The 41,225-nt window shown below is 54.5% G+C and carries 43 protein-coding genes; 31 read left to right on the forward strand and 12 right to left on the reverse strand.

The genetic code is table 11. From position 1 onward, the window contains the following. The first annotated feature begins 386 nt into the window (after positions 1-386). Positions 387-1,088, forward strand: a complete 702-nt coding sequence (locus QHG98_07980; GenBank protein ID MDH7597654.1) for an SIMPL domain-containing protein — start codon at positions 387-389, stop codon at positions 1,086-1,088. Between the two features lie 255 nt (positions 1,089-1,343). Here QHG98_07980 and mtrH read toward each other — a convergent pair whose 3' ends face one another. Further along, positions 1,344-2,252, reverse strand: coding sequence for a tetrahydromethanopterin S-methyltransferase subunit H (gene mtrH, locus QHG98_07985; protein MDH7597655.1), 909 nt, complete (start codon positions 2,250-2,252; stop codon positions 1,344-1,346). 14 nt (positions 2,253-2,266) lie between these two features. Continuing rightward, the gene (locus tag QHG98_07990; GenBank protein MDH7597656.1) at positions 2,267-2,878 is read right to left on the reverse strand and encodes a tetrahydromethanopterin S-methyltransferase subunit A; all 612 of its coding nucleotides are present in this window, start codon (positions 2,876-2,878) and stop codon (positions 2,267-2,269) included. A gap of 407 nt (positions 2,879-3,285) precedes the next feature. Between QHG98_07990 and albA the strand changes: the two genes are divergently transcribed. From albA to QHG98_08005, 3 genes are all read left to right on the forward strand, one after another. Then, positions 3,286-3,555, forward strand: a complete 270-nt coding sequence (albA, locus tag QHG98_07995; protein ID MDH7597657.1) for a DNA-binding protein Alba — start codon at positions 3,286-3,288, stop codon at positions 3,553-3,555. Then, on the forward strand, positions 3,545-4,204 hold the full coding sequence (gene purN, locus QHG98_08000; GenBank protein ID MDH7597658.1) for a phosphoribosylglycinamide formyltransferase: 660 nt from the start codon (positions 3,545-3,547) through the stop codon (positions 4,202-4,204). Before albA ends, purN begins: the two co-directional genes overlap by 11 nt. A 69-nt stretch (positions 4,205-4,273) precedes the next feature. Further along, positions 4,274-4,768 (forward strand): HIT domain-containing protein, encoded by a 495-nt coding sequence (locus QHG98_08005; GenBank protein ID MDH7597659.1) that lies wholly within the window; start codon positions 4,274-4,276, stop codon positions 4,766-4,768. A gap of 158 nt (positions 4,769-4,926) precedes the next feature. Here the strand turns inward: QHG98_08005 and QHG98_08010 are convergent, their stop codons facing one another. Beyond that, entirely contained in the window at positions 4,927-5,355 is a 429-nt protein-coding gene (locus tag QHG98_08010; GenBank protein MDH7597660.1) for a hypothetical protein, read from the reverse strand. 143 nt (positions 5,356-5,498) lie between these two features. Between QHG98_08010 and tgtA the strand changes: the two genes are divergently transcribed. Together tgtA and arcS are read left to right on the forward strand one after the other, a co-directional pair. Next, on the forward strand, positions 5,499-6,929 hold the full coding sequence (tgtA, locus tag QHG98_08015; GenBank protein ID MDH7597661.1) for a tRNA guanosine(15) transglycosylase TgtA: 1,431 nt from the start codon (positions 5,499-5,501) through the stop codon (positions 6,927-6,929). Then, positions 6,916-8,622 (forward strand): archaeosine synthase subunit alpha, encoded by a 1,707-nt coding sequence (gene arcS, locus QHG98_08020; protein ID MDH7597662.1) that lies wholly within the window; start codon positions 6,916-6,918, stop codon positions 8,620-8,622. The genes tgtA and arcS overlap by 14 nt, the downstream gene beginning before the upstream one ends. A 78-nt stretch (positions 8,623-8,700) precedes the next feature. On the opposite strand, the gene QHG98_08025 is transcribed toward arcS, so the two are convergent. Together QHG98_08025 and QHG98_08030 are read right to left on the reverse strand one after the other, a co-directional pair. Beyond that, positions 8,701-10,011 carry a matrixin family metalloprotease gene (locus QHG98_08025; GenBank protein ID MDH7597663.1) on the reverse strand — a complete coding sequence of 437 codons (1,311 nt, stop codon included), beginning with the start codon at positions 10,009-10,011 and terminating at the stop codon, positions 8,701-8,703. Positions 10,012-10,115: 104 nt separating this feature from the next. Next, entirely contained in the window at positions 10,116-10,676 is a 561-nt protein-coding gene (locus QHG98_08030) for a hypothetical protein (GenBank protein MDH7597664.1), read from the reverse strand. Between the two features lie 50 nt (positions 10,677-10,726). On the opposite strand from QHG98_08030, the gene QHG98_08035 reads away from it, so the two are divergent. Continuing rightward, positions 10,727-11,914, forward strand: a complete 1,188-nt coding sequence (locus QHG98_08035) for an HD domain-containing protein (GenBank protein ID MDH7597665.1) — start codon at positions 10,727-10,729, stop codon at positions 11,912-11,914. Positions 11,915-12,198: 284 nt separating this feature from the next. Here the strand turns inward: QHG98_08035 and QHG98_08040 are convergent, their stop codons facing one another. From QHG98_08040 to QHG98_08055, 4 genes are all read right to left on the reverse strand, one after another. After that, positions 12,199-12,444, reverse strand: coding sequence for a hypothetical protein (locus QHG98_08040; GenBank protein ID MDH7597666.1), 246 nt, complete (start codon positions 12,442-12,444; stop codon positions 12,199-12,201). A 220-nt stretch (positions 12,445-12,664) separates the two neighbouring features. Beyond that, positions 12,665-13,198: an FmdE family protein gene (locus QHG98_08045; protein ID MDH7597667.1), complete on the reverse strand. Its 534-nt coding sequence runs from the start codon at positions 13,196-13,198 to the stop codon at positions 12,665-12,667. Between the two features lie 475 nt (positions 13,199-13,673). Beyond that, complete coding sequence (locus QHG98_08050; protein MDH7597668.1) at positions 13,674-14,750, reverse strand: ATP-grasp domain-containing protein; 1,077 nt, start codon at positions 14,748-14,750, stop codon at positions 13,674-13,676. Positions 14,751-14,991: 241 nt separating this feature from the next. Then, positions 14,992-15,516, reverse strand: a complete 525-nt coding sequence (locus QHG98_08055) for a tRNA (cytidine(56)-2'-O)-methyltransferase (protein ID MDH7597669.1) — start codon at positions 15,514-15,516, stop codon at positions 14,992-14,994. Between the two features lie 156 nt (positions 15,517-15,672). Here QHG98_08055 and QHG98_08060 point away from each other — a divergent pair, with 156 nt between their 5' ends. From QHG98_08060 to QHG98_08070, 3 genes are all read left to right on the forward strand, one after another. Then, positions 15,673-15,807, forward strand: a complete 135-nt coding sequence (locus QHG98_08060) for a hypothetical protein (GenBank protein MDH7597670.1) — start codon at positions 15,673-15,675, stop codon at positions 15,805-15,807. Between the two features lie 1,016 nt (positions 15,808-16,823). Beyond that, positions 16,824-17,270: a hypothetical protein gene (locus QHG98_08065; GenBank protein MDH7597671.1), complete on the forward strand. Its 447-nt coding sequence runs from the start codon at positions 16,824-16,826 to the stop codon at positions 17,268-17,270. Positions 17,271-17,749: 479 nt separating this feature from the next. Beyond that, complete coding sequence (locus QHG98_08070) at positions 17,750-18,007, forward strand: hypothetical protein (GenBank protein ID MDH7597672.1); 258 nt, start codon at positions 17,750-17,752, stop codon at positions 18,005-18,007. A gap of 32 nt (positions 18,008-18,039) precedes the next feature. On the opposite strand, the gene QHG98_08075 is transcribed toward QHG98_08070, so the two are convergent. Then, positions 18,040-18,291: a hypothetical protein gene (locus QHG98_08075; GenBank protein ID MDH7597673.1), complete on the reverse strand. Its 252-nt coding sequence runs from the start codon at positions 18,289-18,291 to the stop codon at positions 18,040-18,042. A gap of 309 nt (positions 18,292-18,600) precedes the next feature. Further along, positions 18,601-18,753 carry a hypothetical protein gene (locus QHG98_08080; protein MDH7597674.1) on the reverse strand — a complete coding sequence of 51 codons (153 nt, stop codon included), beginning with the start codon at positions 18,751-18,753 and terminating at the stop codon, positions 18,601-18,603. Between the two features lie 131 nt (positions 18,754-18,884). Between QHG98_08080 and QHG98_08085 the strand changes: the two genes are divergently transcribed. The 18 genes from QHG98_08085 (at position 18,885) to QHG98_08170 (ending at position 37,831) form a co-directional block, all read left to right on the forward strand. After that, on the forward strand, positions 18,885-21,005 hold the full coding sequence (locus tag QHG98_08085; protein ID MDH7597675.1) for an ATP-dependent DNA helicase: 2,121 nt from the start codon (positions 18,885-18,887) through the stop codon (positions 21,003-21,005). Then, positions 20,984-22,186 carry a hypothetical protein gene (locus QHG98_08090; protein ID MDH7597676.1) on the forward strand — a complete coding sequence of 401 codons (1,203 nt, stop codon included), beginning with the start codon at positions 20,984-20,986 and terminating at the stop codon, positions 22,184-22,186. Before QHG98_08085 ends, QHG98_08090 begins: the two co-directional genes overlap by 22 nt. Before the next feature lie 62 nt (positions 22,187-22,248). After that, a complete protein-coding gene (locus tag QHG98_08095) occupies positions 22,249-23,079 on the forward strand; it encodes an ABC transporter ATP-binding protein (GenBank protein ID MDH7597677.1) in 831 nt (276 codons plus the stop codon). Further along, positions 23,079-24,122: an ABC transporter permease gene (locus QHG98_08100; protein MDH7597678.1), complete on the forward strand. Its 1,044-nt coding sequence runs from the start codon at positions 23,079-23,081 to the stop codon at positions 24,120-24,122. The genes QHG98_08095 and QHG98_08100 overlap by 1 nt, the downstream gene beginning before the upstream one ends. A 442-nt stretch (positions 24,123-24,564) precedes the next feature. Further along, positions 24,565-25,881 (forward strand): hypothetical protein, encoded by a 1,317-nt coding sequence (locus QHG98_08105; GenBank protein MDH7597679.1) that lies wholly within the window; start codon positions 24,565-24,567, stop codon positions 25,879-25,881. A 302-nt stretch (positions 25,882-26,183) separates the two neighbouring features. Then, positions 26,184-27,356 carry a RuBisCO large subunit C-terminal-like domain-containing protein gene (locus QHG98_08110; GenBank protein ID MDH7597680.1) on the forward strand — a complete coding sequence of 391 codons (1,173 nt, stop codon included), beginning with the start codon at positions 26,184-26,186 and terminating at the stop codon, positions 27,354-27,356. 96 nt (positions 27,357-27,452) lie between these two features. Beyond that, positions 27,453-27,800 carry an ATP synthase archaeal subunit H gene (ahaH, locus tag QHG98_08115; GenBank protein MDH7597681.1) on the forward strand — a complete coding sequence of 116 codons (348 nt, stop codon included), beginning with the start codon at positions 27,453-27,455 and terminating at the stop codon, positions 27,798-27,800. After that, entirely contained in the window at positions 27,793-29,817 is a 2,025-nt protein-coding gene (locus tag QHG98_08120; protein ID MDH7597682.1) for a V-type ATP synthase subunit I, read from the forward strand. Before ahaH ends, QHG98_08120 begins: the two co-directional genes overlap by 8 nt. Before the next feature lie 58 nt (positions 29,818-29,875). Further along, positions 29,876-30,133 carry an ATPase gene (locus QHG98_08125; GenBank protein MDH7597683.1) on the forward strand — a complete coding sequence of 86 codons (258 nt, stop codon included), beginning with the start codon at positions 29,876-29,878 and terminating at the stop codon, positions 30,131-30,133. Positions 30,134-30,161: 28 nt separating this feature from the next. Continuing rightward, positions 30,162-30,710 (forward strand): V-type ATP synthase subunit E, encoded by a 549-nt coding sequence (locus QHG98_08130; protein MDH7597684.1) that lies wholly within the window; start codon positions 30,162-30,164, stop codon positions 30,708-30,710. Between the two features lie 5 nt (positions 30,711-30,715). After that, the gene (locus QHG98_08135; protein MDH7597685.1) at positions 30,716-31,765 is read left to right on the forward strand and encodes a V-type ATP synthase subunit C; all 1,050 of its coding nucleotides are present in this window, start codon (positions 30,716-30,718) and stop codon (positions 31,763-31,765) included. Beyond that, positions 31,765-32,064 (forward strand): V-type ATP synthase subunit F, encoded by a 300-nt coding sequence (locus QHG98_08140; protein MDH7597686.1) that lies wholly within the window; start codon positions 31,765-31,767, stop codon positions 32,062-32,064. Before QHG98_08135 ends, QHG98_08140 begins: the two co-directional genes overlap by 1 nt. After that, positions 32,055-33,785, forward strand: coding sequence for a V-type ATP synthase subunit A (locus tag QHG98_08145; GenBank protein MDH7597687.1), 1,731 nt, complete (start codon positions 32,055-32,057; stop codon positions 33,783-33,785). Before QHG98_08140 ends, QHG98_08145 begins: the two co-directional genes overlap by 10 nt. Positions 33,786-33,796: 11 nt before the next feature. Continuing rightward, positions 33,797-35,188 (forward strand): V-type ATP synthase subunit B, encoded by a 1,392-nt coding sequence (locus QHG98_08150; GenBank protein ID MDH7597688.1) that lies wholly within the window; start codon positions 33,797-33,799, stop codon positions 35,186-35,188. Between the two features lie 4 nt (positions 35,189-35,192). After that, positions 35,193-35,891, forward strand: a complete 699-nt coding sequence (locus tag QHG98_08155) for a V-type ATP synthase subunit D (protein MDH7597689.1) — start codon at positions 35,193-35,195, stop codon at positions 35,889-35,891. A gap of 2 nt (positions 35,892-35,893) precedes the next feature. Then, positions 35,894-36,082 carry a hypothetical protein gene (locus QHG98_08160; GenBank protein MDH7597690.1) on the forward strand — a complete coding sequence of 63 codons (189 nt, stop codon included), beginning with the start codon at positions 35,894-35,896 and terminating at the stop codon, positions 36,080-36,082. A 208-nt stretch (positions 36,083-36,290) separates the two neighbouring features. Beyond that, positions 36,291-36,989 carry an alanyl-tRNA editing protein AlaXM gene (gene alaXM / locus QHG98_08165; protein ID MDH7597691.1) on the forward strand — a complete coding sequence of 233 codons (699 nt, stop codon included), beginning with the start codon at positions 36,291-36,293 and terminating at the stop codon, positions 36,987-36,989. Continuing rightward, positions 36,989-37,831: a DUF2099 family protein gene (locus QHG98_08170; protein ID MDH7597692.1), complete on the forward strand. Its 843-nt coding sequence runs from the start codon at positions 36,989-36,991 to the stop codon at positions 37,829-37,831. The genes alaXM and QHG98_08170 overlap by 1 nt, the downstream gene beginning before the upstream one ends. 121 nt (positions 37,832-37,952) lie before the next feature. On the opposite strand, the gene QHG98_08175 is transcribed toward QHG98_08170, so the two are convergent. Continuing rightward, positions 37,953-39,074, reverse strand: coding sequence for an ORC1-type DNA replication protein (locus tag QHG98_08175; GenBank protein MDH7597693.1), 1,122 nt, complete (start codon positions 39,072-39,074; stop codon positions 37,953-37,955). Between the two features lie 35 nt (positions 39,075-39,109). Here QHG98_08175 and QHG98_08180 point away from each other — a divergent pair, with 35 nt between their 5' ends. The 3 genes from QHG98_08180 to QHG98_08190 form a co-directional block, all read left to right on the forward strand. Further along, positions 39,110-39,391 (forward strand): RNA chaperone Hfq, encoded by a 282-nt coding sequence (locus tag QHG98_08180; GenBank protein ID MDH7597694.1) that lies wholly within the window; start codon positions 39,110-39,112, stop codon positions 39,389-39,391. Between the two features lie 143 nt (positions 39,392-39,534). Beyond that, complete coding sequence (gene fae / locus QHG98_08185) at positions 39,535-40,041, forward strand: formaldehyde-activating enzyme (protein ID MDH7597695.1); 507 nt, start codon at positions 39,535-39,537, stop codon at positions 40,039-40,041. 309 nt (positions 40,042-40,350) lie between these two features. After that, positions 40,351-41,225, forward strand: an 875-nt coding sequence (locus QHG98_08190) for an Ig-like domain-containing protein (protein ID MDH7597696.1), incomplete at its 3' end; no start/stop codon positions are given.

Below are 41,225 nucleotides of genomic sequence, written 5' to 3' on the forward strand. Positions count from 1 at the left end.
CTTCCTGATGAAACTCTCAAGCTCATCTCGTTCGCCTTCTTTCAAACTCACTTCATGAACTCTCTTTCTACCCATAGCCTGGATAGATCAACGCAATGGTTAAAACATTTTGTTATGGAGCACTAGATATTTCATACTTCATGGATGATTTTATGTAATGTGTAATATTATATCAACTTATGGATCATGCTCAATACGTTGAGGTAAATTGCCCTCTTGGCGGATTTCTGGATGAACAACTATGCCCGATGATAGCGGCTTCACTTGATCAGTAACTCAAGTACACTCACGATATTGAGCAAATACTTTGTTTATCCGCAGGTTGTAGGTAGACGACCCGAATTCTTTTAATATGGATTACGTTAACTAACGATGGGGGATTGGTTATGGATTTGAAAGCAGTTGCTGTACTGATGTTGATCTGCCTCTCTGCTGCATCAATCGCATCTGCAGCTGACGTTCCCACAATAACAGTTGTTGGGGAGGGCAGCGTGACAGTGCCTGCGGATGTGGTGTACATCTCGGTATCGGCATCAAGCGATAATGAGAATGTGACTGAGGCGTATGCAGAGAGCTCTGAGAAGCTGAACGGCAGCCTTGCTGCTATAAGGAACGCATGTGCTGAGAACTGTGAGATACTCCAGGGATACTCCACAGGGCTTCAGAGCACAAAGGTATGCAGCAGAGGCGCATCGAATGAGAGCATTTGCATGAATCAGAGCATTGTGACCGTATCCGCGTCGATACGCCTGCAGAACCCTGATCAGAGGACAATAGAGAGCATCAAGCAGACCGCAGAGAGCACAGGGGCTTACGCAGCTGTGACAGGCTATGCGCTGAGCGATGCCACGGCTGCAAAGAACGAGGCGAGGAAGAAGGCCGTTGAAAACGCCAGGGCGACAGCAGAGGCGATGGTCAGCGCAGCAGGCGGAAGGCTTGGAAAGATCGTGGACATCACAGAGAGCCCGCTTTACATCTGGGACATACCTTTCGGCATCTTCGGACCATCAGTAGAGCCGAGCACCACAGAGCCGGGCATGGTTGAGGTTAAGACGACAGTCATGGTCACCTACGAGATCGTGAGCTGAGAGAGAAATTCACAGATCATCAAGGGCTGTCGTGACATGAATGCGGGAGCGAGAAGGCAGATCTGGAAGCCATGCCGCCGGGAAAGCTCGCTCCCATTCAGATTATAGTATTCCGTATAAGTTGATATAATATTGCACGTCACATAAAATCATCTATGAAGTATGACACATCCAGTAGATTTTAAATGGATTTACATGAAGTGACGCAAAGGATATAGATCACCCGGCAGGCCTGCCTCCTTGGGGGTGGGCAGCTCACACCATTCTGTTTCTGGGGTGTGACCACACCGGCCACACCTCCATCTCCTCCAGCGCCTCTGAGATCATGATGTCTGTCATGGCGACGGCGGGAAACACAATGCCGGCATTCTCGATCGGGCCGTAGAGGACGAGGCTGGCGCAGAACGATGCTGCGAGGGCTGCTGTGGATGCATCGCATGATCTCCTCACCTCTTTATCCCTGGATCTCAGCCACTCCCATGAGCTCGCAGCGTTGTGCATCCCTGAGCAGATGGGCAGGCCGAGCTTCGCCTTCGCGACTATAGCGAACCTCAGCGCGGCTCCAGCTCCACTCCCAAGAGGCGCAACGCCCGGGTCCAGCAGCATGTTGTTGATCCCCGCCTCCCTGGCGGTTGCCAGGAGACCTCCCTCGCGGCTCAGCAGCTCCATCCTGGATTCAACGCTCGATGCATTCGGGCTGAATGCGAGCAGTATTGCCGAGTCAAGATCGGATTCCTTAAGCAAGGCGAGCTCACTCTCAGTTGATGCCAGACCTATGCTGTTGTAGACTGTGCGATCCGCGTATCCGATCTCCGTCACATGTATCGCCATTTCTGCCCTTGTATTCGGATCGAACGAGTCTATTATCACTGGTCCGCTCCAGATGGGATCGATGAAATCGAGATACCTCTCGAAAGCGCGCCGCGTGCTCGCGAATATGTGCAGCATTCCCGGATTTCCGGTCTCCTCTGAGATCTCGGCCTGCCTGTTTATAAGCTTCTCAGCCCTCCTTCCGTCAAATATTCCCATCTCCTCATCGGAGACTATGTTATGGCCATGGTAGAACACAGTCCCGGCCAGAGCTGTGGGAAGCTCACCCGGCTGGCCTCCGATACGAAGGCCAGCGATGTTGATCACCGGCTGATCCCTGGCAAACCTGAACAAACTCAATCACCTGCTCAAGCACCCACCGAAGTCATGTGCTGTTTCTGCGTTGTCAGAAACACTGCCCACGCCTCCACATCCAGATACACATCCGGTCCGAGGCTGATATCGAGATCCCCCGGCTGGACCATCGAGCTGTGCGTTTTTTTGACGACCTCAAACGGCGGCTCGGGAAATGGCTCTGCGATTCCACTGTAGTGATCAACGATCCTCTCGATCTCAGCGGCATCCTCGACCCCTCTCATATCCACCACATCGATCTGCCTGCGGAACCGCTCGACGGCCTCACGCTGAAGGTTCTGGATGAACGGTATCGCCCCTGCGGCGCCTATGATTCTACCGCTCTCATCAATGCCGTTTCTGTGAAGGGAGACTATCGCGTCGCCAGGCAGGTGACCCCGCGACTCGGCGCCGCACACGATCAGATACCTTATATTCGGGTTGGAGATGATGTTCGCCACGATCTTCTCCACCCCCAGATTCTCGGTCTTGCATGTCCCGACTATGGCTGCTCCTCTGATATCCAGCCTGCTTGCGAGCGTGACCACTGCGACGCCCCGTCCCCTGTCACCAATCCTGTAATCTCCGCGAACCGGCGGCCAGTCGTCATGACAGTTATCATCCATCTGCTCACGCCCTCAGCATGCACGACAGGAGAGTTCTCTGCACACCCGGGATCTCTCCCTGGACCTTCACATTCGCCCTCATCACTGGTATCCAAAGCACGGCGACAGCGGAGCCTACTGAATATCGAAGCCCACCGTCCCGCTCTGGTTGGTTGTGAAAATAATATGATATAACATCTCCGTCCGGCCTTCGGGACACCACAGTCTATATATCTCATGAGATCCATCCTGAATGGCGGTGTCCTATCATCCAGGCCATGGATGCTCTGTCCGTGGCGACAGGCGAGGACGGGCTCCTGGCCAAGTGATAGTGCCTATTCGCCGGATCAGCGGATTGGTCAGGCATCAGATGCTTGGCTATGATACCATCAAACACTGTGAAGTTAGTTCCAAGGTGGTGACCAACCATGGCAGAAGATGATGTGGTGTTCGTCGGCAATAAACCAGTGATGAACTATGTACTAGCTGTAGTGACCCAGTTCAACAGCGGTGCAAAGGAAGTCAGGATAATGGCAAGAGGGCGTGCGATCTCAAGAGCTGTTGATGTCGCTGAGGTCTCACGCAGCAGGTTCCTGGGCGATGTTGTGGTAAAGGACATAAAGATATCGACCGAGACGTTGAACACGGATAGAGGGGAGACCAACGTCTCTGCGATAGAGATCGTACTTGGAAAGTGATACCTTTACCGGCTCGACGCCCCTTTCGCGCATTGGTGTTATCTCCTCAGGGCGCGGAGAGAATCTCAGGTACATAATAAAGGCCACCAGATCAGGTTACCTGAGGGCAGAGGTGGTTATTGTCCTGACCAACCAGCCGGACGCTGGAGCTCTCAGAATAGCCAGGGAGTTTGGCGTTCCGGCTGAGTTCATCGATCCGGAAGGCCTGTCCAGAGAGGAGTATGACAGGCGTCTCATCGAAAGGCTCGATGATGCAGGGGTCGATCTGGTGGTTCTGACAGGCTACATGCGCATCCTGTCGCCTGAGTTTGTGCGGCACTACAGGAACAGGATTCTGAACATACATCCCGCGCTTCTGCCCTCATTCAGAGGAGTGGATGCCTTCCAGCAGGCTCTGGATTACGGGGTGAGATGGACCGGAACGACGATACACATCGTTGATGAGGAGGTCGATCATGGCCCCATCGTGTACCAGGTGCCGGTTCCGGTGAAACCGGATGACACACATGAGAGCCTCAAGGCCAGGATCCAGAGGGCGGAGTACAGGGCGTATCCCAAGGCCATCAAGATGTTTCTCGAGGGGAGGCCGAGGATAGAGGGGCGGAGGGTGGTGTTTGAGAGGGAGGCATCTGACCGCAAGAACACATGATCTTGAAAATTTCTGAGCGCGGGATGCGGCATTAGGCTGCATAGAAGCCGGCGTAAAGGGAGGCGACGGATGGACGTTCTTTGGGCGCCTTGGCGCATCGATTACATACTGAGCGAGAAGGGAAAGGGCTGTATCTTCTGCGAGAAGCCCAGAGAGAACAAGGACCGCGAGAACCTGATACTTCACCGTGGAAAGAACCACTTTGTGATAATGAATGCTTTTCCGTACAACAACGGTCACATGATGGTTGTTCCCTACCGTCACACATCAACGCTATCAGGATGGAGCGGGAATGAGCTTCAGGAGTTCATGGAGCTTGCTGATCTGTGCGTATCCCTGCTCCAGAGAACGATGCGGCCGGATGGGTTCAATTTGGGGATAAACATGGGCGAGGTGGCAGGCGCAGGCATCGCGGAGCACATCCACCTTCACATCGTTCCGAGATGGAAGGGCGATACGAACTTCATGCCCGTTCTCGCTGACACGCGGGTGATACCTGAGCACATCAGGGCAACCTACGAGAAGCTTCTGCAGAACCTGAAACTCATGATGCAGGAGAAGTAGGAGCAGCTCTGTGTGGTCAGGCTGTCGCAATTTGAAAAGATCTCTTTAAATCCTTAATCAGAGTGCCAGGGGATTCCAACTCTGATCCCTTCCAGCTGGCGTCAGGGTCGTGAAGGCTGGCCTCATAAATTGTGAGCAGCGCCCGTCGGGCGCGTATCTCACACCCCCAATTTTGAGATTATGCTCTGTGTGATTACCTGCCCCTGCGACTCCTGTGCTGAGGTGCTTCCCGATTCCACTATCTGGAAGCTGGAGGGAAGCGAGATGGGCATGTATGCTGAGCTCCGATCGAGGCCGAACTTGTATACAGTCTCCCTCTCAAGCATCATGCTCGTCCAGACTGTCGGGCTGACGTTTCTCGCAGTGGTTGTGCCCATTGCGAATGTCGTCTCTCCAAGCTTGACCGGGCTCTCGAACTTGAGCGGGAATGTGTTGAACCATATGCTCATGCTCTTGCTGGCCTCTGTGCTGCCTGTACCCTTCTCGATATATGTGTTCCAGTAATTCTGAACATCCTGCTGGAAGCTGCCTGTGTCCGGACCGTTGAGGTAGATCAGCTGGTTTCTGCTGTACTGAGGCTCGGACATGGCATCAGCAGCTGCCCCCCCAACCAGGCACAGCAGTAGTAATAATGCCATACATCTCATATTTTGATGTACCCCCATAATATCTGGCTTTGTACCGCCATCGGTCCCAACCTATTTATGTCTATCCGTGGAGCCGATTGCACATGCAGGGCTGCTTTGAGATTCTACACAAAGACCTGGCTGGCAGGATAGGGAGGCTGCACACGCCACACGGCACTGTGGAGACGCCGGCGCTCATGCCTGTGGTGAATCCACACGTACTTCTGCTGAGCCCCCAGGAGCTGGTCGATCTCGGTGCTGATATGATCATAACAAACAGCTACATCATCCACCAGGACCCGATCCTCAGGGAGACGGCGCTGGAGCGCGGGGTCCATGGTCTTCTCGGGTTCGATGGGCCGGTTATGACAGACTCGGGCGCATTCCAGCTCTCCGTTTACGGTAATGTGGACGTGGAGCCGCTTGAGATACTCGAGTTCCAGCAGGAGATCCGCTCCGACATCTCTGTACCTCTGGACATACCAACCGCTCCTGATGCTTCGAGAGAGCAGGCCGGGAGGGAGCTCGCAGAGACAGAGAGACGGCTCAGGGAGGCGGTGGCACACAGGAGAGAGGACCTCCTTATTGCAGGGCCTGTGCAGGGTGGCATCTACCCCGATCTCAGAGAATCTGCTGCGCGCAGGTTGAGGGGGATGGGCTTTGACGTGTACCCGATCGGCGCGGTCGTCCCGCTCATGGAGAGCTACAGGTTCACGGAGCTGGTCGATGTTGTGGTCGCATCGAAGATCGGCCTGGGGCCGGGGGTGCCTGTGCACCTCTTTGGCGCCGGCCATCCAATGGTCTTCGCACTTGCTGCAGCCCTGGGGTGCGATCTCTTCGATTCCGCGGCATACGCACTTTACGCCCGTGATGGGAGGTACCTCACACCCACCGGCACATACAGGCTTTCTGAGCTGAAGTACCTGCCGTGCTCCTGCGATGTGTGCAGAGAACACACGCCTGCATCTCTCAACGATGACCCAAAGAGGGTGGAGCTCCTCGCCCGTCACAACCTCTTGGCATCATTCCAGGAGCTCAGGGCTGTGAGGCAGAGCATCCACGAGGGATCACTCTGGGAGCATCTCGAGAGAAGATGCAGATCCCATCCGAGGATGTATCAGGCTTTCAAACACCTATCAAGATATGCGGAGTATCTGGAGAGGCTTGACCGTGTATCGAAAACGACTCTGTTCTATCTCAGCACCGAGTCTGCGAGGAGGCCTGAGGTCATACGCTACCGTAACAGGATCTGCCGGCTGGAGCTAAGGGGAAAGGTCCTGGTGACGGACAGGCATCCCGAAGAGGAGGATCGCACCAGGTATGATCACATCCTGGGTTTCCTGCCTCCTTTTGGGCCTTACCCGCTGGGACTGGAGGAGATGTACCCGCTGAACGCTGAGCTGCCAGATGAGATGGATGATAGTGCGGTAAAGGAGGCGCTAGATACGCTGCGATCACTCATCAGGGAGAACCCGGGGGCGGAGTTCCATGTAGAGATAAGCTGCCTGGAGGGCTGCAGGGATGCGGTTCTTTGAGGTCCTAAGAAGGGACGGTCCGGCGCGCCTTGGCAGGCTGGTGCTCGATCGGAACATCACAACGCCCTGCATCCTGTCGCCAGAGGACTATGTGAGCGCTGGGAGCGTCTTCAGGTACAGGAACCTCGACGAGGCGAGGGATGCCATGAGATCCCTGGCGGGGTCCCTGCCGGAGGGGAGGCTGGTCATTCTTCCGCATCCATCAGATGTGGCTCAGGATATCGATATGGATATCGAGGGGCCAAGGGCTCTGGTCACAGACATCTCCTCTGTTCAGAGAGACGTTCAGAAGGATGCGGACGTGTATGTTCTCAGGGCGGCCGGGACCATCGCAGGCGCGAGGGATCTGGTCGATACGCTGATAGGTATACGTGAATCGATACCCCCCGACTCCGCGCTCTACACCCCTGCGCTCGCAACCCCATCGAATCTCTCACTGCTGGTGTACCTGGGCGTGGATATCGTTGACTCTGTCAGGGTGGAGATGGACGGCCACTACGGCAGGTATCATACAAGGGATGGAGTCTTCCAGAGAGATGAGATCTCTGAGATTCCGTGCAGGTGCGAGCACTGCTCCTCCGGAGAGACAGCAGCACACAACATACTGAAGCTCGAGGAGGAGCTGGTGTGGGTCAGGGAGTGCATCAGGTCTGGCACTCTGAGAGATTACGTGGAGCGCCAGGTCAGGTGTGTGCCGTGGATGACTGCGGCGCTCCGGCTGGCGGACATGCAGGAGCGGTACCTGGAGCGCAGGACGCCGACGCACAGGGGGAGTGTGATGTATGCGAACACATCCGAGTCGCTCCACAGGGTTGAGGTCAGGCGATTCGTGAGCAGAGTGCTCACCAGGTACAGGCCGCCGGAGAGCGATGTTCTTCTCCTGCTTCCATGCTCTGCCCGGAAGCCCTACTCAAAGTCGAGGAGCCACAGGCTCTTCCGCTCTGTCATGGGAGGGATGCGGAGATTCGTCCACGAGCTCATCCTGACCTCGCCGCTCGCGATAGTGCCAAGGGAGCTCGAGGATGTGTACCCGGCGGCGCACTACGACACGCCCGTGACAGGCGTGTGGGATTTAGAGGAGAGGGCGTGGGTCATCAACTCCCTCAAATCGTACCTGGAGAAGCACAGGTACTCACGCATCGTTGCGCATCTTGAAGGAGAGCTCTGCGAGGCGCTTCGTGATGGCGGGATCGACGCGGTATACACAGGTGGGGGAACAGGGCCGGAGGAGCTTGAGAGGCTCAGAGAGGCGCTGGAGGTGGCGTGCACGGATGCAAGGCCGATCTGGAACCTCAGGCTCCAGGAGTTCAGGGCGAAGGCAGACTACTGCTTCGGAGCCGGTGCGGGAGATGCTCTAATTCAGGGCGCGAGGGTTAAGGGGAACAGGCTCTTCGATTCATCAGGGAGATCGCTCGCATCGATCAGCAACGGCAGGCCTGCGCTCACGCTGGAGGGGGCGCGGAGGCTGCTGCCGCTCAACGTCTACAACGTCTGCATAGGTGATTTCATCCCCAGAGGATCGGTTCTTGCGCCGGGGGTGGTCGAGGCTGACGAGCAGATCCGGCCCGGGGATGAGGTGATCGTTGTGAGCGATCGTTTCCTCGGGACAGGAAGGGCCAGGATGAGCGGATGGGAGATGGTCGCCTCCAGGCGCGGCGTGGCGGTGGAGCTGCGAGAGGGGGCGGAGGTTTGAGAATGCAGACAAAGCAGTTTCATGAGAGACGTAAAACAATGAGACGTGCAGAATGAAAAGAGAAGGGGACCCCTTCAGTTAGGAGGGGGTACCGTATAGCTTCTGAATTCCTGCGATATCTCCTGTGCCCAGCGTCCATCGCGAGGTCCCGTCGTTGTATCCGTACATGATCTTGTCTCTGTTATTGTAGGCGTACAGATCCGCCAGACCCAGCGTGTGTCCGAGCTCGTGGAGGGCGATGGTCTGGATGTCATAGGTGTTGGTACCAGCTCCACCACCAGCGCTTGTATCGATGCGCCAGTTCAGTCTGTTGTTATACCAGCAGTCGGACTCCACTGCTCTGTTGTAGGAATTACCGTCTGCACCTTTTACCTTAGAAGATGTTGTGTACCATGTAACGGTCATCGCTATTGTGTTCGTGGATAGACCTTTGGAGGTCCACATATGCACATTTTTGCCATCTCGCTTGGAATACAATGCAAAATTCCGGTTGAAGCCTTTTGCAGCGGTGTTGACAGGGTCGAAAAGGTTCTCCGCAGCTGCACCATCCCAAGTACCCTCTGCAGCTTGAATTTGCGATTTCACACGATCTGCAGAAATCCCGGCTGGTAAATCATTGATGTTGGAGGATACTATGATATCTATACCTGGATTGTTTATCCATCGATATCCGGTCAGGATGTATGTAGGCTCCGAAGTCTCAGAATCCGTTGCGACCTTTCCTCTTGCGTTCTGTGCGATTACGCCAAACTCTCCCATCTTCCTGCCATCTGAGGCATACAGCGCGTGGACGCTGACAGCGGCGTCCTGGCCGAGTATTCCCTGGGTCAGCTCGCCGTTGAAGCACTGAGTTCCGAGGGCTGAGGCCTGGCCTGTGGTCATTGCCTGATCCGCGGCCACGGATGTGAGCGAGACGCTCATATCCCCGCCATCTCCCAGGAATCCTCCAGCCACTGTCATCTCGTTCTCGCCGCCGCTGGAGACCGTTGAGAACATCCCTGCAGATCCGCTGAGCGATGCTTGCATTCCGGACGCGACCTCTCCGCCAGAGGCATCGTCACTGGCCGCATAGCCCAGCGCGCCATCAGATGCCACTGTCCTGCTCACAGAGCCCGATCCGCTGGATACGCCCTCTTTGATCATGTTGCCGCCTGTTCCAGCAGCCGCAGACTGCCTGTTAAGCGTTCCATCTCCAAGCGTGCTGTGCGAGACGAATGATGCATCGTCACTGAGGCTGTACGTGCCATGTGCTGCTGCCGCACCATGGCTGCCGGCAGTGTCCACGGAGACCGATATCGCGCAGGCAGGAGCTGCAAGCAGCACGAAAAGCGCAACAAGTGTCGGTAAAGATCTCATGAGATCGACTCCCTTGCACTGACTCCCACTCATATATTTTAAGATGATTGGATGTCCATATAAACTCAGCGCTCTCAGACATCCATACTAAAGCATTTTTCGAACCTCTCTGCACTGCTGAAGGGATTGTGCGGGCATCACATCACAGGCCTCGGGTAGATCGTCTCATCCCTTGAGTAGTGTATCTCGAAGAACCTGCTTTTTGTGGAGCTGGCAGCAACCGCAGTCTCTCTGGATTCTGTCGCAGATTCACGGTTTCCTGAAACCGATGTGATGTTTCCGAGGAAGTGGGGATCCGGGTTTGTGAGCGTGGCTATGAAGCTGCCCCGCCATGCTCTGCCATCTGATGCTGCTGCTACGAAGCTGCCTCTCAGGAGCCCAGAATCCTGGCTGCTGCCTTTGAGGGAGATTATGAGAACACGCCTCCTGTACATTGTTGCTGTGATCTCGAAGCCCTGCGGGGCATATGTGCCCGTGATCCTCCCCTCCATCTGCTCCGGCTCCTCGATGTATGCATCTCCTGTTATCACGCCACCGTTCTGAATGATGGAAAGGATCGAGCCTCCGAGCATATCAGATGTGGTAGACCATGCGACATCGTACCTGAAGTCCCAGAGCCCGGTGATCCCTGCTGCCTGTGCGGGGAAGACCGAGACCAAGATCATCACAATCAGGGCAGCACCTCTGCTTACACTCATCGTCTGACCATTGGATGCTATTATTTATAAGCTGCACCATGGGTGATTGCATGGTGGAGATCAGGGATCCTGTTCACGGGTATGTGAAGATAGATGGTCTTTGTCTATCGCTGCTGGACGCCCCACAGCTTCAGAGGCTTCGCTGGATCAGGCAGCTCGGGCTTGCGTCTCTCGTGTATCCAGGAGCTTCTCACTCCAGGTTCGAGCACAGCCTGGGCGCGTATCATCTTGCTGTGATCCTCAGCGACCGGCTGGGGCTCAGCGATGATGACGCGATGAAAATAAGGGCTGCGGCGCTTCTCCATGACATCGGCCACGGTCCCCTCTCACATGTGACTGAGCCGATACTATCCAGGTACCTTCGCCGCGGGCACGAGAGCATCATGGATCTGCTCAGATCTGAGGAGATCCGCACCCGCCTTGAGGAGTACGGGATAACGCCTGAGGAGATACAGAGGCTCATAAAAGGCGGGACAGAGCTGGGGAAGATAGTCTCAGGCGAGATAGATGTGGACAGGATGGATTATCTCATAAGAGATGCGCACTACACGGGCGTCGCTTATGGTGTGTTTGACCACCTCAGGCTCATGGAGAGGATGCACCTGTCAGGAGGCAGGCTCATGATCGACTACGGGGGTGTGCATGCCGCAGAGTCACTTCTGCTCTCAAGACTGCTCATGCAGCCCACTGTGTATCAGCACCACGTATGCAGGATCTCCGAGTGCATGGTTGCAGGTGCGCTGAGATGCATGGTAGAGGATCTCCGCTATGACCCCTCATCACTTTTGAGAATGGATGACTTCGAGCTCTTTGCGGCCATGAGATCCGCGGGAGGGTATGCAGCTGAGATCTCAGAGCGAATCAAGACCAGGCGGCTCTTCAAGAGGGCGCTCTACGTCGGCGCAGAGTCCCTGGAGTTCGTGCCAAAGGCTGGAAGTGAAAGGAGGCTTGCAGAGGAGATAGCATCAGAGGCTGGCGTCGATCAGAGGTACGTGCTCCTGGACAGCCCGCCGGTCCCTGAGGTCCCGGAGGGGAGGTTCCCGGTGATGATCAACACAGATGTTTTGCAGCTGCGCGAGGTCTCGCCTGTGATAAGGATGCTGGAGGACGCACACAGGGCGACCTGGAGGCTCGGCGTCTACACACTTCCAGAACACAGGGAAACTGTCGCAAGAGCAGCGGAGCGCTGCCTGGGGGCTAGAAAGCCCCCTGTCCAGCACACACTCGATTCGCTGTGAACGCTCTTATGTGCTTAGCGACTTGGGGCAGCGGTCTGGTCACTGGAAGCATCCGTCCGCTCTCCACGAGCGCATAGCAGACCAGTGCATCTTGCAGGTTATCAAATGGATATGGGCGCTGAATTCGCGGATCAAAACATTCAGATAAAGTAGGTTGTGGCCGTGATTCACTGAACTGGCTCCGCTGAACGGTATTCACCGGCAGCATGATGCATCTGCATGCGCATCTCGATGATGCGAGCACACAACAGAAAGGGGAGCTGAGGTTGAGGCCGGGGAGTTTTTCACTCCTCTTCCTCTGTCGTCATGCTCTTTATGCCATTTGCAAGCTCAGCGATTATCGGCTCCATCGCGTCCCTGACATCCGGCCTGTACTTAACAAGCATGTCTGTGATAAGCGGTATCCCTATGAACTTGAGTGTGCTGTTGAGCTCGGCCATCTCATCCGAGATCTCCGCGAGCAGAGATGCGATCTCCTCCAGGCTCTCCTTTATACTCTCCATGCCCTCATCTTTCGATTGCTTTGCCATATGTTCACCTTGGCTGCAGCCTCTTGAGGTATAGTATTTGTATCTGACGAATGCCCGGCCTTTTACGGTATCTCATGGATGGCGGGATGGAGAACGGTAACTGAATCGATCCGGTTTGTTGGGGAGGCCAGCCAGCTGAGGGTGATCAGCTGGACGGAACTGCTCGAACAGGACCGGTGGAGCCAGCAGAGCTGTCATCGCGTGGATGTGTTTCACGGGATCATGTCAGCCGGGAGAAACACTCCTTACACACGATCTTGCCGTTCACAACCCTGCCCCTGATCTCCATGAAGCTCTCGCCGCACTCCTGACACCTTATGGAGGGATAAATCCTTGCTCTCGGAGGCTCGGGGATATCCACCTCTCTCACTGAGAGTATGTTCTCCTCAGGAGCGCTCAGTATCGCTTCCATGGCCTTCGATCTCGCCTCCTCACCTCTTCCCGTGCTGAATATCTCCTGCAGGATCTCATCCCTGAAGTAGATCCTTATGGCCTTCCCGTCGCCCCTGTGGTAGAATGTGAAGACCTGCTTGCCGTTATCGACGAATATCAGGTTTCCCTTGCCGAAGGTGCATCCCAGCATCTCCTGAATTGCATCGACGCTGCATGAGTTGTTCTCGACAACCGCCACGAGCTCCTCGTCCTCGGATCTGCGATAGTGGTTCATCACATATTTCGCCACCCTGTAGCCGATCGCGAGACCCGGGCACATATGGCCGTGAAACTCGACCGCTCTTTTTAAATCATCTTCCATGGGTGTTAACTGATCACATCCATGACTTCAATCTGGCGATGGCACTTCGAGAGCTGAGCGCAGACGTTGAGCTCATCGGAGAAATGTGGATATGAAGAATGGGATATGCTGTGTGAAGCTGCAGGCGCAGCTATGGGACAAGCAAAGATATGAGAAGTCGTTTTGAGATCGCGATGCTATCGCTTGGGTGGATCACGGTAGCGTATCAAATTACGAGGTCCATTGAATGCAACCTGAGAGCCTGGTCCATACAACCGAGAATCACTAAAACCTGTTTTTTTGATATTAAATAGCATCTATACAATTACTTAGCGACATGGGCAGATCGCAGAAAAGGGGGTTAATAGGAATACTCAACCATCCGAAGGTGGCTTATCACATCACGAGATCCATTGAATGCAACCCGGCAGACCTCCTCTGTGAGATGGTCCTGATCCGGAAGATCTCTTCGGCGATTCGAGCCGCAACCATATCTTCAGGAGACATTACGCTGAATGCCCTGAACGAGCGCATCTCTTCTCTCTTTCAGACAGCTCATAACTTCATCCCTACCGGAGCCTGTTGCGAGAATCGAGAGCACAGGTTCCCCCGTCCCGATCACCGATCCTGGTGGGGGGACATCCGCTATGCATGGTGTTATCCTTCTGAGATCGCAATCTATACGGATGAGCTCGCTGGAGTAGAGGACAGCCCTGCCTGCGAAGCGCGTCTCTCTCTTCACCTCAGGTAAACGCCCATCAAAGGCGTTGAGATGCGCCTGGAACACTGAGATCCCTGTTGAGAGCTCCACGGAATCAAGACTGCCCTGGAAGCGCGGGTTAACCTCGATGACCACAGCGTCATTTTCTGTGAGAATGAAGTCGACGCCGTTCGAGCCGACGAGCCCGAGCCCTGCGACGATCTCCTCTGCGATGCGGGCGATTCGCCCTCTCGTATTCTCCTCCACATCCAGCGGCGTTATGTTTCCGCAGTATCTGAAACCATCCGCGTTCAGCCATGCTGCTCCTGAGAGCTGCTCATTGACAGCGATTGTTCTGGCATCCGAGCCGTCGCATATCACAGAGGCGCTTGCAGGAACCCCCTCGACGAACTCCTGGACGATGTAACCAGGGGGAACTGCGCCTCCATCAAAGATCCTGCACCCGCAGCCACCGGCGCCGATCCTCGGCTTCAGCATCATCCTGCGATCGTCTGGTGGATCCCCATCCCATGTGTCTGGGTGCGGATACCCCCTCTCCTCAAGCCATCTCGCAAGCCAGAGCTTATCCGAGACCCTCAGAATCCGGTCCGGGCTGTTGTTCATCACACTGTACCCATTTATGCGTACGGTCTCAACGCCCGGTCCCAGGACCACGGCATCTGGATCGACGCTCTCGATGATCGCATTTATCCTCTCAGCATCGAGTAGATCCTCGATATGGAGCCTGTGAGCCTCCACAGCCTCAACGAGATCGAGATCGCAGTAGCAGTCGGCAGCGACCACGGAGTATCCTGCCCTGAAGGCAGAGATGGCGATGTTCCGCACGCTCTGACCAATCACCAGTATTCGCATCAGATCCTCCGGATTCTCCTTTACATCAGATACAGCGGGTGGCGGAGGCCTCATCCTTCAGACAGGCAGGCTGGAAAGGGATGCTGATCACATCGATTTGCTCCTGCCCATTCTGAGAGCCTGACAGGAGCGGCACCGCCTCTATGAGTTCCTGGTGAACGAATGGGCGCTTCCAGCAGCCGCACTGCACGGCCTCCAGCTTGGCGAACACATAAGAGCGAGGAGAAGTGCGAGGTGATTTTCACGACCTCCTCTCGAGAACCACCTTCCCTCTGGCAGCCGGTATGACCTCCAGCCTTCCCCCGAAATCCCTGTTCAGCTCCCTGCCCATGAACAGACGATCCAGAAATACTGCAAGGGCTGCGACCTCAGAGTGCGGCTGGTTTCCTATCGCCACGTTCCAGTCCGCCATGCTGTAAACATCAGGCGGGACCTTCTCAGCGCCAACCACGACCATTATTCGTTCACAGGATCTTATCTCCCCGATCACATCATCGATCCTGCTTCCATACATCGTGAGGTGAACTATCTTTCCCCCGGAATCCCTGAACCTTCTCAGCTCATCCCTCCAGACGATGCCGTCTGCAACACTGAATGATCCTCCCCATCGATTCACAACGTCTCTGAGGCTCTCAACAACGCCCTCATCTCTTCCATCTATGAGAATCTCATCGGCACCGAACGCCCTCGCCACCAGCCCCACATGTGTCGTTATCCTTTTGTCCCTCTCAGGGCGGTGCCCCAGACGGAGGACGGTTATTCGCATGATCCCACCATCCTAGGATCGGGTTTATAGAGGTTGGGGTACGGAGATGACCCCATGCATGGAGTGGTCAGGCTTTGCATTGGCATCCATCCGGCATTCGCGACGGTTTCCATGCGCTCGACAGCTTTAAATGGTCCACCAGCCAAGTAAATAAAGATGTACGAAGATCTTGACGAGGATTTGCCTGAGATCTACCTGGCCATTCTTGAGGATGAGCGGAGGCGCAGGTATCTCAAGGAGATCAGCGAGTGGCTTGTGGAGGAGTATTACACCCCTGATCAGGCGTCGTGATATGAATTATGGAGCTTTTTGGAATATGTGCCGGATGTGGCAGGGCTGCAAAGCTCTACACATGCCAGCTTTGTGGCGGTCTCTTCTGTATTGATTGCTTCGTCCCTGAGCTGGGCGTGTGTAAGAGGTGCGCCAGAGGAAGAAGGACTGGAAAAAACTATTTTTATAGACATTTCTCAGCGTGGGGACCGCGCATAAGGCATGCCGCTCCATTTAACATCCATGCGGGTGAATCCACACATCTGTCGCGAAGCCTTTTTGGGGCGAATGTTCGCGAAAACACATGCGTTTCACAGGTGTCGATTCACACCAGGCTGGGAGTGAATGAATGAATCTACATTGGATCGGACCTGTGAATACTATTAAGACTACTAATAGGAATTTTAAGCCTCTGAATACAAAAAATACCGATTTAAAACTGTTTTTATCTTGTATATACAGCTTAGCACTCTCGTAAACTTTATATACCATAGTGCCATGATGTTTGAGTGTTAAGAAGGGACTAAAATACTGCCTGATGAGCGTGATCGCATTCGATCTGAATGCCATCACCGGGCATAAAAGGGGTAGCAACCTGGGGAGGTGCACGATTAATTATTGTAGATTGGACTTTCTGGAAGAAGGGAGCCTGAAGGTCTGCTTTGTATGCGGAAGGGAGTAGCAATGAATGTCCGCTTTGAAGGGGGCGGACAACGGGAAAGCGACCTCGTGCTGCAGTATACACTGCAGCCGATCCAATCCGGATGGGAAGGGCATCCGGTGAGGTACTTCAGATACGTATCTGAGTTAAGAAACAGTCTTGAGCATGTGTATTTATCGGATGAAGATAGACGGGGGCTTGGATCTCGATGAGAGGCCGCATCAAGCTGTTCACAATACCAGTCGATCTTGAGAATGCAGCGAAGTATAATATACAGGTTAATCCAGACCACATTGTGAATTATCGAAGTGTATGTAACAGGGAGAGGCCCCGTCAGATGATACATGCACTCCAGATCCACATGTGAGGTCTGTCTGTGAAAATCGCAATAGAGATCGACGATAATGGTCTCAAGGCCAACATGTCGTTTGAGTTCGACAAGAAGTGCATGGATGTGGCGGCATTACGTGAGATGCTCGCGGATAAGATTGTGGATATTCTGAACATCTCCGGCGTGATCTCAGAGAGCGCGCGGCCGGTTGCTGAAGAACAGCCGAAGACGCTGATGGACAGCCTGGCCGAGTTTATAAAATATGAATTCCGCGATCAGTGGTTCACATCCCAGCAGCTCAGAGAGAGGTATGAGACTGTTCGTGACGATATCAAGCTGAGCACGGTCTCGACCTACCTCTCCAGGATGCACCAGGATGGTATTCTCGACAGGAGGGGGAACAGAAACAACAGGGAGTACCGTCTGCTTTCGACAGCATCTGTGGAAGGCGCGGCTTACTCCAGAAAGAAACAATCCGCGTCAAAGCTTTAGATGCTTAGAGTCCATATTCTGTCGATTCGAGCAAACTTCGAAGCCCGATTCGCTCTTATATGCTTGGCAACTTAGGGACATGGTATTTGCTCGATATTGTGAGCGTACTTGAGTTAATGATCAAGTGAATCCGCTACATACGTCATCGGTTAAGGATTGGTTTATAGTCCTTTGCGTCACTTCATGTAAATCCATTTAAAATCTAATGGATGTGTCATACTTTATAGATGATTTTATGTGACGTGCAATATTATATCAACTTATACGGAATACTATAGGAGTATTCCTATTAACCTCCTTTTCTGCGATCTGCCCATGTCGCTAAGTAACTGTATAGATACTATTTTATATCAAAAAGCAGGTTTTTAGGGATTCTCTTAGGTTTGTGGTTGGTCATATGGTATGGTCGTGTTTGGATTTCAGTAATAATAATTTGCTGATATAATATTTTTTTAGATCAGGCAGGAGTCGATACAAGTTTGGCGATTGATGGTGTGTTGTTTGATGAGCACCTTCAAAGGAACAAAATAATCCATCTAAGAGTGTACTCAGCAAGAAACAGCATGACATCTCATGCATTCTTGAAAAGAGTCCTGAGCATGTGTAAGCCGGAGGAGATCGTTCTGGACAAAGGACCATGGTACAGAGACGCACTCTGCCGGCCTGGCGTAAAAGTCAGATACGAATCTTTTGGGGCTTCAACTTTGTTGAAGCCTCTCGACGACAGTCGAGAGTGACCGAAGCCTCGTTGAGTCTGTATTCTCCTCCTTCAAGCAAAGAGCTCTGCTCCATAACCGTGAACTTCAAACGCAAGGATAAGAAACCTGGAAGCCTGCGATGGACAAGAGCCATAGAATGCTGGAACAACTTCTGTAAAATGTTTATGTTCTACTATAACGTCGCAAGGAGGTAATAATGTTATTCGGACAGGTCCATCATGATTATGGAAATCTCTTTTACAGAATCGCTCATACGCTTCTCTTCCCGCACTCCTCCCCGGAGATGCACCCACCTCTGGCATACATTCCTTCTTCAGATCGAGCTGTTAGTTATTATCCTTCCTATCAGCTTGCATCTGCATCACGGAGCAATAATATATATTGTGTAATTTGATATTAATAAATATATGACTTGTCTCTTATAATATGCAGGAAATGACCGGACAGCAGAGGGAGAGACAATCCCACTGCTGGTTCAAAGCAGCCACAAAAATCGCAGAAAACCAGGATCCATGAAGCCCCTGACAGGCCGATAGACAAACCCCCTCATCCACGGGATGGAGAACTCAAAGAAACAATCAGCCCCTACCCTCGAGGGGGTAGGGTTCTGCTCATACGCACGTGTCGAGGAGCCCCTTCTTCTTGCCGCCACGCTTCTCGCCAGGCTTTACAGGCTCAACCTTGGCGCCCTCTTCCTTCTTCTCCTCTTCCTTCTTCTCGTGATGGGTCATTTTTCCACCATTTATTGTTAATTCCACTAACATTTATTAAGCTTTCCAGTACTTTGCGCCGTGAGCGTGCGCGGTTCCGCTGTGCTGCCAGCCACAGTCTCGAGCATGCCCAGCAGAACCCATGCAGCCAAGCTTTTATCTTCAGGAAGATCCACAGTGAGGCTGTGTATCTCGACTACATCCCCTATCCATCGCTGCGCCCGCATCAGGACAAGATGCTCGATGCCGTCTACGAGGTGGTCTCCACAGGCGACCACGGCGTTCTGATGATAGATGCGCCCACAGGCTCAGGAAAGACGAGCTGCATATCAGCGGCACTTGCAGCTGCCCCTGGAAAGATCGTAGTGGCAGTCAGGACCGTGAGCCAGATAGGGGTTTATCTTGATGAAATTAGCAGGATCTGGTCGAACACAAGACACAGACCCACCGTCTCCTACCTGATAGGAAAGCAGAAGGCATGCCCGCTTGCATCTGAGATCTGGGGGGAGAGCATTTACTTCGCGTGCATGAGGCTCAGAGAGGGATCGAAGAACTACATGGCATCGCAGATCGAGAAGGGTTACAACGATGTGTACGATCCAGCCAGGGACGGGATACCTGATGAGCCTCCTGGGGAGAGAACCGTCTGCCCTCATTACCTGAGAAGCAAAGAGGCGTTCGAGATCAACGGAAAGGTGTACTTCAGGTCTTCCTCAGCTGCAGTGGATGCTGCAGAGAGGATGAGCAGGAGGATCGTCCCTGTTGATGCCCTCGAGAAGACCTGTAGAGGCGTCTGCCCGTATGAGGTGATGTCGCTTCATGCGAAGAGCAGTGACATCATCATCCTGAACTACCATCACCTCTTCAGCCCGGATTTTCAGGACGCCATAATCCAGTGGCTCGGTCTTGAGGCAGACCGCATGACGGTGATAGTGGACGAGGCCCACAACCTCGGCGACTCTGTTAGGGAGATGAACACCAGGGTGCTCACGCCTAGGATCCTTGAGCTGGCAGAGCGCGAGATCGACAGATTCGAGAAGGCGCTGGGCCAGGCGAAGCTTGGAGAGGAGCACCACGACTGGCGCAGGGAGGGCCTGAAGACTGCCAGGCATCTCATACCAAGAATCCGGAGGTTCATGGCCGCGAGGGAAGCCAGATCGAAGGATGGGGAGACTCTTCTCGATGGCGAGCTCTTCAGGCAGTACGTGTACGATGGCATCGACGATATAGATCTCGCTCTCTCCTATCTGAGCAATGTAGCGGTTGCGATCGCGGAGATGAAGCTTGCAGAGAGCGATCACGAAACGCTCTACGGGGATATCCAGCCCAGCCTCGCCACAATGGTTCTCTTCCTCAGAGAGGTCGAGGAGGCTGAGCACGACCCGTCGTACCAGAGAAAGATCGTGACGACATCGTCAGGGGAGAGGAGATGGACTCGCCTGGAGGTTACTAAGATCGATCCAGCTCCTGTGATAAGAAGGGTTGTCGATAACGTCAACGCAACCCTGATGCTCAGCGGCACCCTCTCGCCGATCGATGCATACGAGCTGTACTGTCTGGGCGAGCCAGGCAGAGCCAGAAAGATCTCCCTCCCAAATCCATTCCCCCAGAGCAACCGCCTGATCATAGCAGCGGAGAGGGCGACAACGCAGCTCAGCGCTAGGGAGAATCCAGAGAACAGGAATCTGATATCCGGCTATATCAGCGCCCTGATAGAGGAGGTGCCTGGAAACGTCGCAGTGTTCTTCACCTCATACCCGATGATGGCCTCGTACCGGGATGCATGCACCAGATTCGCACGAGGCGCAGGCAAGCGGGTGTTCACAGAGCCCAGATCTGCAGAGGATGTCCCTCAGATCCTGGAGGAGTTCTTCAGGGCAGGCAGGAGCAATGGCGCTGTGCTGCTCGGGGTCTCTGGAGGAAAGCTCGCAGAGGGAATAGACTACAAGGGTGAGGCTCTCAACGGGGTGGCTGTTGTCGGTCTTCCCCTCTCGGTCTTCGATGAGATCCAGAAGGAGGTCATCTCCTACTACACTCAAAAGTACGGGAAAAAGCGGGGCACGCTGATAGCATACACCCTTCCAGCGATCAATCGTGGTCTCCAGGCGGCTGGCAGGGTCATAAGGGCGGAGAGCGAGAGGGGAGTCATACTCCTGTGCGACAGCAGGTTCGCGTCAAGGGGTCTGGGGGGTGTCAGGATGTATCTGCCAGAGTGGGTTCAGAGTGAGATGGTGATGGCAGATCCTGAGAGGTGCAGACTTCTGATAAGAGAGAAACTGAGGGAATGGAGGGAGGCTTCACACTGAGAGCTGCTGAGCGATCGCGAATCGTGTGCTGCGCCCTGAAAACCGGTATCGTCTTTCCGATGTCATCCATCGATCTGTCACTACACTCCTGCGGGATATTCGGGCGCCATGCAGCAACTGCATCGGACCGTCCCAGATTACTGTTTCTCGTCTACATGATCTGTGTTCTGCTCGCATGCTCTTACACATCCACCGCGCTCGATACCGGCGCTCCGGTGCCTCCGGAGATGTTTGGGGATGATTACTACAAGGTATATGGAGTGCCGGATCTCACAGTCTCACTGGAGAGATCGTCCGTATATCAGGGGGAGCAGACATCAATTTTTCTGACCCTGACCAATCGCGGGAGGGTCACCGCCATAAAGGTGAACAGTGAGCCAGCGTCGGACAGGAGGGATGAGATCCTAGCGGCGCAGCGGGAGCTTGAGCTGGAGAGGCAGAGGACCACAGCACAGGACGTCTCTGTAGAGCTGGTCGCAGAGAACAGGAGCGCAATAGATGTCAGGCGCGCTGTGGCCTATCCGGGGAGCATCCGTGAGGGTCAGACCTCAGCGCCGCTTGAGTTCCCTGTTGAGATATACAAAAACACACGTCCTGGGAGATACAGGATTTATGCGCTGATCAACTGCACATATCAGAGAGATGTTGCTGTTAAGAGCGACGAGGATCATCCTGAGAGCCCGGATGTGTATTACTGGTACGATAGAATAGCCCAGGTGGTGCCACTGGAGCTCAGGGTTGAGCGAAGAAGCGATGTGGAGTTTGAAGTTCTGGGAGTGAAACCGGAGAGGCTTGCTGCCGGCTCCAGTGATAATGTCGTGAGGATATCCGTAAAGAACGTGGGGACAGATACAGCCAGGGATCTGGTCGCCAGGCTCAGGCCTGAGAGCGGGATCTATGTGAGCGTGGATGAGTCGCCACTACCACGACTGGAGCCCGGTGAGAGCGCAGAGCTGGTCTACAAGCTGGATGTCTCAAAGGACGCAGTTCCAGGCAAGCTTTACCTGCTCAGGATTCTCTTCGAGTTCTCCGACACCTACAGGGACAACCTGAGCGACTCTGAGAATGTGTACATCACGATCGATCTCCAGAGGCGCGTCTTCCTCTGGGCTGCCGCGCTCCCTATCGTTGCTGTAGCATCCATCATTTTCATCATCAGAAAGAGGAGGGGTGGCGCATAGAGGAGGCTGTAGATGCCCGTGGTCTTGTCAAGACCTTCCGTGGTCTCAGAGCCCTGGATGGCCTGAGCGTCAGAATACCGCGGGGTCTGACGTACTGTCTGCTCGGCCCGAATGGCTCCGGCAAGACCACGTTCATACGCGCCATTGTGGGACTCCTTCGCCTTGATGGTGGCGATCTGTATGTCCTCGGGGAACACGTCTCCAGCGTCAGGTCTCTTTATCACAGAATCGGATACATGACGCAGCACCGTGCCCTCTATCCGGATCTGACTGTGCAGGAGAACATGGAGTTCTTCGCCGGCCTTTACGGCATTGATGGCCAGAGGAGAAAGAGACGGATCGCAGAGCTTCTGGATATGGTGGAGTTATCTGATCACAGGGATCGCCTGGCAGGGGCCCTGAGCGGCGGGATGTACCAGAGGCTCTCCCTCGCATGCACACTCATACACGAACCGGAGCTGCTGTTGCTCGATGAGCCGACTGTGGGGGTGGATCCAGCGCTGCGTCAGAGCTTCTGGATGTACTTCGATCAGCTCGCGTCAGAGGGGAAGACCGTGATCATAACCACCCACATGATGGACGAGGCCGGAAGGTGCAGGATTGTGGGATACATGCGTGCTGGGAGAATGGCCGCGGAGGGCAGCCCTGAGGAGATTCTGAGGGTTGCAGGTCTGAAGACGCATCTGGAGCTGCGGCTGGCGGATCCGGAGCGCGACGCGTCCCGCCTGAGATCTGAAGGATATGATGTGGAGGTGTCAGGAGGGCTGGTCAGGATCCGGATCGATGGGCATGTGCAGATAAAAGAGATCCTGGAGATCGTCACGCCTCTTGATATGAGGCTCAGGGAGCCCAGCCTGGAGGAGGCATTTCTCACACTCTCAGGAGCAGCATGATGGATATCAGGCGTGTTTGCGTGGTCGCGCTTCGAGTGGTGCGCCAGCTCAAGAGGGACAGGCGGACGATCGGACTGATTACATTTGCGCCCATAGTTCTCATGATGCTGTTCGGCTACGCCCTCTCAGGAGAGATGAGCGGAATCCAGCTCGGGATCGTGGATCTGGGTGGGCATCCGGCGCTCAGGTCATATCTGGAGGGCGTGAAGGATTTCACAGTTCTTCACCTGGGATCCGTGTCTGATGCTGAGCGGCTCGTCTACGATGGAAGGCTCAACGGCGCAGTGGTTATATCGCCCTCTGAGATTCGCCTGCTCCTGGACGCCACCAGCCCACAGATAGCCAGCGCGATAAGAGGTGCGGCTCTTGCCGGGGCCAGGGGCGAGCTTCCGGGGAGTGGCGCAGCAATCGTCGAGAGATACGTATACGGCTATGATATGGACATGACTGACACGATCGGGCCGGCCATACTCGGTCTGGTGGTGTTCTTCTTCACGTTCATCAACGCAGCAGTGGCATTCGTCAGGGAGAGATCTCAGGGAACGCTGGAGAAGTTCATGGTATCGCCACTGAGCAGCACGGAGATCGTCTCGGGATACATCCTGGGATTCTCTCTTTTCACGCTCCTGCAGTCCACAACCACGCTGCTTGTGGTGATCTTCGTCTTCGGTGTCCCCATTAGGGGCAGCCCGCTGCTTCTTCTCTCGATCGTCATCCTTCTGGGCGCTGGGGCTCTGGCCCTTGGAACATTTTTCTCAAACTTCGCCAGGAGTGAGTTCCAGGTGGTCCAGTTCATCCCGATGGTCGTGATACCGCAGATCATACTTTCAGGCGTGTGGTGGCCTATTCAGTCGATACCGGATTTCGTCAGGCCTGTATCGTACATCCTGCCACTGACATATGCCACTGATGCTCTGAGGGCAGTTATGCTGAAGGGCAGCACTCTTATGGATGTTCTCTATCCTGATGTCACGGCACTGATAGTTTTCTTCACTCTGTCATTCGCATCTGCCATCCTGGTCTTGCACAGAGAGGTGACGTGAGATCCACATGTTAGCGGTTGAGAATGGGTCATTGTGAAACCATGAGATAAGGTCGACCTCCTGCGTCGACCCATTTTTAACGAAACTGACAGCACATCAAAGCTTTCATCCTGTGATCTGGCGGCCCAGTAAACATTGCAGAAAACGCTCTCATCCATCTGATAACTTGTCCGCAGAGGCACCGGTCCTGCTGTGCGCTCGTTTCGACTTATCTTCGACGCAGTCGAAGGCCTGGCGAGCGAATGAGTGCATTCAGCAAAGTTGCGGAATACGTAAGAGCGGCAGAAAGACATGAAGTCGAATGCTGCTGGTTGAGGTTGTTCGCCTCTCCGACGATTCGACCACATGAGCATTCATCCTTTTGGCATGCATCTCCTGCTGCACCGCGGTTCAGAATACAAACTTCCAAAATTACTTATATTTTGAGGTAGATGCTAAATTCATGGTGGAAGTTTCATCCTATCCGAAAGGGCTCACAATCAAGAAGAGCTCAAACGCGTTGCTTTTAAAAAACACCGGCAAAAAAGACGTTAAGCTGACAGTCGAGCTTGGAGGCAGTAAAGCGTTTTCCGTACCTGAGAAGTACAGAACACTCAAAATTAAAGCAAATGGCTATGCAAGAATCCCATACAGTTTCGGGAAAACGGATATCGGATGGCCAATAGCTCTCAGTGGGTGGCATACAGGCGGGATCAGGCTTTGGAGCAAGGACCCGAAGAGCAAAAAGAAGGTATTGATCGCTAATGTGGTCGTGAAGACACGGTCTCCGATCTTTGTGCGTGAGCTGCACTGCCTGGAAGCCACAGAGCAGGAACAGCGGGCCATAAAGGGTAACAGTCCGCCTGTGATCACAATGAGCGCTGTGAAGCCCGGAACAGCGGTGCCGAAAAACACGGGTGAGGTCGAGCTTAGCTGGGAGATCGAAGATGCTGATGAGATGGAAGATTACATCTCTTATCCAGGCGCGGAGGTTCTGGAGCCCGGATCATTTACAGATGTGGGGGGCTGGGAATGTTCCCCCCATGTTACGCCCCACACCAACTCGTACATCTACGATGCAGATCTTCAAGGTACCATCATCCAGACATTACATGCGCGAAATGCAGAGGGTGAGGTGTATGATCATGAGACCATATACTGCACAGTCGGTGTGGGCTACCATAATGCCAGATGTCCGGCTGGAGGAACAATACATACGGACGAGCTGGAGACCATCAGGAATTTTCTGGAGGATATCGATGCCCGCCTGAGATCCAATGCCCTTGAGGATCTGCCGGATTTCGTTGAGGAGTGGAACAGAACGATAGAGGAGAGGATCGGGAGGGGAGAGCTTCCCGAGTATGCCAGGGACTACATGTTAACCGATTTTAGTGATATGGATTACCTGAGTGGCCGTGTTGGGACTGGCAGTCTGGCAGATGATATTCTAAGTGCCATGGAGAACGTCCTGATATATATCAAGCCGTACACGCTTCCGCGAGGGTACAGGCCGGGCACGCTTCCGTCAGGCAGGCGCGCCCTCTGCGATTGCGTGTACGGGAGAACATTCCACGCTGATGGGCATCCCGACTGCAACTGGATTGCTGTATGCACAGGCGGAGGATCTTGCGATGGTCATACTGGAAGTGCTGACGCCATCACGCTTCTCCATGAGCTGTATCACTATGCCACTCTCAGCGGCGATGAAGCGAAAGCAACGGTAGTGGCATGCTGCGTCTACGACTACATGGGGCCTGAACACTGGGAATGGGAAAGGTAACCTCCAGACTTTAGCGATAATTTTATTAGACCATGCGCGTTTGGCAACTCAGGCTCATGGAGGCGAGTGCCGAACGCACTCGTTATTTTTCGAGATCATACTGCCATACCAGCACCTCAGGTGGAGCAGATCATCGATTAGGCCAAATTTATTTGATCCGCATCGGCAGCTATAAAAGCATCTGAGAGCGATACATCTGGGTATGGGGTGCTTTGAGGATCTTGTGGAGCTGAGGGAGAAAGTCGAGGACGCCCGAAGGATGATCTCCCTGCGGCGCAGTTCATCAGAGAAGGTGGAATACGATGCACAGAGATGTTGTGGCGCGCTACCGCGTCGAGACTGACCTTCCCATGAGAAAGGCTGCTGAGGCGATAGCTGCTGAGCAGTCGACGGGGACATGGACAGAGGTGAAGGGAGCTGAGAGCGATCTGGCGGCCAGGGTTCTTTCGATAGATGGCAATACCGTGGAGATAGAATTCCCTGTGGAGCTCTTCGAGCCGGGGAACATACCGCAGTATCTTTCTGTTATCGCGGGCAACCTCTTCGGTCTGGAGGCTCTGAAGAAGGTCCGGTTGATGGATGTCGATTTTCCAGAGTCGCTGGTCAGGGTGCACAGCGGCCCGAAGTTCGGGATAGATGAGGCAAGGAGGATCATCAATGTGCACGATCGGCCTCTCGTCGGCACGATAGTCAAGCCCAAGGTCGGGCTGAATCCCAGGCAGACCGCGGAGGTCGCAGGGGCTGCTGTGAGAGGCGGTCTCGATCTAGTCAAGGACGATGAGACCCTCACGGACCAGAGCTTCTGCCCGATGGAAGAAAGGGTCGAGGAGGTCATGGCGGAGCTTGACAGGGTCGAGAGCGAGACCGGAAAGAGGGCGTTCTACGCTGTCAACGTCACAGCTGGCGCTGACACGATCCTGGAAAGGGCAGATAGAGCGATCGACCGTGGTGCGAACATGCTCATGGTCGATGTTCTGACAGCTGGCTTCTCTGCGCTCGAGGTGCTCGCAAGAGGAGTGAATCTGCCGATACATGTGCACAGAACAATGCACGGAGCGCTGACCAGGGACAGAGCGCATGGCATATCGATGCTTGTCATAGCGAAGCTCGTGAGGATGGCGGGAGGCACTAATCTGCACACCGGCAGCTATGTTGGCAAGATGGCCAGCGATATCGAGGAGAACAACCAGTGCAGGGATGCTCTGCGTGGGGAGTGGTATGGCCTGAAAAGAGTCTTCCCGGTGGCTTCAGGCGGCATACATCCCGGAAAGGTCGCAGGCAACCTGGACGGCTACGGCAGAGACTGCATAGTGCAGGCTGGTGGTGGCGTACACGGGCATCCTGATGGAACGACCGCCGGGGCGAGGGCGATGGTCCAGGCAGTCGAGGCGTGGCTGAGCGGCGTACCGGTGAGTGAGTATGCGAAGAGCCACAAAGAGCTCGAGCGCGCGCTTGAGCGATGGGGTTCGAGCTAGCTCCAGGGGAGTGAAACCGAAGGTTTTATATTCGTAGATGGGGATGGATTGACAGTCTGTCACGAATCAAGCGACGCGCGCTGTTTGAAAAACAGCATGGATGTAGTGAGGGATCAGATGGCGAGACACGAGATCTTGTCGAGAATCAAGCAGGCAGAGGCGGATGCGAAGGCCAGTGTCCAGCAGGCCTTGCAGGAGAAGGAAAAACGCATCGCTGATGCCACTACCGAAGCAGCGAACATAGTGCGTACAGCTGAATCCGAAGCACAGGCCTTCTACGAGAAGGAACTCGCCAAGGCGGAGGGCGAAGTTAAGGCCAAGAAGCAATCGGTTATTAGCGAGGGCATGCGAAAGGTCGATGCCTTGAGGTCTAGTGCAAGCGCAAAACTGGACAAGGCGGTTGAATACATGCTAAAGGAGTTTATGGGGTTGTTGCATGCTTAGACCCGTTGAGATGAGCCGTGTAGTCGTCGCCGGGTCGAAGAATGTGATGGAGTCTGTGGTGGAGAAGCTCCATGAGCTCAACCTCATGCACATCGTCAACTACACAGGTGGGGCAGACTATTTTGAGCAGGGCAAGACGATGGGCAAAGGCAAGGAGTTCTCCGAGAACCTCATAAAGCTCAGATCGATTGAGAGATATCTGGATATAAAGCCAAAGGCTCCCGATGTCAGATTTGCGGAGTCCCAGATAGTATCCCAGATGGACGATCTGCTGGGAAGGCTTGCGAATGATGTGACCTCCACCTATGAGCGCATAACTGCGATCGAGGCTGAGGTCAAATCAAAGCAGGATCAGATCAATGCGCTTCGGCCACTGGCGGCGATCGACCTGCCCATAGAGCTGTACTCAGGCTACGAGACCCTGGCGGTCTTCGTGGGAACGGTTGAGTCTGCAGTTGATGCCGATGTCGCAAAGGTCGCTCCCAAGAGCGAGGTCTTCACAGGGAGCGTCAAGAACACCAATGTGGTTGCGGTGTTCGTGCCCGTTGAGAAGGCCTCTGAGGTTCAGGCGGTCCTTGCTGAGCATGGGTTTGCAGAGATCTCGGTTCCAAAGCTTACCGGAGCTCCCGATGTGGCCATAGCCACTCTGGAGGCGGAGATAAAGCGGCTGGAGTCCGAGAAGGAGCCACTGCAGAAGAAGCTCAAGGATCTGAAGAAGCAGTATGAGGATATCATACTAGCTGCGGATGAGTACCTGAGCATCCAGACCCAGAAGACCGATGCGCCTCTCAGGTTTGCAACAAGCGAGAACGCGTTTGTCATAGATGGCTATGTTCCGTCAGCGGACTATGATAAGCTCAAGAGCGCGCTTGAGAGCACAACCGGCGGCAGAATACACGTTGAGAAACTCTCTGAGAGCGAGATGGAGGAGCTGGTCGAGAAGAAGGGCGAGGATATACCCACAAAGATCGAGAACCCCGGGATTGTGAAGCCTTACGAGCTCATAACCAGGCTTTTCGCGATACCCGAGTACAAGGAGTTCGATCCGACGCTTCTGATATTCGTGTTCTTCCCGATAATGTTCGGGATGATCCTCGGCGACGTCGGATATGGCATCATGATAATACTAGTGCTCATGATGCTGAAGAAGAAGTTCAGAACTGAAGGGTGGACACAGCTGATAAACATCGTGATGATCGCAAGCGTCTGGTCTATAATCTTCGGCCTGATCTTCGGCGAGATCTTTGGGCCAATGGGCCTGTGGGGCAAGATCTTCGGGCAGCTGCCGCATGAGGAGATACTGGCGCTGGAGGAATCCGGAAGGTTCTTCGGCGAGGGTGTCTTCGGTCCGCTTGGCAGGATCGGCCCGATGGGAATGTTCCCGCTGTACAGGCTGGCCACTAATGCGGTGCTGATGCTGATCGGTGTCAGTATCTTCATCGGTGTTCTCCATTGTGGAATCGGTTCCATACTCGGCGTCAAGACAGAGCTCAATTATGGTGAGAAGAAGCACGCGTATTTCGAGCGGCTTCCGGTGCTGATCTTCCAGGTGGCTTTTGCGCTGCTGCTTCTCGGCCTGGTTCTGGGCTTCATGCCCCTGGTGTATCTCATGGGGCTCCTTGTTGTGGTGGCTATCGTCATGATGGTCATGGGCCCAGAGGGTGTGATGGGTGCCACGCATCTTCCGTTCTATGTGAGCAACCTTATATCCTACCTGAGGCTTCTGGCCATTGGCCTCGCATCAGTTGGTGTCGCATTTGCAGCCAACAAGCTGGCCTTTGGCGTCATCATGCCGATGCTCAGCGGCGGTGAGCACCTCACGATGGTCGCTTACATCGTGGGAGTCATCGTGCTGCTTGTGGTGCACTTCATCAACCTGCTGCTTGGTATACTGTCTCCGTTCATGCACCCCCTGAGGTTGCATTACGTCGAGATGTTCACCAAGTTCTACAGCCAGCATGGTGGTGGAGTTGAGTACAGTCCCTTCGGACATGTCCGGAGGTATCTGAAGGTATAACGGGACACGAACAAAACACACTGAATGGTTATAATAATAGTAAGGAGGTTTGAGGAATATGGCTATAACGGATGCAGGAGTAATGTATGGGCTGTTGGCAGTTGGTGCAGGTCTTGCGACTGGGCTTGCCGGTATCGGTGCGGGTGTCGGTGAGCAGGGCATCGGAGCCGCCGTCGTCGGCGTCGTTGCAGAGGAGCCTGGATTCCTGGGCAAGGGCCTGTTCCTGATGCTGCTGCCCGAGACGCTGATCATCTTCGGGCTTGCCGTCTCGCTGATCCTGATGTTCGCCTGGTCACCCTTCGCCGCGTTACTCTGAGCACCCCCATCCAAAAGGGTGAGAGGCAATGGCACTAGATGCAGTGGTTGAGGATATTCTGGCAACAAGCAAGAGCAAGGTCGCCCAGATAAATGCGGAGGCCGAGCAGGAGGTTGCCAGAATACTTAGTGAGGCCAGAGAACGTGCCGCCGAGATAAAGTCCAGGAAAGAGGGAGAGGCAAAGCACGACATAGAGGCTCTTGTGCGCAGGGAGATGTCCAGCGCAAACCTGGAGCTCAAGAGGGCTGAGCTGAACGTTCACAAGGAACTCCTTGAGCAGGTGAGGACGAAGTTCCTCGATGCAGTCGCAAAGCTGCCCAAGGACAAGAACGAGGCTCTTATAAAGAAGCTCCTGGAGCCCTATGATCTCAAGGATATGAAGGTCTACTCCAACAAGAGAGATCAGGCCTTTGTATCCTCTCTTGTCCCCAATTACGGAGGCACGCTGGATATAATCGGTGGCGTGGTGGTCGAGAGCAAGGATGGGTCAGTGAGGTTCGATCTCTCATATGAGACTCTAGCGCGGGATATATTCAACGCCAAGGTCAAAGAGGTCTCCAAGCTCTTGTTCGGGTGAGAGCGATGCCAGTACTACGTTTGCCGAAGTTCGGAAAACCGGTGAAGTACGCATACATCACGGGCAGGGTAAGGGCGATGAAGACCAAGCTCATACCCAACGAGATGTATGCCAGAATGCTGAACATGGATATACCAGAGATTGCAAGATACCTCGAAGAGACCCAGTACAAGGAGGAGATCGATGCTCTGGCCAAGGACTACTCTGGTGCAGAGCTGATCGAGCATGCGACCTTTGCAAATCTGGCAAAGACCTACAGGAAGCTCCTTGAGGTCTCGATAGACGAGCCCCAGTTCCTGATACTGGAGTACCTGAGGCGCTGGGACATCTGGAACATAAAGACGATCCTCCGCGGGAAGTTCTATGGAGCCAGCGACTCTGAGATAATGAAGTACATAGTGCCTGCGGGCGAGCTGGACAGGGAGTTCCTGGAGGGGCTTGCCAAGAAGGACTCGATCAATGATGTCATAGCCGCATTCGAGGGCACGGACTTCGCTGAGGCTCTCTCCAAGTACGACGGGAAGTTCCTCGCCTCTGTGGAGAACGCCCTTGACAAGCTCTATTACTTCAGGATGGAGCGTGCTGTGGGCGGGACGCTATCAGTCGGCGGCGGTCTCCTTCTCAAGTACGTGAGGAGAGAGATCGATATCAAGAACCTCATAACCCTCTTCCGCATGAACAAGGCTGGAATCGAGGCTAGCATCGTTCAGGAGAACCTGATACCTGGCGGCAAGCTCGGCGAGGAGCTGAGCCGGATGGCAGGACAGCCCTACGCGGATTTCGTCAGGGGGCTCGAGGGCTATCCGTTCTGGAGCGCAATCTCAGATGTGGCGACCGCAGACCTCGATGGCGTGAGCAGAATAGAGGCAAGATTGAAGGCATATCTGATCAGATACGCCTGGTCCCTCTCCAACTACCATCCGCTGTCGATCCTGCCTGTGCTTGGCTACATAGTCACAAAGGAGACAGAGGTTGCCAACATCAGGAAGATCGTCAGGGGGAAGGAGGCTGGACTGCCTAACGAGCTCATCGAGGAGCAGATGGTGGTGGCATAATGGAGATTGCAGTTATAGGTAATAGTGATGCGGTTATCGGATTCAGCCTCGCAGGAATCAAGAAAGCCTACGAGGCCACCTCGGAAGAGGAGCTGATAAACAAGATAAATGAGGTAATGGCTGATCCGAAAGTAGGAATTCTGGTCCTGCACCAGAATGACTATAACAGGCTTCCTAAGAGGCTGCAGTCGACCTTATCTAACTCCGTTAGGCCTACTGTTATCGCTATCGGAACCGAGCAAAGCACAGAGATGAGAGAGAAGATTAAAAGGGCAATAGGTGTCGATTTATGGAAGTAGGAAGAGTAAAGAGAGTCGCCGGACCGGTCGTGCAGGCCGTTGGTCTGAAGGCTTCGATGTACGACCTGGTTCTGGTCGGCGAGGAAGGCCTGATGAGTGAGGTCATCGGCATTTCCGGAGATAAGCACATCATCCAGGTATACGAGGATACCTCGGGTATCAAGCCTGGTGAGCCGGTCAAGGAGACCGGAGGGCCTCTGGTGGCCCAGCTTGGTCCTGGCATCCTCACTCAGATCTACGACGGCGTTCAGAGACCGCTTCCCCTGCTGGCCGAGAGGTCTGGAGACTTCATCAGCAGAGGCCTCTTCGTCGATGGTGTAGATCACAAGAAGAAGTGGGAGTTCCAGCCCCTGGTTAAGAAGGGCGATACGGTAAAGCCCGGACAGCCCATAGGCGTTGTCCAGGAGCAGCTCCTGATCAAGCACAAGATCATGGTTCCACCGAAGCACAAGGGTGGGGTCGTAAAGGAGATCTACAGCGGGAACTTCACGGTTGAGGAGACTGTCTGTGTGCTTGAGGATGGCTCACAGCTCACGATGCTCCAGAAGTGGCCTGTCCGTCAGGCGCGTCCCGTCGTGAGGAAGCTGCCTCCGACAATCCCGCTGAGAACAGGCCAGAGGGTCATCGATGGATTCTTCCCCCTGGCAAAGGGCGGAACCGCAGCCATCCCCGGAGGATTCGGCACAGGCAAGACTGTCATGCAGCAGACGCTCTCAAAGTGGTCTGACGTCGATATAGTCATCTACGTCGGATGCGGCGAGCGTGGCAATGAGATGGCAGATCTGCTCCACGAGTTCCCCGAGCTGGTGGATCCGAGGACAAACAGGCCGCTGCTCGAGAGGTCGATCGTCTACGCCAACACATCCAACATGCCAGTTGCAGCTCGTGAGGCTTCGATCTACACAGGGATGACCACAGCAGAGTACTACAGAGACATGGGTTATGATGTGCTGATGACCGCGGACTCGACATCGAGATGGGCTGAGGCCATGAGAGAGCTCGCCTCGAGGCTTGAGGAGATGCCTGGTGAGGAGGGCTATCCGGCGTATCTCGCTGCGAGGCTTGCAGACTTCTACGAGCGCGCTGGACGGGCTGAGATCCTGGCCGGCGGCGAGGGCTCGGTCGCGGTCGTGGGCGCAGTATCCCCACCTGGTGGAGACTTCACAGAGCCTGTGACTCAGAACACGCTCCGTATCGTCAAGGTCTTCTGGGCGCTCGACTCCAGGCTGACACAGCGCAGGCACTTCCCGTCGATCAACTGGCTCGATTCGTACTCGCTGTACGAGAAGGATCTTGAGGGCTGGTATGCGGAGAATGTCGCCCCTGATTGGAACCAGATGAAGAGGAGAGCGATGGCGATACTCCAGGAGAACGCCGAGCTCGAGGAGATCGTCATGCTTGTCGGCTCGGATGCGCTGCCTGAGGATCAGCAGCTGACACTCGAGGTTGCCAGGATGATCATCAACTTCTGGCTGGCGCAGAGCGCGTTCCACCCGGTGGATACATTCTGCCCGTACAAGAAGCAGTATGATCTCCTGAAGGCGATACTGACATACAGGGACTACGCATTCGAGGCTCTCCACAGGGGTGTAGCGGTCGATCAGATCAAGAGCGTACCCTCCAAAGACGCACTAGCCAAGCTCAAGATGGTTGAGGACTACGAGCCCGAGCTCAAGAAGGTCATGGACCAGATGAAGGCTGAGTTCGAGGCTCTGAAGTAAGGGGGTTGCCAATGACCAAGGAATACAAGACTATAACCGAGATCTCTGGACCCCTGGTGTTCGTCGAGAAGACCGAGCCGGTAGGCTACGGTGAACTCGTCGAGATCAGGACGGCCAGCGGTGAGGTGAAGAGAGGCCAGGTCCTGGACACCTCGGATGAGATCGTCGTCGTCCAGGTCTTCGAGGGTACCGGTGGCCTCTCAAAGGATAGCTCCGTGAGATTCACCGGAGACGTCATCAAGATGCCGCTCTCTCCGAGCATCATAGGGAGGGTCCTCTCTGGCTCCGGCAGGCCGAGGGATGGTGGGCCACCCATCGTTCCAGAGGTGGAGCGCGAGATCATCGGGGCTGCCATAAATCCGGCCTCGAGGGAGAAGCCGAGGGCTTTCATCCAGACGGGCATATCAACCATAGACGGCACCAACACCCTTGTGAGGGGGCAGAAGCTGCCCATCTTCTCAGGTGCAGGGCTCCCGCACAATGATGTCGCCCTTCAGATCGCCCGTCAGGCAAAGGTCCTGGGAGAGGCAGAGCAGTTCGCGGTGGTCTTCTGCGCCATGGGCATCACAAACGAGGAGGCCCAGCACTTCATGGCGGACTTCGAGAGGACAGGCGCCCTCGAGAGGGCTGTGATCTTCCTCAACCTGGCGGACGATCCGGCTGTCGAGAGGCTTCTGACTCCAAAGCTCGGGCTGACCACAGCTGAGTATCTGGCATTCGATCTGGACATGCACGTGCTGGTCATCTACACCGACATGACCAACTACTGCGAGTCCCTGAGGCAGATGGGAGCTGCCCGAGAGGAGGTTCCGGGACGCCGCGGCTATCCGGGCTACATGTACACAGACCTCGCCACAAACTACGAGCGTGCCGGGATCATAAAGGGCAAGAAGGGATCGATCACGCAGTTCCCGATCCTCACGATGCCAGGCGACGACATAACACATCCGATTCCGGATCTCTCAGGATACATCACAGAGGGCCAGCTCATCGTATCGCGTGAGCTCCACAGGAAGGGCATCTATCCGCCCATCGACATCCGCCCATCCCTGAGCAGGCTGATGAACTCAGGAATCGGCGCCGGACACACCAGAGAGGATCACAGGGCCGTATCGGATCAGCTCTATGCGTACTACGCAGAGGGTTGCGATCTGAGGGGCCTTGCAGCGATCGTCGGCAAGGAGGCTCTCTCAGAGCGCGACAAGCTCATCCTGGAGTTCGCCGACCAGTTCGAGCGCAGGTTCGTCAATCAGGGAAGGGATGAGGACAGGTCCATCATAGAGACCCTCACCATCGGATGGGAGCTCCTCTCGATGCTGCCCGAGACGATGCTCACCAGGATCGACGACAAGTACATCAAGAAGTACCATCCGAAGTACGCAGGCACCGCAAAGAAAGAGTGAGATCATGGCCGTAATAAGAGGGACAAAGCCGACCAGGGCAGTGCTCATCGCCCTTCGAAGAAGGATAAAGGTGGCACAGACTGGTCACGAGCTCCTCAAGATGAAGCGCGACGGCCTCATGATCGAATTTTTTGAGGTGCTGAACAGGGCGAAGACAATACGGCAAGAGCTCGTCCAGGATTACATCCGGGCGGAGCAGAGGCTCAGCATGGCGAAGGCCGCGGATGGCACCATAGCCATAAAGAGCGTGGCCTTCGCCCTGCAAAAAGAGCCTGTCGTGGATCTGCAGTCCAGAAACATAATGGGCGTTGTGGTTCCCAAGATATCCGCAGAGGCCGTGCACAAGAAGATGTACGAGCGAGGATACGGTATCATAGGGACAAGCGCCGCCATAGACGAGGCTGCAGATGCCTATGAGAGCCTGGTGGACAAGATAATCACAGCGGCCGAGGTCGAGACCTCGCTTATGAAGCTCATAGATGATATCGAGAAGACCAAGAGGCGTGTCAACGCTCTCGAGTTCAAGGTCATACCCGATATCAAGGACACCATCAGGTTCATAGGCTTCGCACTGGAGGAGATGGACAGGGACAACATAGTCAGGCTGAAGAAGCTCAAGGCGAAGGCTCAGAAGCGCGCCAAGGCTGAGGAGGCTGAAAAGGCGGCCAAGGCAGCTGCCGAGGCTGCAGCCTCCGCCACATGAGCATGACCGGATGGGCCGAGCGCAAGGCAAAGGAGTGGTTTGGGACCCCCGAGAAGAAGATGAGGTTGCTGCAGTGGCTGGTGTACATCTCCAACCTCTACGTAATTCTCGGGGTATTCATATTAATTTATATTCTGTACGGAGAGCACCTTCACGCGCTCTGGGATGCGATCAGGAGCGGTGAGCTTTAGCTGATGTCGCAGGTTCTGTTTGGATCAAGCATGCTTTGTTCGGTGTTGTTCTCTGTTTTTCTGGTCTCGGCGTTATCATCATGATTTTGTGGTTCTCGCTTCTCTCACTCCTTTTTCTGCATCTCGATGCAGCGTGATCGCAGCATGAGATTCGCAGAATCGCACCAGAGGGAAACCGATATCTCCAACCTCCTGATATCTCACCATCATGACTCAGGCTCTTTATCTGGATGACAGCTACATGCGCAGCTTTGATGCGATCGTCACCGGTGTTGATGACTCGGGAGTGTATCTCGACAGGACTGCATTCTATCCGAGATCTGGCGGTCAGCCATCGGATCTGGGCATTCTGATCAGAGGCGATGAGGTGTTCAGAGTCGAAAGCGTGGAGCTCTCAGAGCGTGGCATATGCCATCGCGCTCATGGACTCTCTCCTGGAGATGAGGTCAGGGGCGAGATAGACTGGGAGAGGAGGTACAGGATCATGCGGAGCCATACAGCATGCCATATCCTGAGCGCGGTGATATTCAGGGAGACAGGAGCGCTGATAACAGGGAACCAGATCAACATCGACAGGTCCAGGGTTGACTTCAGCCTCGAGGCATTTGACAGAAGCATGATTGAGACGTACGTGGGAATGGCAAACGATCTAATAAAAGAGGGTCACCCGGTGAGGGTTAGGGTTCTGACTAGAGATGAGGCGATGGAGATACCGGATCTTGTAAGGCTGGCCATGAACGTTCCGGAGCGGGAGAGCGTGAGGGTAATTGAGATCGAGGGTGTGGATCTGCAGGCATGCGGGGGCACACATGTCAGGAACACATCGGAGATCGGTGAGATGAGGCTCGTTAAGGCGGAGAACAAGGGGAAGAGCAACAGAAGGGTGTACTTCGAGCTGGTGGGATGATGCACATAATGGAGCTTCTCGGAAGATGCAGGGTGAAGGTGAAGGACGAGAAGGTGGTTGAGGCCACAGAGCCGCTCATAGAGTGGTGCCCTCTTTTCGACAAGGTCAGGGGAATAAAAAGGATAACATCCGAGGCTGCTGCCGGGAATGCTGAGTTCCGCATAAGAGAGCACGGGATGTTCACGCCCAGGCGGAAGCTTGAGACGAAGACTTTCGTGAGCTTTGGCGCCTCTGAGACACTGATGACAGGCATATCCAGGGGTCTCATCGAGGCAGCGGTCACGGTCTGTGATGGAGCCGGTACAGTGATATCCGACTCTCCATCGCTCGTCCAGGGTATGGGCGGCTGGATCTCCGGGCTTCTGGAGACCGAGCCGATACCGGAGGTTATAGAATACATCGAGCGAAAGGGCGGCACAGTGCTTTCCCCCAGGGACGCGCGAATCGATCAGGTGGAGGGCGCGAGAATCGCTGCGCAGAGATACAGGAGATTCGCGGTCACAGTCACAGATGCGAAAACTGCATTTGAGCTGAGAAAGCTGGAGCAGGAGACCGGCTGCAGGATACTGATTGTGGGGGTGCATCTCACTGGCATATCGAGGGATGATGCCGAACTGCTTCTCTCTGCTGCTGATATAGTAACGGGCTGCGCATCGAAGCACATACGGGAGCTCGTGAAGCCACTCGTGCAGGTCGGAACTGCGGTGCCACTCTTCGGCCTGACCCGGTGGGGCAAGGAGCTTCTCGTCGAGCGCGCGAAGGACGTGGAGCAGCCCATACTCATAAACACAATGCCCCTGCCGGTTCTGCCTGAGCATAAACAGCCAAGGCCTCTGGTCTGACAAAAGATCAGGGAGTAATGATGGGTTGCCGGAGGCGTGCACCCCGGGCTGAGCATGGGGTGCGTCGTTGTCCCGCCCTCACCGAAGCGGAAGGCTGGGGATCCCAGGCAAAGAGGACCTGTCACTCTTCGACTCTGGTGATCACCTCTGCGGAATCGTACCTCAGGCGTATGATCCTGCTCCTTCCCCGCATACCGGAGCCGGTGAATCCTGTCTCTACAAGCCTCAGAGCCTCCAGTCTCTTCAGTATCTCGTAGAACTTCGTGTAGCCTGCCTGTGTGAGACCGTGGTAGGTGCTGTACAGCTCCCCGGACTGCGCCTTACCTCCGGGCTGTTCTGCGATGATCCTCAGCAGAGTCCTCTCGTCCCTGCTCAGAGATCTGATCGCATGCTCGAGATGCAGGAATCTGGAGCTACTGAACGCCCTTCTCACATCCTCCTCTGATATGCTCCTGGATGCTCGTCTCTCCGCTTCCATTCCGGCGCGCTTGAGCAGGTCTATCCCCACCCTGAGATCGCCGGATTCTGTGGCGAGATCCACCACGACATCAAGCACATCCTGGGACAGAACACCTGGATAGAATCCGAGCTGAGCCCTTCGTGAGAGTATCGCGAATATCTCGTCTCTTTTGTACGGTGGAAACAGGATCTCCTCCGGCCTGAAGACTGACTCTACCCTGGGATCAGGGATGTATTTCATGGATGGCTCGCTGTGTGCAGCCACCACACCTGCCCTGAATCCGGGCAGCGACTCATGAGATCTGAGAAGGGTGTAAAGGATCTGATCGATCTCCTTCTCGGGGAAGAGATAGCTGACATCGTCCAGAGCCACGATCAGAACTGCCTCCCTGGATGCGAGCTCATTTGCTATTTTATCGAAGAGGCGCTTGAAGGAGATGCCGCTTGAGGGAGGAGAGATCCCAAATATCTTTTTGTATATCCTCGAGAAGATGCTGTACCGTGTCCCGTCTATCTGGCAGTTTATATGGACAGTGATCACGCTTCTTGTGTGCTTCTCTATCTCCTCGAACAGCTTTATTATCGCGGTGGTTTTGCCGGTGCCTGGGGGGCCCAGGCAGAGCGCATTAACAGGCCTGGCTCCACGAATGGCGGGCCGCACGCAGAACCTCAGGCTCTTCATCTGAGCCTCTCTGTGATCGAAATGCTCCGGCACATAATCCAGCTCGAAAACCTCAGGGTCCTTGAAGAGCGTCTCATCCCAGAGAAGCATGTCATCTTTCATCGGCTTCAATCCACTATTCGAGAACAACTATATATATGCCTGCGCATCGAAGAGTTCTACAAAAGGAGGGAGTATATACGACGGACACGCAGGCTGGAGCGCAGGAGCAGGAGGAATCAAAGACAAAGATGCCGCAGTTCCTGCCGAAGCTTAGGGGCCAGCAGGTAATGGTAAGGATGAACGATGGCAGGCCGCTGAGTGGTAAGCTTGTCTCGTTCAACGCATACGAGATAGTGCTCGATGCAGGACCCAGGACATATCTGCTCTTCAAGCACGCCATCGCCAGCATAGAGGTCCCGAAGGGCATCCTGGACTGAGACGTCCGGAATATGGTCCACGGTATGCAGCTGGATATCATAGCCCAGAGGTTATAACATCAGGTCTTCAGAGAACTTGCAGCATAAGTTAATATTCTATCAGTGTACCAGATCGATATAAAGGGTTTCAAGGGAGTGGTTGGTTGGATCGGGATTTCAGCAGGACTCTCGTCGGAGAGGCGCTGGTCGGGGACGGCCCCGAGGTTGCGCATATCGATCTGGTCATCGGGCCAAAAGGCGGGGCGGTTGATGCTGCATTCGTCACATCGCTGGCATCGCCGCGAAGGGGTCACACACCTCTTCTCGCGGTTCTGGAGCCGAATCTGCCAGCAAAGCCATCGACTCTGATCGTGAACAAGGTGACGATCAAAAATGCAAGGCAGGCGGCTCTGATGTTCGGGCCGGCCCAGGCAGCGGTCGCAAAGGCTGTGATGGACTGCGTCGCGGAGGGGGTTATACCCAGGGAGAGGGTTGAGGATCTTCTCATAGTGGTCTCTGTATTCATCGAGTGGGATGCAGAAGACAAGAGGAAGATCTATGAGAACAACTACCTCGCAACTAAGATGGCCATAAAGAGAGCAGTCACATCGGAACCTGGGGTCGATGAGATCCTCTCAAGGAAGGATACTGCAAAGCACCCGTTTGCATGATAGTTTGAGTAAAAGATTCTCTGATACAGATTTCACCAGGAATAAGCTGCAAGTCCTGGTAACGGGCCTCAATGAGCTAGATGTGATCTACAAATGATTCATATTACTCATAGATGTCAGAGAATCGAGTAATGGAAGCCCTACATGAAAATTAGCTACTTAAGCCGGTCAGTCTCCATGCCTGCTTGAGGTGTGAACCTCTGAGCGGGCAGGAGAGTGACAGGTTGGATGATCGGCAGGGGAATTATGAGCGGGATGATTTCGTTGTATGATAAAATTTGCAGTTACAGGAATGCGGATCGAGTTCTTATGGTCACGATCTCGATCATCTTCGGCATATTCCTGATCGTATCTGCGTCTGGGCAGGAACCCGGTTTTACCGGGCCGGATCTTGCCGGGAATCAGCCTCCAGCTATAACATCATTTGTATGCGATCTGCAGAGCCCGCAGGATGCGGGTGTGGAGGTGAAATGGACTGTTAGCGCGTTTGATCCTGACGGAGATGCGCTCGAGTACATGTTTCTGCTGAAGGGTCCGGCTACAGGAGACAGCTGGAAGGACATGACCGGCTGGATAACCGAGCCGAGATGGGTTTGGAAGACATCTGAGAATGATGTCGGCTCCAGCGAGATCGAGGTTCGCGTGAGAGACGGATATGCGGATCTGGACGATGGTTACGATGTGAAAGAAACAGCAAGATACGTCATCAATCGGCCTGCTCCACCCAACCGTCCGCCACAGGTGACAGGACTGTTTGCATCACCGGAGTCATCGCAGGTTGCAGGCGGTGCTGTCGTGTGGAGCGCGAGTGCATCAGATCCTGACGGGGATGCGCTCGAGTACCAGTTCATGGTGGATGGTAGCGTTGTGAGGGACTGGTCTGCTGAAAACACATGGACTTGGTCGACGACAGATAGAGACGTTGGATCTCACAGTGTGACGGTTGCTGTGAGGGATGGAAGGAACGAGCCTGTTTCCGCGTCATCCCAGTACACGATAATCATGCCGAACCGTCCGCCACAGGTGACAGGACTGTTTGCATCACCGGAGTCATCGCAGGTTGCAGGCAGTGCTGTCGTGTGGAGCGCGAGTGCATCAGATCCTGATGGGGATGCGCTCGAGTACCAGTTCATGGTGGATGGTAACGTTGTGAGGGACTGGTCTGCTGACAACACATGGACTTG

Source organism: Methanothrix sp. (assembly GCA_029907715.1).
In the GTDB taxonomy this organism is placed as follows: Archaea; Halobacteriota; Methanosarcinia; order Methanotrichales; family Methanotrichaceae; genus Methanothrix_B.

Excerpts from the sequence above, each read along its gene's own strand:
- QHG98_08010 (MDH7597660.1), bottom strand. The coding sequence starts at position 5,355 with ATGTCCGAGCCTCAGTACAGCAGAAACCAGCTGATCTACCTCAACGGT.
- QHG98_08130 (MDH7597684.1), top strand. The coding sequence starts at position 30,162 with ATGGCACTAGATGCAGTGGTTGAGGATATTCTGGCAACAAGCAAGAGC.
- QHG98_08005 (MDH7597659.1), top strand. The coding sequence starts at position 4,274 with ATGGACGTTCTTTGGGCGCCTTGGCGCATCGATTACATACTGAGCGAG.
- QHG98_08170 (MDH7597692.1), top strand. The coding sequence starts at position 36,989 with ATGCACATAATGGAGCTTCTCGGAAGATGCAGGGTGAAGGTGAAGGAC.
- QHG98_08155 (MDH7597689.1), top strand. The coding sequence starts at position 35,193 with ATGGCCGTAATAAGAGGGACAAAGCCGACCAGGGCAGTGCTCATCGCC.
- tgtA (MDH7597661.1), top strand. The coding sequence starts at position 5,499 with ATGCAGGGCTGCTTTGAGATTCTACACAAAGACCTGGCTGGCAGGATA.
- QHG98_08045 (MDH7597667.1), bottom strand. The coding sequence starts at position 13,198 with ATGGAAGATGATTTAAAAAGAGCGGTCGAGTTTCACGGCCATATGTGC.
- QHG98_08180 (MDH7597694.1), top strand. The coding sequence starts at position 39,110 with ATGCCTGCGCATCGAAGAGTTCTACAAAAGGAGGGAGTATATACGACG.
- QHG98_08055 (MDH7597669.1), bottom strand. The coding sequence starts at position 15,516 with ATGCGAATAACCGTCCTCCGTCTGGGGCACCGCCCTGAGAGGGACAAA.
- QHG98_08140 (MDH7597686.1), top strand. The coding sequence starts at position 31,765 with ATGGAGATTGCAGTTATAGGTAATAGTGATGCGGTTATCGGATTCAGC.
- QHG98_08035 (MDH7597665.1), top strand. The coding sequence starts at position 10,727 with ATGGTGGAGATCAGGGATCCTGTTCACGGGTATGTGAAGATAGATGGT.
- ahaH (MDH7597681.1), top strand. The coding sequence starts at position 27,453 with ATGGATGTAGTGAGGGATCAGATGGCGAGACACGAGATCTTGTCGAGA.
- QHG98_08050 (MDH7597668.1), bottom strand. The coding sequence starts at position 14,750 with ATGCGAATACTGGTGATTGGTCAGAGCGTGCGGAACATCGCCATCTCT.
- alaXM (MDH7597691.1), top strand. The coding sequence starts at position 36,291 with ATGACTCAGGCTCTTTATCTGGATGACAGCTACATGCGCAGCTTTGAT.
- QHG98_08135 (MDH7597685.1), top strand. The coding sequence starts at position 30,716 with ATGCCAGTACTACGTTTGCCGAAGTTCGGAAAACCGGTGAAGTACGCA.
- albA (MDH7597657.1), top strand. The coding sequence starts at position 3,286 with ATGGCAGAAGATGATGTGGTGTTCGTCGGCAATAAACCAGTGATGAAC.
- QHG98_08100 (MDH7597678.1), top strand. The coding sequence starts at position 23,079 with ATGGATATCAGGCGTGTTTGCGTGGTCGCGCTTCGAGTGGTGCGCCAG.
- QHG98_08025 (MDH7597663.1), bottom strand. The coding sequence starts at position 10,011 with ATGAGTGGGAGTCAGTGCAAGGGAGTCGATCTCATGAGATCTTTACCG.
- QHG98_08105 (MDH7597679.1), top strand. The coding sequence starts at position 24,565 with ATGGTGGAAGTTTCATCCTATCCGAAAGGGCTCACAATCAAGAAGAGC.
- QHG98_08110 (MDH7597680.1), top strand. The coding sequence starts at position 26,184 with ATGCACAGAGATGTTGTGGCGCGCTACCGCGTCGAGACTGACCTTCCC.
- QHG98_08160 (MDH7597690.1), top strand. The coding sequence starts at position 35,894 with ATGACCGGATGGGCCGAGCGCAAGGCAAAGGAGTGGTTTGGGACCCCC.
- QHG98_07980 (MDH7597654.1), top strand. The coding sequence starts at position 387 with ATGGATTTGAAAGCAGTTGCTGTACTGATGTTGATCTGCCTCTCTGCT.
- QHG98_08040 (MDH7597666.1), bottom strand. The coding sequence starts at position 12,444 with ATGGCAAAGCAATCGAAAGATGAGGGCATGGAGAGTATAAAGGAGAGC.
- QHG98_08090 (MDH7597676.1), top strand. The coding sequence starts at position 20,984 with ATGGAGGGAGGCTTCACACTGAGAGCTGCTGAGCGATCGCGAATCGTG.
- QHG98_08145 (MDH7597687.1), top strand. The coding sequence starts at position 32,055 with ATGGAAGTAGGAAGAGTAAAGAGAGTCGCCGGACCGGTCGTGCAGGCC.
- arcS (MDH7597662.1), top strand. The coding sequence starts at position 6,916 with ATGCGGTTCTTTGAGGTCCTAAGAAGGGACGGTCCGGCGCGCCTTGGC.
- QHG98_08120 (MDH7597682.1), top strand. The coding sequence starts at position 27,793 with ATGCTTAGACCCGTTGAGATGAGCCGTGTAGTCGTCGCCGGGTCGAAG.
- QHG98_08060 (MDH7597670.1), top strand. The coding sequence starts at position 15,673 with ATGTACGAAGATCTTGACGAGGATTTGCCTGAGATCTACCTGGCCATT.
- QHG98_08125 (MDH7597683.1), top strand. The coding sequence starts at position 29,876 with ATGGCTATAACGGATGCAGGAGTAATGTATGGGCTGTTGGCAGTTGGT.
- QHG98_08030 (MDH7597664.1), bottom strand. The coding sequence starts at position 10,676 with ATGAGTGTAAGCAGAGGTGCTGCCCTGATTGTGATGATCTTGGTCTCG.
- QHG98_07990 (MDH7597656.1), bottom strand. The coding sequence starts at position 2,878 with ATGGATGATAACTGTCATGACGACTGGCCGCCGGTTCGCGGAGATTAC.
- QHG98_08150 (MDH7597688.1), top strand. The coding sequence starts at position 33,797 with ATGACCAAGGAATACAAGACTATAACCGAGATCTCTGGACCCCTGGTG.
- QHG98_08080 (MDH7597674.1), bottom strand. The coding sequence starts at position 18,753 with ATGTTAGTGGAATTAACAATAAATGGTGGAAAAATGACCCATCACGAG.
- QHG98_08175 (MDH7597693.1), bottom strand. The coding sequence starts at position 39,074 with ATGAAAGATGACATGCTTCTCTGGGATGAGACGCTCTTCAAGGACCCT.
- QHG98_08075 (MDH7597673.1), bottom strand. The coding sequence starts at position 18,291 with ATGCCAGAGGTGGGTGCATCTCCGGGGAGGAGTGCGGGAAGAGAAGCG.